The 51,848-nt window shown below is 60.9% G+C and carries 51 protein-coding genes, 2 pseudogenes and 1 riboswitch; of the genes and pseudogenes, 31 read left to right on the top strand and 22 right to left on the bottom strand.

Annotation, left to right across the window (positions count from 1 at the left end; all coding sequences use genetic code 11):
* Positions 1 to 310: 310 nt before the first annotated feature.
* Both P3T22_RS31175 and P3T22_RS31170 read right to left on the bottom strand, forming a co-directional pair.
* The gene (locus tag P3T22_RS31175) at positions 311 to 682 is read right to left on the bottom strand and encodes a DUF6984 family protein (RefSeq protein WP_429327040.1); all 372 of its coding nucleotides are present in this window, start codon (positions 680 to 682) and stop codon (positions 311 to 313) included.
* Position 683: 1 nt separating this feature from the next.
* On the bottom strand, positions 684 to 3,074 hold the full coding sequence (locus P3T22_RS31170; protein WP_429327039.1) for a DUF6531 domain-containing protein: 2,391 nt from the start codon (positions 3,072 to 3,074) through the stop codon (positions 684 to 686).
* A 209-nt stretch (positions 3,075 to 3,283) separates the two neighbouring features.
* On the opposite strand from P3T22_RS31170, the gene P3T22_RS31165 reads away from it, so the two are divergent.
* On the top strand, positions 3,284 to 3,460 hold the full coding sequence (locus tag P3T22_RS31165; RefSeq protein ID WP_429327038.1) for a hypothetical protein: 177 nt from the start codon (positions 3,284 to 3,286) through the stop codon (positions 3,458 to 3,460).
* 176 nt (positions 3,461 to 3,636) lie between these two features.
* Here P3T22_RS31165 and P3T22_RS31160 read toward each other — a convergent pair whose 3' ends face one another.
* From P3T22_RS31160 to P3T22_RS31145, 4 genes are all read right to left on the bottom strand, one after another.
* A complete protein-coding gene (locus P3T22_RS31160; protein ID WP_429327037.1) occupies positions 3,637 to 6,690 on the bottom strand; it encodes an efflux RND transporter permease subunit in 3,054 nt (1,017 codons plus the stop codon).
* 12 nt (positions 6,691 to 6,702) lie between these two features.
* Positions 6,703 to 7,857, bottom strand: a complete 1,155-nt coding sequence (locus P3T22_RS31155) for an efflux RND transporter periplasmic adaptor subunit (protein WP_429327036.1) — start codon at positions 7,855 to 7,857, stop codon at positions 6,703 to 6,705.
* Positions 7,858 to 7,964: 107 nt separating this feature from the next.
* Positions 7,965 to 9,470 carry an efflux transporter outer membrane subunit gene (locus P3T22_RS31150; protein ID WP_429327035.1) on the bottom strand — a complete coding sequence of 502 codons (1,506 nt, stop codon included), beginning with the start codon at positions 9,468 to 9,470 and terminating at the stop codon, positions 7,965 to 7,967.
* A gap of 214 nt (positions 9,471 to 9,684) precedes the next feature.
* On the bottom strand, positions 9,685 to 10,149 hold the full coding sequence (locus P3T22_RS31145) for a cupin domain-containing protein (RefSeq protein WP_063500101.1): 465 nt from the start codon (positions 10,147 to 10,149) through the stop codon (positions 9,685 to 9,687).
* Between the two features lie 324 nt (positions 10,150 to 10,473).
* Between P3T22_RS31145 and P3T22_RS31140 the strand changes: the two genes are divergently transcribed.
* The 4 genes and pseudogenes from P3T22_RS31140 to P3T22_RS31125 form a co-directional block, all read left to right on the top strand.
* Positions 10,474 to 10,749: a metal/formaldehyde-sensitive transcriptional repressor gene (locus tag P3T22_RS31140; protein WP_063500100.1), complete on the top strand. Its 276-nt coding sequence runs from the start codon at positions 10,474 to 10,476 to the stop codon at positions 10,747 to 10,749.
* A gap of 8 nt (positions 10,750 to 10,757) precedes the next feature.
* Positions 10,758 to 12,065, top strand: a complete 1,308-nt coding sequence (dmeF, locus tag P3T22_RS31135; protein ID WP_429327034.1) for a CDF family Co(II)/Ni(II) efflux transporter DmeF — start codon at positions 10,758 to 10,760, stop codon at positions 12,063 to 12,065.
* An 81-nt stretch (positions 12,066 to 12,146) separates the two neighbouring features.
* A riboswitch (yybP-ykoY riboswitch) is annotated at positions 12,147 to 12,328 on the top strand.
* Between the two features lie 14 nt (positions 12,329 to 12,342).
* On the top strand, positions 12,343 to 12,933 hold the full coding sequence (locus P3T22_RS31130; protein WP_063500098.1) for a TMEM165/GDT1 family protein: 591 nt from the start codon (positions 12,343 to 12,345) through the stop codon (positions 12,931 to 12,933).
* A gap of 89 nt (positions 12,934 to 13,022) precedes the next feature.
* Positions 13,023 to 13,955: pseudogene (locus tag P3T22_RS31125) on the top strand (EAL domain-containing protein); the annotation flags it as partial.
* 97 nt (positions 13,956 to 14,052) lie between these two features.
* Here the strand turns inward: P3T22_RS31125 and P3T22_RS31120 are convergent.
* Positions 14,053 to 14,856, bottom strand: a complete 804-nt coding sequence (locus tag P3T22_RS31120) for a hypothetical protein (RefSeq protein ID WP_429327033.1) — start codon at positions 14,854 to 14,856, stop codon at positions 14,053 to 14,055.
* A gap of 300 nt (positions 14,857 to 15,156) precedes the next feature.
* On the opposite strand from P3T22_RS31120, the gene P3T22_RS31115 reads away from it, so the two are divergent.
* From P3T22_RS31115 to P3T22_RS31105, 3 genes are read left to right on the top strand one after another with little or no spacing between them, the layout of a single operon-like run.
* Positions 15,157 to 15,402 carry a hypothetical protein gene (locus P3T22_RS31115; RefSeq protein WP_429327032.1) on the top strand — a complete coding sequence of 82 codons (246 nt, stop codon included), beginning with the start codon at positions 15,157 to 15,159 and terminating at the stop codon, positions 15,400 to 15,402.
* A gap of 46 nt (positions 15,403 to 15,448) precedes the next feature.
* Positions 15,449 to 15,586 carry a mercury transporter gene (locus tag P3T22_RS31110; RefSeq protein ID WP_148662374.1) on the top strand — a complete coding sequence of 46 codons (138 nt, stop codon included), beginning with the start codon at positions 15,449 to 15,451 and terminating at the stop codon, positions 15,584 to 15,586.
* On the top strand, positions 15,583 to 15,798 hold the full coding sequence (locus P3T22_RS31105; protein ID WP_082855424.1) for a GDCCVxC domain-containing (seleno)protein: 216 nt from the start codon (positions 15,583 to 15,585) through the stop codon (positions 15,796 to 15,798). The genes P3T22_RS31110 and P3T22_RS31105 overlap by 4 nt, the downstream gene beginning before the upstream one ends.
* A 142-nt stretch (positions 15,799 to 15,940) precedes the next feature.
* Here the strand turns inward: P3T22_RS31105 and P3T22_RS31100 are convergent, their stop codons facing one another.
* The 6 genes and pseudogenes from P3T22_RS31100 to P3T22_RS31075 form a co-directional block, all read right to left on the bottom strand.
* Positions 15,941 to 16,390, bottom strand: a complete 450-nt coding sequence (locus P3T22_RS31100; RefSeq protein ID WP_429327031.1) for a hypothetical protein — start codon at positions 16,388 to 16,390, stop codon at positions 15,941 to 15,943.
* Between the two features lie 386 nt (positions 16,391 to 16,776).
* Positions 16,777 to 17,334, bottom strand: a complete 558-nt coding sequence (locus P3T22_RS31095) for a hypothetical protein (protein WP_335341224.1) — start codon at positions 17,332 to 17,334, stop codon at positions 16,777 to 16,779.
* 284 nt (positions 17,335 to 17,618) lie between these two features.
* Positions 17,619 to 18,875 (bottom strand): MFS transporter, encoded by a 1,257-nt coding sequence (locus P3T22_RS31090; protein WP_429327030.1) that lies wholly within the window; start codon positions 18,873 to 18,875, stop codon positions 17,619 to 17,621.
* Positions 18,876 to 18,981: 106 nt separating this feature from the next.
* A pseudogene (locus P3T22_RS31085) lies at positions 18,982 to 19,098 on the bottom strand (chromate resistance protein ChrB domain-containing protein); the annotation flags it as partial.
* A gap of 4 nt (positions 19,099 to 19,102) precedes the next feature.
* Positions 19,103 to 20,278, bottom strand: coding sequence for a hypothetical protein (locus P3T22_RS31080; protein ID WP_429327029.1), 1,176 nt, complete (start codon positions 20,276 to 20,278; stop codon positions 19,103 to 19,105).
* Positions 20,279 to 20,619: 341 nt separating this feature from the next.
* Complete coding sequence (locus P3T22_RS31075; RefSeq protein WP_082855422.1) at positions 20,620 to 21,675, bottom strand: threonine ammonia-lyase; 1,056 nt, start codon at positions 21,673 to 21,675, stop codon at positions 20,620 to 20,622.
* 59 nt (positions 21,676 to 21,734) lie between these two features.
* On the opposite strand from P3T22_RS31075, the gene P3T22_RS31070 reads away from it, so the two are divergent.
* The 3 genes from P3T22_RS31070 (at position 21,735) to P3T22_RS31060 (ending at position 24,041) form a co-directional block, all read left to right on the top strand.
* Positions 21,735 to 21,872 carry a hypothetical protein gene (locus P3T22_RS31070; RefSeq protein ID WP_158515370.1) on the top strand — a complete coding sequence of 46 codons (138 nt, stop codon included), beginning with the start codon at positions 21,735 to 21,737 and terminating at the stop codon, positions 21,870 to 21,872.
* A 43-nt stretch (positions 21,873 to 21,915) separates the two neighbouring features.
* Positions 21,916 to 23,223 carry an NAD(P)/FAD-dependent oxidoreductase gene (locus tag P3T22_RS31065; protein WP_158515369.1) on the top strand — a complete coding sequence of 436 codons (1,308 nt, stop codon included), beginning with the start codon at positions 21,916 to 21,918 and terminating at the stop codon, positions 23,221 to 23,223.
* Between the two features lie 71 nt (positions 23,224 to 23,294).
* Complete coding sequence (locus tag P3T22_RS31060; RefSeq protein ID WP_063500091.1) at positions 23,295 to 24,041, top strand: glutathione S-transferase family protein; 747 nt, start codon at positions 23,295 to 23,297, stop codon at positions 24,039 to 24,041.
* Between the two features lie 42 nt (positions 24,042 to 24,083).
* On the opposite strand, the gene P3T22_RS31055 is transcribed toward P3T22_RS31060, so the two are convergent.
* On the bottom strand, positions 24,084 to 24,584 hold the full coding sequence (locus P3T22_RS31055; protein ID WP_148662372.1) for a class I SAM-dependent methyltransferase: 501 nt from the start codon (positions 24,582 to 24,584) through the stop codon (positions 24,084 to 24,086).
* A 248-nt stretch (positions 24,585 to 24,832) separates the two neighbouring features.
* Between P3T22_RS31055 and P3T22_RS31050 the strand changes: the two genes are divergently transcribed.
* From P3T22_RS31050 to P3T22_RS31040, 3 genes are read left to right on the top strand one after another with little or no spacing between them, the layout of a single operon-like run.
* Positions 24,833 to 25,381 (top strand): FecR family protein, encoded by a 549-nt coding sequence (locus P3T22_RS31050; RefSeq protein WP_429327028.1) that lies wholly within the window; start codon positions 24,833 to 24,835, stop codon positions 25,379 to 25,381.
* 47 nt (positions 25,382 to 25,428) lie between these two features.
* Complete coding sequence (locus tag P3T22_RS31045; RefSeq protein ID WP_063500849.1) at positions 25,429 to 25,992, top strand: OmpA family protein; 564 nt, start codon at positions 25,429 to 25,431, stop codon at positions 25,990 to 25,992.
* Positions 25,993 to 26,030: 38 nt separating this feature from the next.
* Positions 26,031 to 27,515, top strand: coding sequence for a CHASE2 domain-containing protein (locus tag P3T22_RS31040; RefSeq protein ID WP_429327027.1), 1,485 nt, complete (start codon positions 26,031 to 26,033; stop codon positions 27,513 to 27,515).
* Positions 27,516 to 27,554: 39 nt separating this feature from the next.
* On the opposite strand, the gene P3T22_RS31035 is transcribed toward P3T22_RS31040, so the two are convergent.
* Positions 27,555 to 28,013 carry a DUF2501 domain-containing protein gene (locus tag P3T22_RS31035; protein WP_063500088.1) on the bottom strand — a complete coding sequence of 153 codons (459 nt, stop codon included), beginning with the start codon at positions 28,011 to 28,013 and terminating at the stop codon, positions 27,555 to 27,557.
* 184 nt (positions 28,014 to 28,197) lie between these two features.
* Between P3T22_RS31035 and P3T22_RS31030 the strand changes: the two genes are divergently transcribed.
* Positions 28,198 to 28,371, top strand: coding sequence for a hypothetical protein (locus P3T22_RS31030; protein ID WP_158515368.1), 174 nt, complete (start codon positions 28,198 to 28,200; stop codon positions 28,369 to 28,371).
* Between the two features lie 40 nt (positions 28,372 to 28,411).
* Here P3T22_RS31030 and P3T22_RS31025 read toward each other — a convergent pair whose 3' ends face one another.
* From P3T22_RS31025 to P3T22_RS31010, 4 genes are all read right to left on the bottom strand, one after another.
* A complete protein-coding gene (locus P3T22_RS31025; RefSeq protein ID WP_063500087.1) occupies positions 28,412 to 28,921 on the bottom strand; it encodes a hypothetical protein in 510 nt (169 codons plus the stop codon).
* 89 nt (positions 28,922 to 29,010) lie between these two features.
* Positions 29,011 to 30,516, bottom strand: a complete 1,506-nt coding sequence (gene glnA / locus P3T22_RS31020) for a type I glutamate--ammonia ligase (protein ID WP_429327026.1) — start codon at positions 30,514 to 30,516, stop codon at positions 29,011 to 29,013.
* A 108-nt stretch (positions 30,517 to 30,624) separates the two neighbouring features.
* The gene (locus P3T22_RS31015; protein WP_063500085.1) at positions 30,625 to 30,834 is read right to left on the bottom strand and encodes a hypothetical protein; all 210 of its coding nucleotides are present in this window, start codon (positions 30,832 to 30,834) and stop codon (positions 30,625 to 30,627) included.
* Between the two features lie 62 nt (positions 30,835 to 30,896).
* Positions 30,897 to 31,190 carry a GYD domain-containing protein gene (locus P3T22_RS31010; RefSeq protein ID WP_063500084.1) on the bottom strand — a complete coding sequence of 98 codons (294 nt, stop codon included), beginning with the start codon at positions 31,188 to 31,190 and terminating at the stop codon, positions 30,897 to 30,899.
* A gap of 426 nt (positions 31,191 to 31,616) precedes the next feature.
* Here P3T22_RS31010 and P3T22_RS31005 point away from each other — a divergent pair, with 426 nt between their 5' ends.
* The 5 genes from P3T22_RS31005 to P3T22_RS30985 all read left to right on the top strand — a co-directional run bounded on the left by P3T22_RS31005 (position 31,617) and on the right by P3T22_RS30985 (position 37,626).
* Positions 31,617 to 32,126 carry a DUF1993 domain-containing protein gene (locus tag P3T22_RS31005; protein WP_429327025.1) on the top strand — a complete coding sequence of 170 codons (510 nt, stop codon included), beginning with the start codon at positions 31,617 to 31,619 and terminating at the stop codon, positions 32,124 to 32,126.
* A 418-nt stretch (positions 32,127 to 32,544) separates the two neighbouring features.
* A complete protein-coding gene (locus tag P3T22_RS31000) occupies positions 32,545 to 34,056 on the top strand; it encodes a sugar ABC transporter ATP-binding protein (protein WP_429327024.1) in 1,512 nt (503 codons plus the stop codon).
* Between the two features lie 24 nt (positions 34,057 to 34,080).
* Positions 34,081 to 35,106: an ABC transporter permease gene (locus P3T22_RS30995; protein ID WP_063500081.1), complete on the top strand. Its 1,026-nt coding sequence runs from the start codon at positions 34,081 to 34,083 to the stop codon at positions 35,104 to 35,106.
* A gap of 108 nt (positions 35,107 to 35,214) precedes the next feature.
* Entirely contained in the window at positions 35,215 to 36,156 is a 942-nt protein-coding gene (locus P3T22_RS30990) for an ABC transporter substrate-binding protein (protein ID WP_063500080.1), read from the top strand.
* A gap of 171 nt (positions 36,157 to 36,327) precedes the next feature.
* On the top strand, positions 36,328 to 37,626 hold the full coding sequence (locus P3T22_RS30985; protein WP_429327023.1) for an L-fuconate dehydratase: 1,299 nt from the start codon (positions 36,328 to 36,330) through the stop codon (positions 37,624 to 37,626).
* Between the two features lie 246 nt (positions 37,627 to 37,872).
* Here the strand turns inward: P3T22_RS30985 and P3T22_RS30980 are convergent, their stop codons facing one another.
* Entirely contained in the window at positions 37,873 to 38,568 is a 696-nt protein-coding gene (locus P3T22_RS30980) for a phosphatase PAP2 family protein (RefSeq protein ID WP_063500078.1), read from the bottom strand.
* Between the two features lie 520 nt (positions 38,569 to 39,088).
* On the opposite strand from P3T22_RS30980, the gene P3T22_RS30975 reads away from it, so the two are divergent.
* Positions 39,089 to 40,228 (top strand): SDR family oxidoreductase, encoded by a 1,140-nt coding sequence (locus P3T22_RS30975; RefSeq protein WP_429327022.1) that lies wholly within the window; start codon positions 39,089 to 39,091, stop codon positions 40,226 to 40,228.
* A 164-nt stretch (positions 40,229 to 40,392) separates the two neighbouring features.
* Here P3T22_RS30975 and P3T22_RS30970 read toward each other — a convergent pair whose 3' ends face one another.
* A complete protein-coding gene (locus P3T22_RS30970) occupies positions 40,393 to 40,773 on the bottom strand; it encodes a response regulator transcription factor (RefSeq protein WP_063500076.1) in 381 nt (126 codons plus the stop codon).
* 129 nt (positions 40,774 to 40,902) lie between these two features.
* Between P3T22_RS30970 and P3T22_RS30965 the strand changes: the two genes are divergently transcribed.
* Positions 40,903 to 42,075, top strand: a complete 1,173-nt coding sequence (locus P3T22_RS30965; protein WP_429327021.1) for an ATP-binding protein — start codon at positions 40,903 to 40,905, stop codon at positions 42,073 to 42,075.
* Positions 42,076 to 42,299: 224 nt separating this feature from the next.
* On the opposite strand, the gene P3T22_RS30960 is transcribed toward P3T22_RS30965, so the two are convergent.
* The gene (locus P3T22_RS30960) at positions 42,300 to 43,427 is read right to left on the bottom strand and encodes a porin (RefSeq protein ID WP_429327020.1); all 1,128 of its coding nucleotides are present in this window, start codon (positions 43,425 to 43,427) and stop codon (positions 42,300 to 42,302) included.
* Positions 43,428 to 43,944: 517 nt separating this feature from the next.
* Between P3T22_RS30960 and P3T22_RS30955 the strand changes: the two genes are divergently transcribed.
* The 9 genes from P3T22_RS30955 to P3T22_RS30915 all read left to right on the top strand — a co-directional run.
* Positions 43,945 to 44,976 (top strand): ABC transporter substrate-binding protein, encoded by a 1,032-nt coding sequence (locus tag P3T22_RS30955; protein WP_063500073.1) that lies wholly within the window; start codon positions 43,945 to 43,947, stop codon positions 44,974 to 44,976.
* A gap of 3 nt (positions 44,977 to 44,979) precedes the next feature.
* Positions 44,980 to 45,813 carry an ABC transporter ATP-binding protein gene (locus tag P3T22_RS30950; protein ID WP_063500072.1) on the top strand — a complete coding sequence of 278 codons (834 nt, stop codon included), beginning with the start codon at positions 44,980 to 44,982 and terminating at the stop codon, positions 45,811 to 45,813.
* Entirely contained in the window at positions 45,813 to 46,652 is an 840-nt protein-coding gene (locus tag P3T22_RS30945) for an ABC transporter permease (RefSeq protein WP_063500071.1), read from the top strand. The genes P3T22_RS30950 and P3T22_RS30945 overlap by 1 nt, the downstream gene beginning before the upstream one ends.
* Before the next feature lie 43 nt (positions 46,653 to 46,695).
* Complete coding sequence (locus P3T22_RS30940) at positions 46,696 to 48,075, top strand: FAD-dependent oxidoreductase (RefSeq protein WP_063500070.1); 1,380 nt, start codon at positions 46,696 to 46,698, stop codon at positions 48,073 to 48,075.
* The gene (locus P3T22_RS30935; RefSeq protein ID WP_063500069.1) at positions 48,072 to 49,253 is read left to right on the top strand and encodes a CaiB/BaiF CoA transferase family protein; all 1,182 of its coding nucleotides are present in this window, start codon (positions 48,072 to 48,074) and stop codon (positions 49,251 to 49,253) included. Before P3T22_RS30940 ends, P3T22_RS30935 begins: the two co-directional genes overlap by 4 nt.
* Positions 49,250 to 50,023: an enoyl-CoA hydratase-related protein gene (locus tag P3T22_RS30930; RefSeq protein ID WP_429327019.1), complete on the top strand. Its 774-nt coding sequence runs from the start codon at positions 49,250 to 49,252 to the stop codon at positions 50,021 to 50,023. Before P3T22_RS30935 ends, P3T22_RS30930 begins: the two co-directional genes overlap by 4 nt.
* Positions 50,023 to 50,358 (top strand): ferredoxin, encoded by a 336-nt coding sequence (gene fdxA, locus P3T22_RS30925; protein WP_063500067.1) that lies wholly within the window; start codon positions 50,023 to 50,025, stop codon positions 50,356 to 50,358. Before P3T22_RS30930 ends, fdxA begins: the two co-directional genes overlap by 1 nt.
* A 9-nt stretch (positions 50,359 to 50,367) precedes the next feature.
* On the top strand, positions 50,368 to 51,282 hold the full coding sequence (locus tag P3T22_RS30920) for a LysR family transcriptional regulator (RefSeq protein WP_063500066.1): 915 nt from the start codon (positions 50,368 to 50,370) through the stop codon (positions 51,280 to 51,282).
* 55 nt (positions 51,283 to 51,337) lie between these two features.
* The coding region (locus tag P3T22_RS30915) for an aldehyde dehydrogenase family protein (RefSeq protein ID WP_429327018.1) at positions 51,338 to 51,848 on the top strand (511 nt) is incomplete at its 3' end.

Raw genomic sequence — 51,848 nt, 5'->3', positions numbered from 1 at the left:
TCCCATGACATTCGAGAAAAACTGGTTCGCGGCTCAGCAGGGACGAGCCGCATAATTCCCTCGGTTATGGGATTCGCGGAACGGGGGCAAGGTCAATCACTATCCGCATGAATGGAGAGAACTGGCCAACCCAATATGTCTCGTCATCCTCCAGCAAAAAAACAAAAAAGTACGGGCGACGAACGCGAGCGTCATCGATGTCTTCAAGGGCCAACTTGGCCGTCACTTTTTTCCTCTAAAGCCGATCCATTCACCGCTTCTGGTTTAACTCGCGCCCGTGCCGTCCGGGGGCAACGATTCTGGCAACCGGTCAGAATTTGCCCCTGTCGCTGATATGCACAATCTTTAGCGTCGTCCAGTCCGGCTTTTTCAACGGGCCATCGCCCCAACGCAAGAACTCCAGCTGAAACAGACGATCAGCCGGGTCAGCAAGGAGGAGGACATCGACTACCGCACCGTCCGCGTCTTTCAGTGTCCCTTCATACGGGTACGTATGTTGTCCCCGCTCTTGGGGGCGCTGGTAGCCGTCAATATGGAAGAGAATTAGCGAACCGTCATCCAGCATTGGCTCGGCGTGAGCGTTTGCCAAGTCGTGCATGAGCCTCGCTCCGTCCTCGGGATCGAGTCGTGCTGCGACCTCACGAATAAACGACTTCTCACAATCGGTTAGTTCACGGTCCATGTCACTTGATCACAAAAATTGTTCCAACGTTAATATCGCCGTTCGGCAACATATACGCTCTCCATTGGACAGGTTGCCCGTCAACTTCGGTGCGTCCGATTTGATGCTGCCCGGGGACCATGTCAGAGCGAATCCGGCGTAACTCATCAGCGATGATGCCTTCGGCCTTGTCCAAGTCTAAATTATCGGCCTTCGCGCGATTGATGTAATGATCTCTCTTGAAAGCAATACCTTCTAAGCTGTTAGCACCGGTCGGCTTGCAGAGATTGGCGATTCCATTGACCGCGCCGCGAAGTGTGCCAGCGATACCGATAATACCGAACGGGTCGTCATTGTCTGACGACATCTGCCAACCCCAACTGAGCGCGGGATTGAACATGCACTCGATGCAGATCGGTATGAGCCCTGGCTCGGACGATGCCCGAAGCAGTGCGCGAGCCCATCCAAGCGTACCCGGAGGTGGCCCAACCGGATCGATACCGGCCTCGTAGTTATCGAGCCACTGGTCAATCTCATCGCTGCCGATCGAAACGGGCGCGCCGCCGTTTGTTGCCACCGTGCCGCTGCGTGAGGCCAGTTGACCGTCCGACGCATACCCATAGTCCACGGCAAGAACGCGTGCCACGCGGCCGTTGGACGGCGCGGCTGCCTCGTCGTATCTGAATCGCGTTATCCGGCCTCGCGGATCATAGGCAATATCGGCGTTGAAACCGTTGCTGGACTGCCTCGTCACGCGATGCGCCGCGTCCCGTCCGACGTTACCGCGAAGCCACGGCGACCTGAGGTTCTGTGCAGTCTCCAGATTGCCGGTGGTGTCGTAGAAATAGACCCAGTCCTCGGTAAGCTGGTTGTTGACGTAGACGCGCGCGCCGGTCACGCGATTCAGCGCGTCGTAGCGGACGCCGGTGGTGCGCTGGCGCTCGCCATCCCACGCCGCGTCGAAGGCGCTCGCGCCTGTCGGGTCGCTGGTCTTGCGTTCGCTGTAGCCGGTAATGTTGCCGCGATCGTCGTAGACGAACGTGCGCAGCTTGCCGGGTGACGCGATCATGTAAGGCCGGATACCTGTCGCGTCGGCATAGCGTGTCGACACGATCCGCGTGCCGGTGGCCGGGTTCTGCGTGGTCCAGCGGACAGGCCGGCCTGCATCGTCGTAGCTGTAGTCGGCAGTACCGCCGCTCGCTGTCGTCTCCCTGAGCACGTTGCCCGAGGTGGTCCACGTCGTGGAAGTTGTCGCCGATGCTGAGCTGCTTGCGGTAGGCCGGAGCATGCCGCCTATCGACGAGAAGCCCAGCGTCGTTGTGCCCCGGCTGTCGGTAACAGCAGTCGAGCCACTGCTATAGGCGAACTGCACGTTGCGCGTCGTGTCCGGGTGACTGACCGCAGTGGCCTTGCCATCCGCGTTATAGGTCCACGTAGCGATGCGCGTGCCGGTTCCGTCAATCTCACCCGTGATCGCATTGGCGAACCGGTTGTCGTCGTACACGTAGCGGCGGACGTTGCCATCGGGCCAGGTAACGGAAACGAGGTTATTGTTCGCGTCGTACGCATACTGGGTGATGCCACCCGTCGGATCGGTCAGCCTGTAGATGCGGCCCTTGCTGTCGTAATCGAGGCGGAGCGTCAGATCGAACTTCACCAGTGCATCGTCACCGTGCTGGGTAATCGTGCTAAGGCGTCCCGAACCGTCATAGTTCAGGGTTCGCGTGAAGCCATTATTTGTGCGCTCCGAAAGCAGAACGCCTTTGGGAGAGTACGTTTCGGCGGTGCCGGCAAGCTGGTCGGTCAGAAGCCAGTCCGGGCCGTTCTGTGCCAACGTGAAGCCGGTGAATGCCCCCGTGCGCCAGTAGCCGCCCGACCAGTTGAAGGTGACCGGTTCACCGTTTTCGCGGAAGGCGACGACCTTGGATGAGCCGCCGTTGTTGGCGCTCGCGAGGTTCAGTTGACGCTGCCAGTTGTGGAACCAGACGGGGCCCATCGCATTGCCGGCAGCGCCGAGCGAAGCTGAGCGGTAGGTGCGGGAGAACACCATCGGCATGTCGTCGCCGCTGACGAAATCCGTGCTGCCGAGCGTGACGGCACCGCTGCCCGGATAAACAGGATCGGCAACCGGACAGGACTTTTCAGGCTGCGGATCGGTTTCGCCTGCGCACCACTTCTTGATGAGATCGATGTCGTTCAGGCATGCATAGCCACCCGGCCCACCTGGAGAATTGCTCGCCGCGTCGAGGGCACACCATTTCGTGCCTCGTATTGCGCCGGATTGTGCGTAGCGGCTGGTGCAGTCGGACGTGTAGTCAGCTCGCGCGCCGAACGCCGACAGTAGCAGCATGAATGCGGCCAGTACACGGGCCAGGTTGCCTGCTGGCCCGCAAGACGGTTTGTTTATTCTCATATATCTCCCGTTTGTAACGTGTCGTTAGAAATGCGTAATAAACGACACTGCATCGGGGAGTTGGGAGTCAAAATGGGACACTTCTGAAAAGCGCCGTCGCGCGACACATCTTTACAGACCGGCTGAAACTGGCAGCGTTAAAGCAGGACCGGCGCTAATCTGTGCGTCAACAACGCCCGCCGTGCGGGCATCCAGAGGAGGCGCAAACCATGAAAGGTACGATCTACAACGAAGGGGAACATCCGGTACGCGCCATCGTTGACCGCGACACCATCAACGATTTGCAGATTGAAGCGGGCGCAACGGAAGAACTCGACGCACTGGCCGGCATCATTGAACTGCGCGAACTGCGCGAACTGCGCGAACTGCGCGAACTGCGTGAATAGGAGACGGGCGCGGACGAAGCGCAAGCGTTGCAATCCGCGGATAAAAAATGTCCCGCTCCTGGGCGGACCTTATTAAGCAATAGAAAGCGGTATACACCGCTAAGGCTGGCTCGGTACCTTGAGTTGAATATGATACCGGGGCGGTTATTTATTCAAAATATTTAGGGGATGTTGTACTAGCCCGCCTTCGGCGCTCCAACTTCCCGATGATGATCGGCGGCGAGGAACATATACATCGCAGGCACTACGAACAATGTAAAGAGGGTACCAATCGACAGCCCCGTGAAGATCACGAGCCCCATCGCATTGCGGCCCGCGGCGCCGGCGCCCGAGGCGATCACGAGCGGCACGACGCCAAGCACCATCGCCGCTGTCGTCATCAGAATCGGGCGCAGCCGCACGCCCGCTGCTTCTTCCAGGGCTTCGCGCTTCGATCTGCCGGCGTGTTGCAGTTCGTTGGCGAACTGGACGATCAGGATGCCGTGCTTGCTGACGAGCCCCATCAGCGTAACGAGCCCGACCTGCGTGTAGATGTTCAGCGTCGTCAAGCCGATGTTGATGAAGATGAGCGCACCGAAGAGCGCCATCGGCACTGAAACCAGGATCACGATCGGGTCACGGAAACTTTCGAACTGTGCCGCGAGCGCGAGGAACACAATGATTGTCGCGAACATCAGTGTGACGACGAAACCGCCGGACTCCTGCACGAACTGCCGCGATTGCCCCGAGTAGTCTGCCGAATACCCGGCTGGCGCGGCCTGCGCGGTCGCCTTGCGCAGAAAGTCGAGCACCTCGCCTTGCGATACGCCCGGCACGATCACGCCTGAGATCGTCGCCGAGTTGAGTTGCTGGAAGTGGTTGATCGATTCCGGCACGACGTTGTGTTGGATATGCGCAATCGTCGAAGCCGGAATGACGCTGCCGTCCGGTGTGCGCAGGTAGTAATCGAGCACCTGCGAGGGATTCAGACGGTCGGTCTGCAAGACCTGCGGAATCACCTTGTACGAGCGCCCGGCGATCGAGAAGTAGTTGACATAGCCGCCCCCGAGCGCCGAACCGAGCGCTTGCCCGACGTCGCTTTGCGAGAGCCCGAGCGAGGCGACCTTGTCGCGGTCGACAACGAGCGTGGCTTCCGGCTTGTCGAGCTTGAGATCGCTGTCGACGAAGAAAAACATGCCGCTTGCGCGGGCTTTTTGCAGGACTGCCTGCGATACTTCGTTGAGATTCTCGAAAGGCTCGGTCGTGCTGATGACGAACTGCACCGGCAAGCCCTGCGAGCCCGGCAGGGGCGGAAACTGGAATGCCGCGACGCGCGCCCCGGCAATCTGATTCCATTTTTGCTGCAATTCCTGTTGCAAGGCGGTTGCGCCCTTGCTGCGCTGGTCCCATGTCTTGAACAGCACACCGCCGATGCCCTGGTTGAGGGTAGGCGCACCGGTGAGCTGGAACATCTGCGAGTATTCAGGCAATGCTTTGGAGATGCTGAATACCTGGTCCGCATACATCTGCATCTGCTGGATGGTTGCGTTCGGCGGCCCCTGGATCTGCGAGAGGACGATCCCCTGATCTTCCTGCGGCGCGAGCTCCGATTTCGACGTCATGAACAGGTAGACCGTGCCGCTGAGCAGCAGCGCGCCCATCACGATGAACACGGGCCAGGTGTCGAGCGTCGCGTGCAACAGCCGGCCGTAGCCATGATGAATGCGTTCGAACTGGCGGTTGACGAAGCGCGCAAAGCGCCCAGACTCCTGCTCCGCGCGGAAGAGGCGCGAGCACATCATCGGCGACAACGTGAGCGCGATCACACCGGATACCGTCACCGCGCCGGCGAGCGAGAAGGCGAACTCGGTGAAGAGGGCACCCGTCAGGCCGCCCTGAAAACCGATCGGCACATACACGGCAATCAGCACGACGGTCATCGCGAGGATCGGTCCGCCGAGTTCGCGTGCGGCGATCAACGCGGCATCGAATGGCGCCTTGCCTTCCTCCATCATGTGACGATCGACGTTTTCGACCACGATGATCGCGTCGTCCACGACAAGCCCGATCGCGAGCACGAGCGCGAGCAGGGTCAGCAGGTTGATCGAATAGCCGAGCAACTGCATCACGAAGAATGTGCCGATGAGCGACAACGGCATCGCGATCAGCGGGATGATGACCGCTCGAAAGCTGCCGAGGAACAGGAAAATCACCACGGTAACGATCAGCAGCGCCTCGACCAGCGTCTTGATGACCTCGAAGATCGCCGTGTTGACGAAGTCGGTCGCGTCATAAACGATCTCCCCCGTCATGCCGATCGGGAACTGCTTCTGCAGCCCGGGAAAGACGGCCTTCACGCGCCGGGCCACATCGAGTATGTTGGCGTCCGGCGCGACCTTGATGCCGATGAACACCGAACGCTTGCCGCTGAACGCGACGTTGAAGTCGTAGCTGTCGGCGCCGAGCACGACATTCGCGATGTCTTCGAGGCGCACGATCGCGCCGTTCTTCTGTTTGACGACGAGTTGCTTGAAGTCGTCGACGGTATGCAGATCCGTGCCCGCGTTCAGGTCGACGCTGACCATTTGCCCCTTCGTCGTGCCGAGCGTCGCGAGGTAGTTGTTGTTGCCGAGCGCCGTGAAGACGTCGGCGGCCGTCACGCCGTGTGCGGCGAGCCGCGCCGCATCGAGCCACGCGCGCAACGCGAACTGCCGCCCGCCGAGGATTTCGGCCGTCTGCACGCCCTCGATCGAATCGAGCCTGGGCTTGACGACACGCAGCAGATAATCCGTGACGTTGTTACTCGGCAGCACGTCGCTGTAAAAGCCCATGTACATCGCGTCGGTGGTCTGCCCGACTTGCACGGTCAGCACCGGCTGCTGCGCCTGCGGCGGCAACTGGTTGCGCACCGACTGGATCTGCGTGTTGATCTCGGTCAGCGCGCGGTTCGAGTCATAGTTCAGGCGCAGCGTGGCGATAATGGTCGACACACCGGTGGTGCTTGTCGAGGACAGGTAATCGATGCCTTGCGCCTGAGCGATCGCCGCTTCGAGCGGCTGCGTGATGAAACCGGCGATGGTGTCGGCATTCGCGCCATAGTAAGCCGTGCTGATCGTCACGACGGCGTTTTCGGTCTGCGGATACTGACTGACTTTCAGAGCGGCCAGCGAGCGCAGTCCAAGCACGAGGATCAGCAGGCTGACCACCGATGCCAGTACGGGCCGCCGGATAAAGAGATCGGTGAATGTCATCGCGCGGTCTCTCTATTGTTCCTGAGGCGCCGGGTTCGGATTGTCCGCCGGCTGCACGCTGTTGTTGATGATCAGCGGCGTGCCGTTCTTGAGTTTGAGCTGCCCGCTCGTCACGACCTGCGTGCCGGCGTCGACACCCTTAAGGATCGCAACCTGATCGCCGCGCGTCGGGCCTGGCGTGACGAACACCTGCTGCGCGATGGGCAGCGTCTTGCCGCCCTGTGCGTTGGGTTGTGTGCCTGGCTTGACGATGAACACGGTCGCGCCATAGGGATTGTAGGTGATGGCCGTTTGCGGCAGCGTCAGGTAGCGCTGTCCGGCGCCTGCGTCGATCTTCACGTTTGCGTACATGCCCGGCAGCAGCTTGCGCTCATGATTGTCCACGGTGGCTTCGATCTGCACGTTGCGCGTGGCGCTGTCGACTTTCGGGCTGACCGACTGGATCTTGCCCACGAACGTTTGGCCGCTGTACGCATTGGTGTCGACCACGATGGTCTGGCCGATCGCGAGCTGGCCGAACTGCTGCTGCGGCAGGTAGAAATCGGCGTAGATCGGATCGATCGCTTGCAGCGTGACGATCGCATCGCCCGGATTGATGTACTGCCCTGGATTGATCGTGGTGATGCCGAGGCGCCCCGCAAACGGTGCGCGGATGGTTTTCTTTTCGACCAACGCTGTCTGTCCCGCCACTTGTGCCACCTTGCCCTTCAGGTCGGCGGCGTCCGCGTCGAGTTGCGCTTTGGCGATCGCCTTGATGTCGTACTGTGCCTGATCGCGCCGGTAGACGGTCTGCGCGAGTTCTGCCGCAGCCTGCAACGAATGGAGCAGCGCCACGTCGGTGTCGTCGTTGAGCCGGACAAGGACTTGTCCGGCTTTCGCTTCCTGCCCCGAGCTGAATGCCACCTCGCGCACGAGGCCCGCGACTTCGGTGGTGACATCGACGCCGCGCACGGCGCGCAGGCTCCCGACCGCCGCAAGCTGCGGTTGCCATGACTGATAGCCGGCGACTGCTGCCGAGACGGTGGCGGGCGGTGCCGAGTTGCCCGCCATGAACTTGCCGAACATATACGCGCGGAACTGGTTGAAGCCGACGAGCGCGGCCAGCAGCAGGCCGACACAGATCAGCATGATCACCATCCGCTTTGTCATCGGTTTTCTTTCGGTCATCGTGATGTCCTTGCACGGCATTGGGCGAAGCGCTGGACTTTGCATCCCTTCGTTTCTGATCGCGCGTGTTGCAAAGAGCGGTGCAGCGAGCCTTCTGCCGGGCTATGTCAATGCGTCGTTGCGGCGGTGGCCGGCGCAGCGGCGTTCCACCAGCCGCCACCGAGCGCCTGGAAGAGGGCCGCGGTGTCGGCGTAGCGGGATGCCTGGGCCTGCGCGAGGCTCACCACCGTTTGTTGGTACTGGCGTTGGGCATCGAGAAGCGACAGGTAGCTCACTCCGCCGACGCGATACTGCCCGCGCGTCAGTTCCAGCGAATCGCTAGCGGCACGCCAGGCGTCTGTCTGCGCTTTCAGGCCGGTCGCGTCGTGATCGAGCGCGCGCAGCGAGTCCGCGACGTTCTGGAACGCCAGCAGCACCGTTTCGCGATATTGCGCGTCGGCTTGCTCGTACGCCGCTTCGGCCGCGCGCTTCTGCGCACTCAGTTGCCCGCCATGGAAGACCGGTTGCAGCAGACCGGCGCCCAGGCTCCAGATCGTGCTGCCGGCCTTGAACACCTGGGCCGGCGTCAGGGCCTCGGCGCCGTAGCTGGCGGACAGCGTGATCTGCGGATACATCGCCGCAGTCGCCACGCCGACTTGCGCGCTGGCCTGATGCAGCACGGCGTCGGCGGCGAGGATGTCGGGCCGCTGCTGCACCAGCGCGGACGGGAGACTGACCGGCAGCGTCTCGGGCAACGAGAACATATCGAGCTTGAATTCTGGCAACGCGGCGTCGCTGGGCAGTTTGCCGGCCAGCACGGCGAGCTGGTGACGCGCCTGGTCGAGTTGTTGTTGCAGCGGCGGCAGCGTTGCGCGGGTCTGCGCCAACAGGGTCTGCTGCGCTAGCACCGCCGTGCGGCCCACGCCCCCCAGGTCGAACTGCTTGCCGAGGACGCCCAGTTGCTCGTCTTCTTCCGTGGCGATCCGCTCGGTTGCCTCGATCTGTGCGCGCAGTGACGCTTCCTTGACGGCCGCGGTCACAATGTTGGCCGACATCGCGAGATAGGCGGCCTGCAACTGGAAGCGCTGGTAATCGACTTGCGCGTGCAACGCTTCGAGTTCGCGCCGTGTGCCGCCGAACACGTCGAGTTTGTACGATACGTTCACCGATGCGTTGTAGAGATTGAACTCATCCACGACGCCGGGCTGGCCGAACGCGACGCCGTTCAATTTCTCGCGCGTGGCGCCAAGTTGGGCGTCGACGCTGGGTAGAAGGGTGCCGCCGGCTTGTGCCGAGAAGTATTCACGCGCCTGCCGCAATGCAGCTTGCGCCGCGGCGATGTTCGGGCTGTTGACGAGGGCCTGACGGATCAGCGCGTCGAGCGGCTCGCAGTGAAAGAGTGCCCACCAGGCGGCGGGAATATCCTGTCCCGGCATAAAGCGCTGTGGCAAGCCGGCAGCCCCTGGAGAAGAGGCCGTCTGCTCGGGCAGCGGTGTGGCGGTGTAGGTGTCGGTAGGCGGCGCGGGGGGAGTGCGGTAATCGGGACCGACCATGCAGCCCGCCACTGCGGCGCAGCCGCATAGCGCGGCGCACAGGCGCCGCCGCCGGACAATACGCTGGTTAACGTCGATCATCGATCCACCTTATATCGCCTGCGTTTAACCTAAACGAGCGAGCGGACGCGGATATTCAGGCAACGTGAACTTTCGGTGTTTCCTTTCCCGACGTCGGAATTGACCATGCGGGACCATAGCTACGCGTAGCCTAGCATGGTCGATTGCCGCGCGCGGCGCACGAGATCACGTAGTGTCCGGCGTGGATCGGGGGGCGCCGGATATCGACGACACGTCAGGGAACCATCTGCATGTCGCCTGGCGCTTGCGGAGGCAGCTTGATGGAAAGGACCTTGAATTCGCCGCTGGTCGGCTCGGACCCCGCATGCACGGTTCCCTTCGGGATAATGATCAGGTCGCCGGCGTGAATCTGACGCTGTTCGTTACCTAGCCAGAACGTGCCGCTTCCCGAAATCACGTACTGGATTTCGTCAGAACCTCGATGCGTATGCTTGGGTACGTTACCGGTCTGCACCGCAACGGTTCCGCTCGGCGTGACGACCAGGCCCTTCGAACGCAAGGTACCCATGTTCGGAATCTGTGGGCCAACATCGGCATCGGTTAAGGCGGCCAGGTCGATGATCTGCGCCGTGAGCGGTACGTCTGACGCCTGGGCTCGCGCCAGTGTGCCCAGATGGGATGCAAACATGCCGGCAACGAAGGTCGCAGGCAATGCCGCGAGATAGATGTATCGACGCATGTTCTTGCCCTTTCAGATTGAGCGGACCATCGGCGTACCGTGTTGAGGACTAGCTGGTCCTGATCCGATTGTCGCACCATCGAGAAGGCAGCTCAAAACCAGGGCAATACCTGGGCGTCAGCGCCTCAATGTTCCCGAAGACCAGTTCCATCCTGACAGCTTCGCGTCAGTGAGGATGATTGAGCGTGGTGCTCGACTGCGCAAGCCGTTATTGGACGAGGTTGCCCAGGCGAATACTTTCCGAAAGCTTTCACTCGAAACAGCTTGGTATACCCCCCCACCCTATTTGTCATATACTCCCCCTCGGTATATCGGAGATCATTCATGAGCCACACCATTCGCGAGAAACAGAAGCTGCTCAACCGGGTCCGGCGTATTAAGGGGCAGGTTGAAGCCATTGAGCGGGCGCTCGAGGAAGAGCAGGGGTGCATTGACGTCCTGCAGCAGATAACCAGCTGCCGCGGCGCGATGAACGGCCTGCTGGCTGTGGTGCTTGAGGATCATATCCGCACCCATCTCGTCGATGCGGAAACCCATGAAGAATCGACCGGCAGCGCAACTGACCAGCTGATCGAGGTCGTTCACAGTTATTTCAAGTAGAGCAGAACATGAGTGATTTTAAAAACGCCGCATTCGGCGCGGGACATGACCACATCTTTCTGGGTGCCGGTCATGAAACGAACGAGCGCAAGACGTGGGCCGTGATTGCGCTGTGCAGCGCGATGATGCTGGTTGAAATCGTTGGCGGCAGTATGTTCGGCTCGCTTGCGCTTGTCGCCGACGGCCTGCATATGTCGACGCATGCCGGAGCGATGCTGATCGCAGCCCTGGCGTACACCTACGCGCGCAGGCACGCCACCGACTCCCGCTTCGTGTTCGGTACCGGCAAACTGGGTGACCTTGCGGGGTTCACGAGTGCCATTGTGCTCGCGATGATTGCAGTACTGATTGGCTACGAGGCGGTGTCGCGTTTTCTGTCACCGATACCCATTCACTTCGGTGAAGCGATTCCTATCGCGGTGATCGGCTTGCTGGTCAACCTCGCAAGCGTGTGGCTGCTGAGCGGCGGCGATCACGGCCATAGCCATGGTCACAGCCACGGACATGGTCATGGACATGGTCATGGTCATGGTCATGGTCATGGTCACGACGACCATGACCATGAGGACGAAGTGCAGAAGATTTTCGCGCCGTCCGGTGTGTTTGCCGTTTCCATCTTCGAGGATGGGGTGCCACCCGTTTTCCGCATTGCACCGGCGACGGACGGTTCGCGACTGGACACCTCGACGGTGTCCATTACGACGGTACGACCCGATGGGACGCAACAGGTATTCGCACTGGCGGACCGTGGCGGCTATCTGGAATCGAAGCAAGACATTCCTGAGCCGCACGCCTTCAAGGCCATCGTGCGGATGCCGGACGGCGAGCACGAAGTCGAGTTCGAAGAGCATGAGCACGGCCACGACGCGCATGAAGCAGCAACCCGCGACCACAACATCCGGTCGGCCTACATCCACGTGATGGCGGATGCGGCGGTCTCCGTGCTGGCTATCATCGGTCTCTTACTGGCACGCGCATTTGGCTGGCTCTGGATGGACCCGCTCGCGGGTGTCATCGGCGCGCTGGTGATTGCAAACTGGTCGTACGGCTTGATGCGAGATACGGGTGCCATCCTGCTCGACATGAATCCCGACCGGCGCATGGCGGAGAACGTGCGAAACGCTATCGAGGACCGTGGCGACAAGGTCGTCGATCTGCATGTATGGCGGGTGGGTCCGGGTCACATGAGTGCCGTGGTGTCCGTGGCAACGAGCGAAGCCCAGCGAGACTCGCGCTTCTATCACGCAGTGCTCGAGCGCTTCAGGGGGCTGTCACATGTCACCGTTGAAGTGCAAGCTTCACACGCGTCGGCCTGAACCATGGCAGCCAAGTCGCCGATCCGCCACGCGTTTGCGGCGCGGCGACTTGCTTCGGTAGTGCGCGGCGCGGTAAAATCGCGCCTGCTCATTGGGGAGTAGCCGCCTCGAACGCCATGTTCGAGGGCGCATGTCAACATACTTGGCGAGTCGAGAGACCCGCTATGGCGTGCGCAGCTAAGTGCCTGGCAAGACCGATGACACGCATTCCGACCTAACCGGGTCGCCGGAATGCGCGTCATCGCGTGCTTTCAGCGCGGCCCGGGTACAACAACCCATGCAATCCTTCCTTATTTCGACCAGCGTGGTCGGCCTTGCCGAAATTGGCGACAAGACTCAACTCCTGTCCCTGGTATTGGCCGCGCGATATCGCAAGCCTATTCCCATCATCCTGGGTGTCTTTGCCGCTACCATCATCAATCATGGTGCATCCGGCGCACTCGGCGCGTGGCTCGCGAGCGTTCTGAGTCCGGGTATTCTGAATTGGGCGGTTGTCGCATCATTCGCGGTGATGGCGGTGTGGATTCTCATTCCGGACAAGCTGGACGACGCCGACGCGGTATTGACGAAAAACTCGATGGGGGTGTTCGGCACAACCGCGCTCACATTCTTTCTCGCTGAAATGGGCGACAAAACCCAGATCGTCACGATTGCGCTCGCTGCGCGCTTTCACGAGTTCTTCGGCGTCGTCGCGGGCACGACGCTCGGCATGATGCTGGCCAATGTGCCCGTCATCTACCTCGGACACAAATTCGCCGACCGCTTGCCAACAAAGGCGGTCCACATTCTGGCCGCCATCATTTTCGTTGTCCTCGGTGGTTTCGCCCTCAGGACCGCGTTGTACCCGCAAGCGCACCCGCTGTTCTAGTTCGAGAGCTTGCTTCGCAGCGGCCTATCCCTATCCCGACCCCTGTAGTCCTGGCGATCGGCGTGGGGCTCGCGCTGCTGTTTCTTCAGATGCTGCGGCGGATTCGCAGGAACGTGGATGCGGCGGCCCAGGACGCGCTGCGCACGAGCGAGCAGAGGCTGCAGGCGCTTGTCGCCAATACGTCGGATGCGATACTGGTTTCCGACGTCAACGGGACGGTGACCTACGAGGCGCCGACGCGACGCCCCGATCCCTTGAACAACATGGGCCAGATCGTCGGCACCAGTCTGCTCGATCCGATCCATCCCACTGACCGTCCCACGCTGCAGGGCCTGTTGGAGACCGTGTCGTCGACGGCTCGATCCACGAAATCGATCGAGATCCGTATTCGAGGCGAGGGCGATGCGTGGCGCTATATTCAGCTTACCTTGACGAATCTGCTCGACGAACCGGCTGTCGGCGCGATCGTGGCGACAGCGAGCGATACCACCGAAAGAAAGAACTTCGAAGAGCAGCTCGCGCGACGGGCGTTCTACGACACGCTCACCTCGTTACCGAACCGCGCATTGCTGCTTGACCGTATTAGCCAGGCCGAAGTCGAGCATCGTGAACTACGCGTGTATTTTCAGCCGATCATGCAGCTTCAGGTGGCAGGGTTCCGTGAAATGGAAGCGCTCGTGAGGTGGCAGCACCCCACACGAGGTTTGTTGCCGCCGTCCGAGTTCATTGCGATTGCAGAAGAAAGCGGCCTCATCATTCCGCTCGGACGATACGTACTGGAAGAGGCTTGCCAGCAAGTCGCCCACTGGCAGCGGGCGTTCCCGGCAGAGCCGCCACTGCAGATCAGCGTCAATCTCTCGCCGCGGCAGTTCGATGACCCCAACCTCGTTGCCGACGTGGCGGCAGCGCTGTCCGGTGCTCACATCGGCGCTGCCTCGCTGAAGCTGGAGGTCACGGAGGGCCTGATCATGCGGGATACGGTAAAGAGCATCGAGACGCTCCGGAAACTGAAAGATTTTGGTGTAACGATCGTTACGAACCGCCATGAGTGCGGTGTGAGAGGGCCCAAGGTGTCAGAGCCGTCGAACGGTGACCCAAGGCATCATGTGTCTTGTCGTCTCACATCATGCCGCCCGGGCTTCCAGTGCCGCCCACGCCGGTTCCACCGGTCCCGCCGGTCCCGCTTGTCCCGCTTGTCCCGCTTGTCCCGCTTGTCCCGCTTGTGCCGGTACCTGGCGATGCCGGAATCGGATTTGCGGCCCCCATCGTGGCCATCAGTGTGACGGCGACCGCGTCTGGTTCGCCGTTGGTGTCGATTGCGCCGCGGGCGAGGAGCGCTTCGAGATCGCTGTCCACGCCTGGCTGGCCGACAGTGAATGCGGTGGTCAGAAAATTGGGTGTGGAAAGCGTAAGACCGTACTTCTGCTGCAGACCCTGGACGACAGCGGCCTGCGCAGTCAGAACGTCGGTCTGATTCTGCAGCGTCTGCTGAAACCGCGTGTTCGTCGCGAAGCCGACGATGAGTCCGCTTTCATTCGTACCGAGTTGCGCCGCCAGATACGACAACAACAGATCCGTCTCCGGCGTGACGTTGTACGTGCCGCCGGCGAACGCTGCGGAATGCAGTATCGTCCCGCCTGAAGTCACAGCGATCATACATGGCGTCACTGCGCCGAATGTCCCGTGGTAGTTTCCGTTCGCATCGGCTGAGACCGATATTGAGCCCCGCACGCAGTCGATGCTAATCGTCGCATTTGCGAGTGCCTTGCCGGTTGCCGCCGTGCCGGCGATCGAAATCATCGACGTGCTGTTTGCGCTGCCGCCGCCCCCGCCTCCGCCGCCGCAGCCAGCGAACAACGCAACGGATGCAATTAGCAGCTCTGCGCTGACAGAGCGGATGACGTGCTGTTGTCGAGTGTTCATCGAAGTCTGCCGGTGGTTCGTACGTCGTCTAAACGATTTCGCGAGGGCGTCTATTCCATCTTTCGCGCAGTCCCTGATGCGGCGAAAGCATTGCGTCGTGTCTGGCCCGAGCGAGGTGGCGGCGTGGCGCCAGAAGTACTCCCGGCTCCGCCACGGCAAACCTTCACTTCACCTGATTGGAATAGAGCGGCCCCGCCGTACGTTTATTAAGGGTCTCGACGCTGGAGAGCGTGAGGGTGGCCCGTGCGCGACGTTCCATCAGCACGAGGCATCAGGTTGGGAGGAAGTCTGAAACGAGCCATGAACAACGATAGTGACCGGATGAGAGGAAGTTGGGGCAAGCGGGATTTGCGGCCGCTGTCGGCGTTTGCCGACGATGAACTGTCCGCCATTCAGCACCCTTGGCCCAGTGGCGAAGCCGCGTGGGACGAACGCGGCGACCAGGTGGAGCTGATCCGTTTCGAGGACGTTGTGCCTCATCATTGGAGCGATTCCACTTTCGATCGACGTAACCCAGAATACGGTTTGCACGGACGCCGTGCTTAGCGAAACGTCCACGCCGGTTCGCAAGGCACTTGAAAAGGTACCTGGCGTGAGCTTGGTCAAAGCCGGCTTCGCAAGCAAACGCGCGTACGTGCTGTTCGATTCGAAGAAGGCTTCGGTCGGCGCATTGACGAACGCCACGACCGATGCCGGCTATCCTTCCCACGTAAGGCAGGGGCAGCGATGATTTCAGTTGTGCTGGATTCCATCATCACGTGTCCGGTGTGCGGGCACAGGAAAGCCGAGACGATGCCCACCAACGCTTGTGTGTGGTTTTACGAATGCGAGCATTGCAAGGCAGTGCTCAGGCCGAAACCCGGAGATTGTTGCGTGTACTGCTCATACGGCACCAACAGGTGTCCGCCGATGCAGCAGTCAGGCTCCTGCTGCGTTGACTGACCCGGACGTGGCCTACGCTGTCGGCGGCAAGCCGTGTTGCGGCGTATTTGGCGTCCGCCCCGGCCATTGCCATTTGTTCGGCAAAAAAGGGCGGGCGTTCGGGCGGAGGATTGTGGAGGTGCTGTCCGTTGCGTGATTCCGCTTACTTGTGCGGGCCACCCCCGTGCGATCCGCTCGCTCCCGACGGCTGAAAGTCACTGCCGAAACCACTTGAGTCGTGCCCGCCGCCGTGGCCTTCGCCATGCCCCCCGCCGTGGCCTTCGGTGCGCGCTTCGCCGTGCCCGCCGCTTGCCATGGCGCCGCCGTGATGAAAGTCGCGATCATGGTCATGACCGCGATGAAAATCGAAGTCATGGTCATGGTCACGGTCATGGTGGTGAAAGTGGTCGATATCGACAAAGCCGAGGAAGCCTCCTTCGTACAGGGGGTACCCGTAGCCGGGCCCGCAATAATATTCGGCGCCCGCAGGATTGCTCATGATGTACTCCTGATCACAGGAATTCATCGATGTGTCGTAAGGTGCCGCGGCACAGCCGCCCAGCACCGCGGCTGCAAACACCCCCGTCAAAGAGGAAAAAATCATGTCCTGCACGGTAATACCTCATCTAATGCGGCGGAACGACTCCGCTAAAGATTTAGACCGCGGCGCGGCATGCATGTCCGGGGGCCGGGCTGCGCCACCAGATACCACAGCCACAGGCCGCGAACAACGCAACAGATGCATTTAGCAGCAGTCCGCTCGTGGATCGAATGACGTGCGTTTGTCTAATGCTCGTCGAAGTCTGCTACGGGTTCGGATATTTCATATAAACGGTTTGCCGCCGCGGTCTATTCCATTTTCCGCGCAAAGATTGTTGCTGGGCAGGTGCTAACGCTGCTCCGTCGCTTAACCCGTTCGCGTCAACCTTCTTCGACCGGCCACATGCCAACGGGGACCAGTGAAAGGTGGTGCGTCAAAGAACGCATGACCCAAGCCTGTCAGGGCGTGACAAGCAAAGAGGTATGCAGGCCCATCGAGTAGTGGCCTGGCTGATTGCAGATCAGTACGTAGCGGCCTGGTGCCAACTTGAGTGTCAGACGCTTGTTCTTGCCGGGGGCGATGTCCTCGACCTCTCCCATTTTTTTGAACTGGCTCTCCGACACCTGTCCATTTTTAACTGGCAGCTTATCGGCGGCCACGTCCGTTTTAAGAACGACAAACTCATGTTTGAGACGAGTGTCCGGTGCGTTGCTTACCTCGAACATGACTGTGCCTGCCTTGACGTGACTGGCATCAAGCTGGATCGCATTCATGAGCAGCGTGGCTCTTATCGTCTCCCCTGCGTAACCAGGACTGCAAACGAGGCCGAGCGCGGTCACACCAAGGAAGACTGCATTGCGTTGGCTTGAGAACATGATGTTTTCCTCTACGAATACCGCGAGTACGAAAGAGTGGCCGATCGCCCCTACGCGTGATACCAGACGGAGGTCCGGACGAAGCGTTAGATAAACGTTCAGTGCTGCAGGCTTATTCCAGTGTGCCAGCGCCGCTTTCATCTCTGGATCAAGCAGTGCGTGAGCGGGAGTCGCGGAGTACACGCCGCCGAATCAGCCCGTCGAGCGAGAGTTAGCTCGGGCCACTAGCGAGCAGCACGAGCAACGTTGCCGCCCATGTTCCAACGGCAGACCGCCTCGTGTTAAATCGTCATCCGCGCCCGACGCAAAGTACGCAGACGACCCCAGCGCCGCCGCGATAGCGCACGCGGCCAAGACAAACCAGCGAGCGTTGGGCCGTCTGGAGGTTGCGTTCGTGGCGCCCCGGTTCTGTATGTGACGTTGAGTCAGTCGGTCAGCTGGACACGTCGGAAGGCGCCCAGCAGCGTGAGGTCATACGCAATCTTCAGCAGGCCGCAGGCGACAAGCGGTGCGCCGACCCAACCCATTGCCAGCAGCGCGCCGGCCAGCGTGGGGCCCAGCGCCGAAGCCAGGCTTCTAGGTACCGCCGTGAAGCTTGCAGCAGCCGGGCGCTCGGGCGGCGTCACTACCGCCATCACGTAGGCGGTCCGGGTTGGCACGTCCATTTGCGACAGCGTGCTGCGCACGAGCAATAGCGTCAGCGTCAACAGCAAAGACGGCGCGAAGGCTGCAGCGATCAGGCAAAGACTGGACGGGATATGGGTGAATACCATCGTGTTCAACAAACCGATCTTGCGAGCCAGTGGCACCGCAGCGAGCTGCGAGCCCGCGGTCAACAGACCCGCCCAGAAAAAAAACTGCCCGGCCGAGCCGAGGGAAAGCCCAAAGCGCTGCATCAGCCAAAGCGACAGCAATGAGTTCACGACGAGGCCGCCAGCAAATGCGTCCACACTGAAAAGCAGCGCAAGGCGCGTGACAATCCCGCGCGACGGACCCAGCGGTGCGTTGCGCGACCGGTCGTGCGCTTGCGGTTCGGGCAACCTCCGATAGAGGAACCACAGTGCGACACCGACCAGCGCATAAACGCCGAACATCGCACGCAGCGCTGCGAGCAGTGACAGGCCCGCATGCACGGCGAGCCAGCCCGGGAGCGCGGCCGCCAAAGCGCCTACTGCGGCGGACACCGCCCCCACCAGGCTGTAACGAGCGAATATCGCTGTGCGGGCATCGCCGGCGGCTGAACCAGCGAGGCGCGCCAGTTCCAGTGGCAGGAACAGGCTGACGTCCCCCGAGCTGGGGTTGAGCGTCCCGACAAACGCGACGACAAGCAGAGGCCAGAGTGAAGAAAGTCCTGCGAAGCCCATGCCGGTAGCGGCCATCAGGCCTGCCGCCAGGGTGAGCATGCGACGCAGCGGATGGCGACCGGCGAACATTCCGACCAGGATCGTCGCTACCGCTGAGCCGACCAGCGTCGCGCTGCTGACCAGCCCCACGTCCAGTTGGCCGAAACCGAGCGCAAGCAGGTACGCGGGCAGCAGCACGGCGACAAATCCGTCGCAGAAGCCACGCAACCCGCGTCCGATGAGCAGCGGCAACGCGCTTGCGTCCGCACCGGCGGGCAGCATCAGGCGCGATATCGCACCGCGGCGTGCGATCGCGGCCGCTGTCCTAGGTGCGCGCATCGCCCTGACACCACGCATACAGCGCGTCATAGATGACCATACCGTGCAGTCAATGTTCGTGATCGTCGTCGAAGTGGCGTGACAGCTCCACGGAAATTGTGTAAAGGCCGCTCGCCTCGGGCGGGCAGGCCTCCGGCGAGTCCAGCCAGAGGAAGCGCGCCTTCGGATCAATGAACCGACGAATCAGCCATGCGCTTGCGACGCGGTCGACCCATAGCCCTCGCGCGTTATTGCCCGCCATTCTCGAAAGGCACCTTCCAGACGGTCACCGTGTTTGTGTTGTCGTCGACCGCCGCAAAGCGTACGAACTCTTGACGCGGCTCTGTGAACGCCAGTCCGAAGGCGCCGGCTTGAGCCGGGTCGACGGGAAGTTGCGCGACGAAACGGCCTTGCGGCGTGAATTCGACGATTTCGCTCGGCTGTTTCGGATCGCTGTTGATCGCATCGCCGTTCGCGACGAACAGATGACCGTTCGGTCCGAGGGTTAGCGCAATCGGGCCGTGGAGATGTGCGTTGTCCGCATAGATTACCGCGCCTTTGCCACCGTCATGCTGCGAATTGCCCGCACCGAATACCGCGAAGATCGCATTATCGACAGTGGACGCGACATAGAGTACGTCGCGCTGCGGATCGTACGCGAGTCCGGTCGGGCCTACGACCAATGCCGACGGATCGCCGCGAAGCGGGTAACCCGATGCGATCTGTGTCGCGCGGTTGAGATGAACGCCGTCGTCGTCGACGCTCACATCGAGGCGCACGACCGTGCCGTTGAGCACGTTCGATACGAACACCTTCGCACGGTCGCCTTGATCGAAGATCGTCAGATCCCAGGGGCCGTCGATCTTCGCCTTCGCGGGTGTCCATTGCGCGACGATGCTGCCGGTTCGATTCAGCACCAGCAGCACGCCAGGCTGGATCGTCTTGAAGGTGCCATCCGTGGTCGGTACGCTGCCGACCAGCACGAAGCCGCCCTTGAGAACACCGAGTGCGGTGCTCAGGCCAAGGCCGGGGGCACCCTGGAAGAAGGTGACCGGCTTGTCGTTCGGCACGATCTTGACGATGGTCGTGCCGGTGCCCTGCGCGTTCTGCGCGTTGTTGAAGTTCGACACCAGCAGGTTGCCTGCGGCGACGGTGCCGAAGCGGGGGAATCCGTCGGGCACGAAGGCGACGCCGTACGGATTGATGTCACCGTTGGCCGGCACCGTCGACGAGGTGACGAACGACGGTGGGAGCAGCGGCGTGAGTTCGTCGGCAAGGGCCGAGTCCGCCGGCGAAAGCGCGAGACTGGCGCCGTATAGAGCCGCCAGCAGCAGATGTTTCAGCGTGCGTTCTTTTGCACGGGCAACGCGCTGGCAGGGTTGCCGGTCGATTGGCGGATTGAAGCCGTGTATGACGGGGTTCATGACTGGGCTCTCCAAGAAAGCAGCGGGGCGGGCGGGTGGCAAGCGTGGCGTGCTTCATGCACAACCGGCCTGGATCGCCCGTGCGCAGTAAACGGCTGGCAGGAACAAATATTCCAGTGTGACCGGCCACATGGGGGTGCCTGTTATGGCACGCCGGTCCGTTCGCCGTTGTCGAGAACGGCTGCTGTGGAGATAGTCAGCCGTCGCGGCGAGTCCGCTTCAGCTATCTCCATGTCGCTCGCTGATTTTCAGCGTCCAGCAATCTTCGTAAGAGCAGAAATTGACAGCCTCGTCCGGGGTAACCAGCGCCAGATATGACTTTACTTTACGGGTCCATGGTCCTATTCATAGTCACGAATCCGGGACGGCATGAGATACCCCGATCGCTCGCCATTCAGTACCGAAGCCAAAACGTGCATATCGATACCGCCGCCCGTCAGTACAGCGGCAATGCGCTTGCCAGCAAAGTAAGGATGGTGGGCTGCGGCAAGTGCGACTGCACCCGCGCCCTCGACGACGAGATGATTGCTTTTCGCGAGGCACCGGATGGCTTCAGCCGTACCCTCAAGCGTTGATACGACAGCGCCGTCCACCAACGCATTGAGGTATGGCCAATTTGCATCGAGTACAGTCGATACACCGATGCCCGAGACCATTGGAGTTGACTCGACTGGAACTTCGACGATAGCGCCAGCCGCAAGAGAGGAATAGAAAGGAGCCGCTGCCTCGGTCTCGCACGCATACATTTGCGCGTGGGAGCCCCAATGTGTGCATGCCAGCGCAATACCTGTTATCAGTCCTCCGCCTCCGAAAGGGACGAGTATCACTTCGACGTCTGGCAAGTCTTCCAATATCTCCTGTCCGATAGTCGCGTCTCCAATGACGACATCGCGACACGCACATGGATGCAGAAACGTGCCAGTTTCGCCGGCAGGTGTTTCACCGCAAAGTATTGCCCACCATCTTTCGTAGTCGACTTCAATCACCTGGGCACCCAGCGTGCGAAGTGCCTCGATCTTGCTCTTCGCTGCCGTATCGGTAACGTACACCCTGACGTCCGCGCCCCGAACCCTCGTTGCTTCTGTTACACCGAGGGCGAAGTTCCCGGTGCTCGCGGTATAGACACCGTTCGACAGTTGAGCTGGAGTGAGTCTGGATACTGCATTCAACGCACAGCGTATCTTGAACGATCCTCGCGGCTGAAGATTCTCAGGTTTGAGAAACACGCTCCGATCTGTGGCTGCTGCGTACGCTAACAGTGGAGTGCGAATGACAGTTCCCCGGATCGACTCGGATGCGCGCTCAATGTCGGCCCGGGAGACCTCTCCCAGATAGGCCGAGCCGACACTGTCTTCGAGCGGCTTGCGCGTACGGTGCAGGATGCCCGGAATGCTCATGATGTCCTCGCGCTTGCGTACGTTGAAGGGATGGGCAACGGAACCACCAGAATAGCTTCATGTTTCCCGACCTGTCGGACGAACTGAAGCTGGAAGATGCCATCCGTGCGGTGGACGTGGGGCACGGGAAAGACCCTCGGGCATCGACGGCGAAGACCATGCGTCCGCGCGGACATATCGTCACCTATACTCAGTGACGTTGGCACGGCAGTGCTCGCGGGATTTTGGCGGGAGGAATGGGTGAACAACTCCATACTCTTAAACAGTGAGACACCCTTACGCGATAAATGTCTCGACAACCTGTTTGACGTCGTGATCGTGGGTGCGGGTATCGCGGGTTGTACTGCAGCGCGGCTATTCGCGCTCGAAGGTTTGCGTGTAGCCCTGGTGGAGCATCATGCGAACACGGAGGCATTCAAGCAGCTATGTACTCATTTCATTCAGCCCAGTGCCACGCCGACGATGCGGCGTATCGGTCTCGACCGTTTGATCGAGGACGTGGGAGCCATACGTAACGGCATCGATATCTGGACTCGCTACGGCTGGATCGGCAACGTTTCTCCAGTCGATGAAAATGGTGACGAGGTGTTCGGATACAACGTTCAGCGTCGCACGCTCGACCCGATTCTTCGGCGGCTCGCCATACAAACCCCCGGTGTCACGAGCTTCTTGGGCTGTCATGTGCAACGGCTTGTCGAGCAACAAGACGTGACGGGTGTCGAATTGGCGGGCGCGCATTCGGGCGTTCTTCTAACGCGCCTCGCCGTCGGCGCTGACGGCAGAAATTCTCCGCTTGCAACGCTTGCAGGAGTCAAACCCGTTTCATCCACAAACACGCGGTTCGGTGCGCTCGCTAGCTATCGCGGGGTTCCGCTCGTGCGCGGAACCTGTTCGCAGATGTGGATGCGCGGCTCGGAGATCGGTTATATCTTTCCGAACGATGACGGCATAACCGTGGTGACGTACCTGTCCACAAAGGATGTGTTTGACCAGTTCCATGCGTCGCCACGTGAGTCGCTTATACGAGCCATGGCCGGTTTTCCCGACGCACCGGATTTATCGACGGCGACACCGACAGGACAGGTTCTGATGGTCAAAGACTACCCGAATTTATGGCGGCGACCCGTGGTGCGCAATATTGCATTCGCAGGCGACGCTCTGATGAGCATCGACTTCGTGCCGGGCGTCGGCTGCGGTTTCGCGTTTCAGACCGCTGAATGGCTGGTCGATGCGCTTGCGCCAGCTTTGCGGGGAGATGGGGCTGTGTCGGGTGCGCTAAATAGCTACGCCAGAAACGTGTCACGGAAACTGCAAGGCCATCGGTTCTTCATTTACGACTTCGCGCGGCGCCGCAAATTCAACGTGCTCGAACGACTCGCATTTGCGGCTGCGGCGAAAGACGATTGGGCGTCGCGACATCTGCATAATTTTGCCGCGCGCTTGATTGGGCCCGCGCAGTTCTTCTCGCCGCAGGCGTTGCTGCGCCTAATCTGGATCAGTCTGAGCCGGCCGGCCTCGCGCAGTGCGCAACGTGACGCACCCGTTTGATCGGGATGTCATGGCAATTGTCGATAGAAACCGACTCCGCACGTGGGTACCTGTTGCAGAAGGGAGTGGCAATGATCGTGTACAAGTACGGATACGGCTCCAATAACGTCGAGTCACCCGATATCAGTCCCTTCGTCGTCAAGCTCGAAACGTGGCTGCGCATGTCCGGCCTGCCCTATGAGACCCGAACTGGCAACTACGCAAAGATGCCCAAGCGGAAGCTGCCCGTCGTTTCTATCGATGGGCAACTGATTGCGGACTCTTCTTTCATCATCGAGGAGTTACAGCGCCGCCATCCGGAAGCACTGAACGACGGCCATCTCAGTGCGCTCGAAAATGCGCAGTCGGTGGCTTTCAGGGCACTCTTCGAGAGCGATCTATATTTTGTGCTCCTTTATTTGCGCTGGGGCGTCGACAGCAATATGGCTATCTACCGTCCACTGTTGATCGATTACGCACAGCGATGCAAGCCGGACATTCCTAGGCACGTAGTCCCGTTAATCGCGCCAATTGCATTGGCTTTGGCACGCAGGCGAATGGTGCGGCAGGCGTGGGAACAAGGCATCGGACGCCATACGTACGATGAAATCGTTCATATTGGGTTGCTAGGGTGGCGTGCGGTGGCTGAACTGTTAGACGACAGGATCTATCTGCTCGGCGATGTGCCGAGTACGCTCGACGCGACCGGTTTTGCATGGGTACATAGCGTTCTCGTTCATCCCTTTGAAAGCCCAATCCGTGCTTACATCGCGCGAGAAAAGCGGCTCGTCGCTTATCACAACCGTATTTGGGAACGGTGGTGGATGCGGCACGAGTGATTGACGGAGGGGGGCGACGTTTGTTATCTCGCGCGTCGCACTTCACGCATGGGCCACAATGATGTTGGACACCATCTCGCAGATCACCTTTCCATCCCCTATGAGGGGCGCCAATTCGCTTCTTAAACGGTCGAAGAGGGCGTCCTCCACGGACTGTGAAAGCGCGGCCACGCCGGGAGAAGCAGGGGTGGCACTGAAGGAGCGCATGGCGTGTTCCACCCCTTGTTCGAAGACCATGAGAAGGCTGCGAGTCAGAATCCGAACGTCGTGGAAGCCTGCCTCCTCGGCGGCCGTTTGCAGCTCGGCGGTGTTATGCCAACTGAACGGTGCCGTAATCAGGTCAGACAACTCGGACGTCGTCGTTGCGCTCAGCGCAGTATGGATCGCGACAAACAACGGATTGCGCTCAATCGCTGCCCACACCGCAATCACTACCCGTCCGCCAGGTTTCAGGACACATCTCATTTCACGCAGTGCGCTGGATCGGTCAGGGAAGAATTGCAGCCCTTGCTGGCAAAGCACGACAGATGACCTGAACGACAATCAAGCGCCTGATCTATCTCGACGCGCCGATCGCGGTTGGCGCGTCGTCGGACGGTCACTCGCAGGTTTCAGACATAACCGTAAGCAGGCTGCCAAAGAAGCGTCTGGCGGAATATGCGCGGAAGCGCACAGAGTCATAGGGAGCGGGGCCATATTCTGTTCGATACAGCTGACACGTCTCCGCCAGACTTCCAATAGCAGTATTTCTGCCCCCCTTCACAAGCCTCAGCGCTAAGAGCAGTTGAGGAATGATCGCTCACGACGCCACGTCGACATCGGGGAGCCGCGCTGCCCTGCGGAAAGCAGCTTTATGCAATCAGGTGCCACCGATGCGTCTTCGAGCCATCAAATATGCCTTGATTCTTGCCTGCGGGTGCGTGGCTGTCGCCGATGCACTGGCCGCCGATGCTGCCGGCGTCGTCAAGACCCTTAAGGGCACGGTGCAGATCGAGCGGGCTGGAGCAAGTTCGGGTGCGGCCATCGGCAGCGAGGTTTTCGGCAGCGATCGCATCGTGACAGGCCCGGAATCCTCGGTCGGTATCACGCTGCGTGACACCACCCAACTCTCGGCCGGCGCCAATACCATCCTCGAGCTCAACAAATTCGCGTTCAATACCACGACCCATGAAGGGGTGCTCGACGCCTCCGTCAAACGCGGTTCCCTGGCAGTGATTTCCGGCAAGTTGGCGAAGGCGAATCCGGATGCCGTCCGCTTCAGTACGCCGACTACTACGCTGGGTGTGCGCGGCACTGAATTCATCATCGAAGTCGGCGACAAAGGGGAGGGTGCACGTTGAAGGCTGCAATTCGACGTCACGGGCTGGCATCTGCAGCGGCATTCGTCATGCTGGCTTTTCTGGCCGCGTGCAGCACGCCGGACAAAATTATTCTATTGCCCGATCCTGATGGCAAAGTCGGAACGGTCATTGTCCACAGCGCCGCCGGAGAGCAGACAATCGACAAGGCTTACGCAGGGGTCGACGTCACCAAGGGCGGCGCCATCGAAAAAACGATGGATAGCCAATCCAGTGTGCAGGCGCGATATGGCGAGCTGCTCGCGGCCCGGCCGCCTCGGCCCATGACATTTACGATCTTTTTTCTCTTTGATTCCGCCACCGAATTGGCTCCGGAGTCATCCGCCACGGTTAAAAAGCTGAAGGCCGTCCTGGCGACCTGGCCCGCGCCGCAGCTCGTGGTGGTCGGTCACACCGATCTGGCGGGCACTCAGGAATTCAATGACCGGCTGTCCATGCAGCGGGCGCAGACTGTTGCAGCGTTCCTGATCAAGCAAGGTATTCCTGCCCAACAAATAGAGACCGCTGCCCGGGGCAAGCGCGAACCACTGGTGCCCACGGCAGAGGGCATTCCCAATCGCATGAACCGGCGCGCAGTCATCACAATCCAATGATCCGCGCCAGTCATCGGCGCTGAATGGCCTTTCCGCCGATGAAACGCTATTTCGACCCGTCGCTTGCCCAGATCAGGAGTCTGCTGAAGGCGGCCCGGGGGCGTCCGGTGGCACTGGTGGTGTTGTTCGGCCTGAGCCTGCTCAACCTGTGCAGCGAATGGCCGAGTGACATAGCACGTCCGGCTTTCGTGGACACGCTCAACGAGGCGCTTCCCGACTCCTTTAAAACAGCCCGGCAAATTCTATTCGATCAGTATCAACGTCACTTCCCACGGATTCCGACTGCTCAGCCCGTGACCATTGTCGAGATTGATGAGGAGACGCTCGCAACCGTCGGTCAATGGCCATGGCCGCGAAATCGACTCGCGAGCCTGATCGACGCCATTGCGGCACTGAAACCGCTGGCTATCGGTCTCGACATTTACATGCCGGAGCCGGATCAGACCTCTCCGGACAAGGTGGCCGGCAATCTGCCGAAAACGGCTGCGGCTCTCGCCGCCGGCTTGCGGGCCCTTCCGAGTCACGAAGCCATTCTTGCCAGATCGTTGCGCGCGGCGCCGACCATACTGGGTGCCGCGGCGCTCGATCATGCCGCATTCGCCACGAGCACCGATCTGCGAAGCGCTCCGATCCTCGTTCATGGCATCGACCCACTGGACCACGTGCAACGGTTCGACTTTGTGCTCGCCAGCCTGCCGGAATTGCAGGCGGCGGCCCACGGGCAGGCGATGCTGAGCGTGGCGCTCGAACAAGGCGTAGTCCGGCATATTCCCCTCATCATGGGTTTGAGGGAGAAACTGGTCCCCAGTCTGCCGATTGAAATGCTCCGCCTCGCCACGGGTTCATCGGCGATCGACGTCTTTGCCGACACATCCGGCGTGCAAGCGGTGGGTGTCGCTGATGTGCTGGTGCCCACGCAGCCCGAGGGGGACATCTGGTTGCATTTCGCATCCATTCGGTCGACGCTGAGCCGCTACGTGTCGGCACGCGACATCCTGCAGGGAACTGTCGATCCGGAACGGATCCGGGACAAATTGGTGCTGGTCGGACTGACCGGTGCCGGCTTGACTGACATGCGCACGACGGCGTTGGGGGAGCTGGTGCCGGGTATCGAAATTCAGGCGCAGGTGATCGAGACGATTTTCGAGGGACGCTTTCTGCGCCGCCCCACCTGGCTGAAATGGGCGGAATGCGCCTTCATCATGACGTTCGGGTTGCTGATCATCTGGTATGTGCCTCGCCCCCATTCGCGGTTCGCGTTATTCATCAGAACCCTCCCCAAGGGTGTCACCGCACTGGGTATATGCCTGCATCTGCTGAATCTTCTTTGCTGCTTCTTTGTTTTCATGCGCTTCGGACTGCTGGTCGATGCGGCCTCGATTTTTATTATCCTGTCCGCGGTCATGGGCTGCTTCCTTTCTCCCGCGTTGCTCCGCCTCGACGAAAAAACCAGAACGGAGGCCATGCACGCGCCGGGGCGTGAAGACGACAACGACCGCACCGGCAGAGCGCCAGGACCTTGAGGTAGCGGTCTGCCCACTAACGCGTTTCTCCATGCCCGCTCACAGCATGGATTTCCCCTGGGAGAGAATCTTGTCGCAGATCTGCTTCGTGGCCTGTTCCTTCAGGCCGCCGCCGCTCAGGTCCAACTGTTTGCCGTTGCTGCCGCTCAGGATACCCTTGGCGCCGTCGGTATAGCCACTGTCGGACGAGGCGGAACTGGAACCGCCCGGGAGCTTGCTCATGAGCGAGTCCTTGACCGAAGACGCGCTGTTCCCGCTGAGATAGTTGTTCTTGATGCAGAACTCCAGCACCCCCGCGACGTTGCCGGTGCTGCCAGAAGTTAATGATTGACCCGACAAGGCACTGCCCATGCCGCCGAGGCTTCCGAGGCCACCGGACGATCCGCCACTCTCGCCCTGCTTGAGCAGGTCTCCGAGTTGCGCCTGAGCGGCCGAGACCGGTAGCAATAGGGCGATCAGGATCCCTGTAGCTGCGGTGCGATACGTCCGTGCTTTCATATTTGAACCTCTCTGCTGGCTGAAAATCCTTTCTACTATAGTTCGTCTCAGCGGTACGGCAGGCGGATGCACCACTGCGTCGCACCTGGAAGAGCGGGAACCGAATCGACAAGGATCTTGGCGGTCAGCGCCGCATGCCGATCCTCATACTGTAGGGAGCAAATATCCGACAGCTGAGGAGACCATGGACACGACAACGTCGCCGCTACTGGGACTGATGATGGATGTGCCGCTCACCGTGTCCTCGCTGATCGCACATGCCGCGCGGCACTTCGGCGATACGGAGATCGTGTCGCGCCGGATCGAAGGCGACAGCTGCCGTCGGCATGATCTGCCCCCGGCTTTGCGCCGGGGGTAGGCGAATGAGCCAACGTCCGTGGCTGGAACCTGCTTTGCCGTCAGGGAAACGCTGGAATCGTCGGATCCGTTCCCTCGATGTCCGCTTCCGGATGATGCCCCTTGACCAGTTCTTCGATTTCGTCGACGCGATCCTTCCCGACGTCGACCATCATCAGCAATTCACCCTTTTCGATCGCGCTTTCGAAGCGCTTCAGACGCGTGCTCGGAATGCCGACACCGATCATGGTCGCGGTCCACGCGCCGAATCCTGCGCTCGCCAGCGTCATCAGGACGACGACGCCGCCCGCGATCGTCAGCCCGGCCGGCGGAAAAGCCATCGCGACAAGGCCCGCGAGCATGCCCGTCACACCGCCCGCCGCGGTGCCTCGCGCAAGCGCGGGGAGCAGGTCGCTGCGCTGGGTAAGCGTTGCCTCCGGCAACTTCTCGAGTCGCACGTCCGGACGCGCGAGCACGTGGATATGCCGCCACTCGACCCGCTTCAGCAGCAGTTCGTCAATGATTGCCTTCCCGCTTTGCACGTTGGGCAATAGAAAATAAATGCGCCGCATATCTGGCCTCCTATCGGGAGTAATCGCCGGTCAGTCCAAAGCGAAGATACGAAATCTGCCGCCCTGATTACCACGGGTTCGCCCTTATTTCAGACATCGAAATACAAATAAAACTCCCATGGATGCGGACGCAGTTTGATCGTATCGATCTCGCGTTCGCGCTTGTATGCGATCCAGGTCTGGATCACGTCGTCGGTAAAAACATCGCCCTTGCGCAGAAACGCGGTATCGGCTTCTAACGCTGCGAGGGCCGCATCGAGTGAGCCGGGCACCTGGCGGATGTTGGCGGCTTGTTCCGGGGGAAGGTCGTAGATGTTCCGGTCGAGCGGTTCGCCCGGATCAGTCCGGTTTTCAATTCCATCGAGTCCGGCCATCAGCATTGCCGCAAAAGCAAGGTATGCGTTGGCCGACGGGTCCGGACAGCGGAACTCGACGCGCCGCGCGTTCGGCGAATCCGAATACATTGGAATACGTGCCGCGGCGGAACGGTTGCGCTGCGACATGGCCAGATTGACGGGCGCCTCATACCCCGGGACCAGGCGCTTGTACGAATTGGTGGTCGGCGCGCAAAAAGCCATCAACGCGGGCGCGTGCTGCAATAAACCGCCGATGTACCAGCGGCACAGGTCGGAGGTCAGCGCCCAACCGTTAGCGTCGTAGAACAGATTCTGCCCGTCTTTCCACAGGCTCTGATGGCAATGCATGCCGCTCGCGTTGTCGGCAAATAGCGGCTTCGGCATGAAGGTGGCCACCTTCCCATGCCGGCGCGCCACGTTCTTGCAAACATACTTGTAGATCATCACGTTGTCGGCCATGCGAGTGAGCGTGGCAAACCGCATGTCGATCTCGTTCTGGCCCGCCGTCGCGACCTCATGGTGATGCACTTCAATCTGTACGCCAGCCTGCTGCAGCGTGAGCGCAATCTCCGAGCGGATCTCCTGCAGCGTGTCGTGCGGCGGCACCGGGAAATAGCCTTCCTTGTAATGCTGCTTGTAGCCGAGATTGCCGCCACCGTACGAGCCCTCGTCGCGACCCGTGTTCCAGTCGCCCTCGGCCGATTCGACATAGTAGAAGCCGCAGTGCTGGTCCTGGCCGAAGCGGATGGAGTCGAAGATGAAGAACTCCAGTTCGGGCCCAAAATAGCATGTCGTCGCGATTCCGCTCTGGCGCAGATAGGCCTCCGCCTTGTTCGCCACATAGCGCGGATCGCGCGAATAGCGTTGCTGCAGCACGGGATCGACCACGTCGCAGATGATCGACAGCGTGGGCGTGTCGCAAACCGGATCGACAAAGGCGGTGGCCGGATCGGGTCTGAGCAGCATGTCCGATTCGTGAATCTCCTGGAAGCCGCGGATCGACGAGCCGTCGAAGCCGATCCCGGCGTCGAACAGGCCAGGGTGAATTTCCGGAAGTGTGATTGAGAAGTGCTGCCAGAGGCCGGGGAGGTCGGTGAATTTCAAATCGACGATCTGGATATTTGTTTTCTCCAGCAGATCGATCACATCGTTCGCGCTTCCCGGCCGAGTGACGTGGAAGCTACCTGCATCGACAGACACCGCGAAAGGCGATCCAGAAGCGTGTTGCGTCGTGGACATTGGCGACCTCCCTTTCTGGCCCTCTGCCTTTGGTCCAACTTTAGTTTGTCCGCGTGCGAAAACAAAGCAACCCCGCAAGGCAACCCCGCAAGGCGCCCCCGCGCCGCGCTACCGGTCTGCGGCCAGCCCCTTCAGATAGGCTTCGCCGGCGTCCTGAGCCGCAGCGCGCATAGCGAATGTGTCGTCCGAAACCAGTGAACGTTTAATTTTTTGTGCCCCAAAGTCGACCAGCGTAATCACCCAGACATACTCGCCGGCCTGCTCGGCCGTTTGAACGAATGCGCGTACGTCTTCGCTGTCATTTGCCTTTGCGTTCATTGTGACCTCCTGAAAAAGAGTCGCGGGAAGAAAACGGCTCGCGTTCCGGATGACTACCTGTTTTATGGGAGTTTGCCGATAATCGCGCTGCATTCGTCCTTCGTGAACGCACGGAGCGTTTGCGTGCGGACATTGCCGGCCGACCCTAGCGCGTAGCCGAATGCCGCGAAGCTTTGCTCATCGGGTGCTTCGACGATCGTGACAATGTCATATTTGCCCACCGTCCAGTAGATATCTTTCATTTCACAGCCAAAGGTCTTGGCTAACTCCGCCGCCTGACCGGCCCGCTGCGGGCTGTTTTTGATGTTGCGAATACCCTGATCGGTGAATTGAGCAAGAACCACATAAGTCGCCATGGCGATTCTCCTTACGATTGGTGCGAGACGGAATCCAGACGCGCAAGTCGGACTGCGAACGCTGCTGCGGTCGTCGTAGTCGAAAGCGTTTTGCGCGCAATCTGAGTGTAGGCAATGGAAGCGCGTGCCACCGGGTGTTTGGCTTCGATCTGCAGCCCCGGAACTTCCTGTTCGACCCGGGGTGACCTCTACGGCAGCATCCAGGGGGAAGCGATCATGTCAGGTCCGCGACCAGGTCCTCAATGATCTGATCTGCCAGTGCGGCCTCCCATCGCAGACCTGCAGCGCTTCGGCATAGGCGTTCCCGTGAGGACAATGGTAATCTTCCGCCGTTTCCGTCAACACGTTCAGTTACGAGCCTGACATTAACCCGGCCGGCGCGGCACCTTCCGCGCCGGCCATCCATCACCGACCGAAAGAGTGACCATGACAAGTTCCATCTACAGCGCCTCCGTCCCAGTTTTCAAGCAAATGCTGACTGCATTGTCCGACGTGCTGAAGAAAGCCGAAGCACACGTGACCGAAAAGAACATCGAGCCGAACGCGCTGCTGCAGGCGCGCCTGTTCCCGGATATGTTTCCCCTCGTGCGCCAGGTGCAGATCGCTGCCGATTTCGCCAAGGGCATCAGCTCGCGCCTGGCCGGCGTGGAGGTGCCGTCGTGGCCCGATACGGAAGCCACGTTTGCCGACCTGCAAGCGCTTATCGCCAAGGCGTTGACGCACATCGGCACACTCGAGGCCGCCCAATTCGAGGGTAGCGAGAACAAGGAAATCGTCTTGCGTCCGGGCACGCCGAAAGAGAAGAAGCTGGTTGGCAGCGCCTATCTGCAACACTATGGCCTGCCCCAGTTCTTCTTCCACGTGACGACGGCCTACGCAATTTTGCGCCACAACGGCGTCGAAATCGGCAAGCGCGACTATATGGGCTCTTACTGATCGTCAGCGCGCAGGGGCCACGCGAGTTACCGGCCGGTGGCAGTTTCAGCGGTGCTTGCCGGCCGGCCCGCGTGCGTTCGATGCGTCACGAGCCACCATCCTTAAGTCGGATTCTGCGTGAGATAGAGGCCAGCGAACCGGCCTGATATGCCCGTCAAATAGTGGGAAATCGGCGCGCGATCCGATTGCGCACAATACTAGGGAATGCCCAATTGAGCCGCGACTGTCCAGCGGCGTAAAATCTTGGCACATCGGTTTGGGGGCACCAGGCAATGTGTCTGGCTTCTCGTTGCGATTTCAGCCGCGATTCCAGCCGGAATACCCGGCGACGCCAAGCGCAGCGGCGCTTCATGCTTTGTCGACCCGCTCCTTGCAATGAGGCCAGCGGCGCTCGCGGCATTGACGTTCAAGCCACCCCATGATCCCGCTCATTTCCGTCCAAAGGCTCAACAAGCGCTTTCCCGGCGTGAGAGCGCTTCACGAAGTCCAGTTCGAACTCATGGCGGGTGAAGTCCACGCGCTGATGGGCGAGAATGGCGCCGGCAAGTCGACGCTGATGAAAATCCTCGCCGGCGTATACACCCGGGATACCGGAGAAATCCTCTACGATGGCCAGCCGGTCGAATTCTTGAGCCCGCGCGAGGCGCAGGCCATGGGTGTCGGCATCATTCATCAGGAACTCCAGTTGATGAATCACCTGACCGTCGCCCAGAATATGTTTATCGGCCGCGAGCCGCGTGGACGCCTCGGCCTGTTCCTCGACGAAGACAAGCTCAACGCGCAGGCGCGCGACATCCTTGCCCGCATGCATGTGAACATCGACCCGCGCGCGGTTGTCAGCACCCTCACCGTCGCGAGGCAACAGATGGTCGAGATCGCCAAGGCTTTGTCTTTCGATTCGCGCGTCCTGATCATGGACGAGCCCACCTCGGCGCTCAACGACGCCGAGATCGCCGAGCTCTTCCGCATCATCCGCGAGTTGAAGAGCCGCGGCGTGGGCATCATCTATATTTCCCACAAGATGGATGAGCTGAAGCAGATTGCCGACCGCGTCACTGTGTTGCGTGACGGGGAATATGTGGCCACCGTCACCGCCAGAGACACCAGCATCGAAGCAATCATCGGCATGATGGTCGGGCGAACGTTGACCGACGTCGCGCCTTCTCACAGCGCGGCAGACAAAGGCGAAGTCGCCCTCGAAGTCAAACATCTGAACGCTGGCCCGCTGGTCAGAGACGTGAGTTTCGCGCTGCGCCAAGGCGAGATATTGGGCTTTGCCGGCTTGATGGGCGCCGGCCGCACCGAGGTTGCCCGCGCGGTGTTCGGCGCCGATCCGATCGAATCGGGCGACATTGTCGTGAGAGGCGTGAAGGCGACGATCAGGAATCCGAGCGATGCGGTGGCGCGTGGTATCGGCTATCTCTCGGAAGACCGAAAACGCTTCGGCCTTGCGACCGGCATGAACGTCGAATCGAACATCGTGATGTCCAATTTGCGCAAATTCCTGTCGCTCAACTTTTTCCTGCGGCGCGCCCAGATACGCCGGACAGCTTCCCATTTCATCAATCTGCTTGCCATTCGTACACCCTCCGCGACGCAGGAAGTGCGGCTTCTCTCGGGCGGCAATCAGCAGAAAATCGTCGTCGCGAAATGGCTCGAGCGCGATTGCGACGTGCTCTTCTTCGACGAGCCCACGCGCGGTATCGACGTCGGCGCCAAGAGCGAAATCTACAAGCTCCTGCGCTCGCTCGCCGAGCAGGGCAAGGCGATCGTGATGATCTCGTCGGAACTGCCGGAAATCTTGCGCATGAGCGACCGCATCGTCGTGATGTGCGAGGGCCGCATTACCGGCGAACTCTCAGCCAAAGAGGCGACGCAGGAGCGCATCATGCAACTGGCGACGCAACGCGAAACCTTAAAAGCGGCGTGAGCCTGAAGAGGAGAGGTTCGGTTTATGACACTGCCATCGGATACGTCGGCGCTGGGTAACAAGGAAAGGTCCTCGGGCCTGAGAGCCCGCGTCTTCACGCCGACCGCTCTGCAAAAGCTGCTCGCCTTCGGAAGCCTGATCCTCCTGCTGGTCTTTTTCAGCTTCGCGTCTCCCGCGTTCATGCAGATGGACAACATGCTCGGGATTCTGCAGGCGACGGCGGTCAACGGTGTGCTGGCGATCGCCTGCACGTTCGTCATCATCACCGGCGGCATCGATTTGTCCGTCGGCACGTTGATGACCTTTACGGCGGTCATTTGCGGCGTGTTTCTGACCTATTGGCATTTGCCGATGTGGACCGGCGTCGTTGCTGCGATTGGCACGGGCGCGATCTGCGGGACCATTTCGGGAACCCTCACGGCGAAAATGAAAATACCGCCGTTCATTGCCACCCTGGGCATGATGCTGTTGCTGAAGGGACTTTCGCTCGTCGTCTCGGCCGACAAGCCGATCTATTTCAGCGACACCGAAAACTTCTACCGGATCTCGCAGGATTCGCTGATCGGCTATGTGCTGCCGAGCCTGCCCGTTCCGAATGCAGTCCTGATTCTGTTTTTCCTTGCGGTCGTGAGTTCCATCACGCTCAATCGCACGGCGCTCGGCCGCTACACCTTTGCACTCGGCAGCAATGAAGAAGCCGTGCGCCTTTCCGGCGTGAATGTCGATCGGTGGAAGATCGCCATTTACGGCCTGGCCGGGGCCATTTGCGGCGTCGCCGGGCTGCTGATCGCCTCGCGCCTGAATTCGGCCCAGCCGGCGCTAGGCCAAGGTTATGAACTCGAAGCAATCGCGGCCGTGGTCATTGGCGGGACCTCGCTCAGCGGCGGTGCGGGCACGATTCTCGGCACGATCATCGGCGCGTTCATCATGAGCGTGCTGACCAACGGCCTGCGCATCCTGTCCGTTGCTCAGGAATGGCAGATCGTGGTGACCGGCCTCATCATCATTCTCGCGGTCTATGCCGATATTTTGCGGCGCAAGAAGAGCTGACGAAGTCAGACGAAGGCTTACGCCGCGCGCAACAAGATCAAGAAAGGGGAGCGCTCAAGGCTCCCCCAATGGCTGAAGGTAGACGGCCCACTTAGGAGGAGAAACCCCATGTTGAAAAGAAGACTAATCGGTGTCGTGGTCGGCGTTGGCGCGCTCATTGGCGGGACGAGTGTGACGTACGCGCAAGATACCTACATCCCGCTGATCTCGAAGGGCTTCCAGCACCAGTTCTGGCAGGCGGTCAAATCCGGCGCGGAACAGTCGGCCAAGGAGCACAACGTCAGGATCACCTTCGAGGGACCGGAAACCGAGGCCATGGTCGATAAGCAGATCGACATGCTCTCGGCCGCGCTTGCCAAGAAGCCCCAGGCGCTCGGCATTGCCGCGCTCGATAGCAAGGCCGCCATTCCGCTGTTGAAGCGGGCGCAGGCCGCCAAAATACCCGTCATCGCCTTCGACTCCGGCGTCGACAGCGATATTCCGCTGACCACCTGCGCGACCGACAACCTTGCCGCGGCCGCGCTTGCCGCCGACAAGATGGCCGAGGCGATCGGCAATGCAGGTGAGGTCGGCCTGGTCGTGCACGACCAGACGAGCCGCACCGGCATCGATCGCCGCGACGGCTTCCTGAACGAGATGAAAGCGAAGCACCCGAACATCAAGATCGTTTCGGTCCAATATGGCGGCGGCGACCATCTGAAGTCGGCGGAAATCGCCAAGACGATGATCCAGGCCAACCCCAATCTCAAGGGCATTTTCGGCGCGAATGAAGGATCGGCGGAGGGGGCCGCGATCGGCGTCAAGGAATCCGGCAAAAAGCTCGTCCTGATTGGCTACGACTCCGGCAAGGAGCAAAAGGACGACATCAATTCGGGTTTGATGGCCGGTGCCATTACGCAGAACCCGGTCGGCATTGGCAAATGCGTCGTCGACTCCGCGGTGAAGGCGTTGAAGGGCGAGAAGCTGCCCAAGAAAGTCGACACGGGCTTCTACTGGTACGACAAGAGCAATATGAGCGATCCCAAGATCGCCGCCGTGCTCTACGACTGACCGTCGCCGCCAGGCGCGAAGAGAGAGGAGGGGCGCGGCGCTCTCTTTTCTTTTCTCGCCTCGCCTTGCATCGCGAAGAGAGCAGATGGCCGCAAAGAGGCCGGGCGAGCGCGCACGGCCCTCTTTGCGCATAGGCGCAAGCCGATAGCTATCGAAGAAGAGGGTGTTCAGATGCCCACAATCACCAGCTTGTCCGTCCGGGACATTCGGTTCCCGACCTCGCGTTCACTCGACGGCTCCGATGCGATGAACGCCGCGCCGGATTACTCCGCCACCTACGTGACGCTCGAAACCGATTCGCCGAAGGGGCTCAGCGGCCATGGCCTCACCTTCACCATCGGGCGCGGCAACGAGATCTGCGTGACTGCGGTAGAGGCGCTTGCCCCGCTGGTCGTGGGCAAGGCGCTCGAGGATATTGCGGCGAACATGGGCGCTTTCTGGCGCGCGCTGACGTCAGACAGCCAGCTGCGCTGGATCGGCCCGGACAAGGGCGCGATTCATCTGGCGACGGCGGCTGTCGTGAATGCGGCCTGGGACCTGTGGGCCAAAGCGGAAGGCAAGCCGGTGTGGAAGCTGCTCGTCGACATGAGCCCCGAAGAACTCGTGCGTTGTCTCGACTTCCGCTATGTGACGGACGCGCTCACGCCGCAGGAAGCCATCGCGATGCTGCACCGTCATGCAAGGACCCGGGGCGAGCGCGAGAGGGAAATGCTGGCGCACGGCTATCCGGCCTACACGACTTCGGCCGGCTGGCTCGGTTACGACGACGACAAGATTCGCCGGCTCGCGCGTGAAGGCGTCGCGCAGGGCTGGACGCACTTCAAGCAGAAGGTGGGCGGCAATCTCGAAGAGGATATGCGCCGGGCCCGCATCCTGCGCGACGAAATCGGCGAAAACCTGAAGCTGATGATGGATGCGAACCAGGTGTGGGATGTCGATGAAGCGGTCGCGAACATGCGGCGCCTGGCGCAATTCGATCCGTGGTGGATCGAGGAACCCACGAGTCCCGACGACATTCTCGGCCACGCGGCCATTCGCGAGCGGATTCGGCCCATCGGTGTGGCGACGGGCGAGCACTGTCATAACCGGGTCATGTTCAAGCAGTTGCTGCAGGCGCAAGCCATCGACTTCTGCCAGGTCGATAGCTGCCGTTTGGGCGGTCTGAACGAGGTGATCGTCGTGCTGCTGATGGCGGCGAAATTTGGTGTGCCCGTGTGCCCGCACGCGGGCGGCGTCGGCTTGTGCGAGTATGTGCAGCACATTTCGCTGTTCGACTATATCTGCGTGTCGGCTTCGCTGGAAAACCGCGTGCTCGAATACGTGGATCATTTGCATGAGCATTTTGTTGATCCTGTCGTGATTCGAAGCGGGCGTTATATGCCGCCGCAACGTGCCGGTTACAGCATCGAAATGCATGCGGCGTCGCTCGATCAGTATGACTTTCCCGAGGGGCCGGCCTGGCGGGCATGAGGTGGTACGCGTGGGGGGCTTGCCGGCCAGGAAGCGACATTCGACGTGGCCCCCGATAGCCGTCTTTCGCTTGTGCTTACCGCCATTGACCGACCCGTGTCCCGGCGGTTCGTCGCCCCCGCTTCTGGTCAACGTCGGTCCGGATTCGTGTGCGAACCGATTTTAAATCTGTCCATCCGTCATGTTCCCGCTGAAGCTCACGCTATTGCCGGTAGTTGCCGGGCCGATAGCTGCGGGCACGGGCAATCACAGTGCTTTTGAAATCGACTGCCCGAGCAGTAGTATTTCGTCAAACTGGGCGATTAATTCGAAACACAGAAGAAACGCCAACGTATAAGCGGGTCCAGGAAATCTGTAAATCCATCGCAGGATAGGCGCTGCAAAACGCGCTCTAACGGAGTCGCGAGTCATGAAGTAGGCGATGATAATCCCGATCGCCGCCCCCCCGAGTATGTCGGTCGGATAGTGCAAGCCGAGATAGACGCGCGGCAGGCATATGAAGATCGCGGTGTACAGAAGCGCGAGCACGCCGACGCGGCGCCAGATGAGAAAGATTCCTGTCGCGACCGACATCCACAGCATCGCGTGGTCGCTCGGAAAGGAGCTCCAGGTTCGCAGCACCGCCTCTCGCAGACCGGCCGATGGAAAGTGCAGGTGCAACTCGGGGTTATAGATCGGCCGCACCCGAAATGGCAGGTAATGGGCGAGAAGCCTGCCGATTGCGAGCGCCATGAGGCCGCTCGCAATCGTCGCGATGACCATTTCACGCTCCCATTCGACACGCTGACTGGGTTTGAACCATATCCACCACAAAATGGGTACGAGCACGAAGCCCTTAAATGTATATAGGCCCGCGATTACCCTTATCGCGTGGTTAAGCGTGATCGAGTTAAAAGCGATGTGCGTCAGGAAAGTCTGGATTGCCGTATCGAAACTGTTCATTTCGGCACCTCCTCTTGGATTTACAGCTATAAAAATGCCTGGCTTGCGCAAGCTGCCGCCCGTTTTCTCGCAACCCCACGTGAGCCAAGTGTGGCACCCAAAAAATCGGTAAAAAAGTAAAAAAAAGTAAAAAACAGGAGCGGGGAGAGAAAAAATAACCGTTATCAGAAGTGCCGGCGCGACTCACCCGCGGTTGCGCCGATACGCGTCACGGCAGGCAGCCAGCGTCCGTTCGCGACGGAGGCCGAGGCACGCATGGCAGGTACAGCTGCTGAGCTGCGGTTAGTCGACGACAGACGACACGTCGGCGCCAAAGTTGGCGCAGGTGGAACGTGAGCTTGCTATTTTCAGACAATTGCGATCGATCGTTTCGGGCGAGGATGACCATTACTTCAGGGAATAACTATGATTCCGCGCCCGCTGCTACCGCGCAACTACCGCCGGGACTAAATTTGTCGCGACCGGCAGCCAGTCGGGAAGCGCGCCTAGGCAGATTCGATATTTTCAGAATCGAATATGAATGTTTGGGCCGGGACAGAAATCGCGGAAATGGAGAAAAGTAATGAGCACGAAAAATAGGGCTTTGGTTGTGGGAGCGAGTGGACTCATAGGCGTAGCCGCCATTGAATCCTTTCTCTCTGCGGGCTGGGATGTCGTCGGTATTTCGCGGCGTAAGCCGGAACTGCCGAGTGGGCGAGACTTCGCGTTTATCCCGGTGGATTTGCGTGATGAGAGAGCCGCCCGTGAGGCGCTGTCTGCGCTCACAGACATTACGCACGTAGCGTATGCGGCAATTTACGAGAATGCCGATGATCTGGTGAGCGGCTGGTCGAGCGCAGACCAGATCGAAGTGAACAATGCGATGCTGCGCAATGTGATCGAGCCCCTCATTTCAGGGAAATCGGCGCTCAAGCATGTGTCTATCCTGCAGGGAACGAAGGCATACGGCGTCCACCTTCACCCTATCGCTATCCCGGCACGGGAGAGCGACCCGCGCGACAATCACGCGAACTTCTTCTTCGATCAGCAGGACTACGTTCGCGACGCGGCTGCGAAGCACGGTTTCACTTACACCGTGCTGCGCCCTCAACTCGTCACCGGGAAGACACCCGGGGCGCTCAACGTCCTCCCGGCCATCGGTGTGTATGCGGCTATCCGCCGCGAGAAGGGCGAGGCATTCAGCTTTCCCGGCGGCCCGTCGTTCGTCTGGGAAATGGCAGACGCCGATCTGGTCGGCGAGGTGATGGTGTGGGCGGCGCAATCTCCGCAAGCGGCGAACGAGATCTTCAACGTCACCAACGGCGATGTCTTTGAATGGCGAAGTGTGTGGCCCGCAATGGCGGAGACGCTAGGCGTAAAAGTCGGAGGCGATGAGCCTACCAGGGTGGCGCAGTACATTCGCGACAACGCCGACGTCTGGGCGAAGATCGTCGAGAAGTACAACCTTGCGAGTGGTGATCTTCGTTCGTTTGTCGGACAGGGCGATCAACATGCCGACTTTGCGTTTGCATATGGAGCGCCTGCGGGCCCCGTCGCTTTTGTCAGCACCATCAAGCTTCGCAAAGCCGGATTCAACGCTGCGGTCGACACTCGGGACGCATTCTGCGCAGCGCTCCAGTCTTTCATCGACCAGAAGCTTTTGCCGCCAACGCTGCAATGAGGGCGCGCTGGCAAGCAACGCGGTCCACTTTCTACGTTGGTGACGCGCGCGGCTATACGGACTACGAGTTGCCATAGCGTAACGTGTTGTGCAACAGCACCGCGATGTTGCGTGCCGTGGCGGCGACAGCTTTCGCTTTTCCGATGCGGCCCGACAAACGAGTCTCAAATGGTTGTGCGGGCCGCCATTGCAGCCAGAATGACCGGCAGTTGGGCCGGTTTTACAAAATGGTGATCGAAGCCGGCCTTGAGCGATTCGACTCGTTCGGAGGGCGCACACAGTGCGGTCACCGCCAGCAGCAACGGCCAGGGGATGACGTTCATGCGCCGGATTTCTCTCGCCACTGCCCGACCGTCCATATGAGGCATCTGGATATCGAGCATCACCACGTCGGGACACCAGGCGCGGTACGCGCTGAGCGCGCCTACACCGTCTGCAGCCGTGTGGATGGTGTAACCGTAAGCCTCGAAGAACCGCACGTAGGCCTCGACCAGATTCGGGTCGTCGTCCGCGATAAGTAAGCGCTCCGTTTTTGCAGTGGACATTGTGGTCCTATAGGTTGCCCCCTATGTCACGCAATTTAGGGACCCGATAGAATCGAAGCAGCTATTTGCGCGCAATTTAAATTCAGCGCATACGCCATACGAACTTTTTCCCCTTCTTCGAGGGCGAACATGCGATTGGCTGACTTCATCCTGCATGACATGGAAACGATCCTGGCGCAATGGGAGGCGTTTGCCGGCACCCTGCTGCCGGCAGCCGCAAACATGAAATCGCTCGCTCTGCGAGACCATGCGCAACAGATTCTGCAAGCCGTAGCGAAGGATCTGTCGACGGCCCAGACCAGGGAAGCGCAGGCCGAAAAGTCGATGGGACGAGCCCCCGTACTGATCGGAGCGCCGGAGACAGGTGCGCAGACGCACGCCCTTCTGCGGGCGCGGGGCGGGTTCGACATCAATCAATTGGCTGCTGAGTACCGCGCCTTGCGCGCCAGCGTCCTGCGCCTCTGGATAGACGAATGCCAGCCCGAAGCCCCACATCCGGACGATGTCATCCGGTTCAACGAGGCCATCGACCAGGCGCTTGCCGAATCAGTCGGCTATTTCAGCGCGCAAGTAGATCAGGCTCGTAACCTTTTGCTTGGCATGCTCGGGCACGATATGCGCAGCCCACTCCAGACCATCCAGATGACAGCCCAATATCTGGCGGCGCTGAACGCTGGGGAGCAGGTATCGGTAGCCGCATCCCGTTTGATCAGAAGCGGCGCCCGCATGCAGGCCCTTCTGAACGATATGCTTGATTTCAATCGAACCAGGCTCGGTTTGGGTATCAATATCGCACCGACCGCTGCCGACCTCGAAAAACTGCTTGCCGACGAACTCGACCAGTTGCGGGCAGCCCATCCAGATCGTCAGGTTGATCTGGACGTGGAAGGTGACTGTCGGGGTGTTTGGGACGGCCGCCGTCTGCAGCAGTTGCTGGGCAATCTGGTGCTGAATGCGATCAAGTACGGCGCGCCGGACGCGCCGGTGCGGGTGGTAATGACCGGCGAAGAGGGGAGCGTTCGTTTCGAGGTCAGGAACCACGGGCCCGCCATCGATCGATTGACCCTGCATCGGATCTTCGACCCGCTTCAGCGTGGCCTGAATCATAAAGACTCCTATGACGCCGACGGCAATCTGGGGCTCGGACTCTATATCGCGCGCGAGATTGCCAAGGCCCATGGGGGCGAGATCGAGGCGCGCTCCGACGGAACAGAAACCGTGTTCGCTGTGCGCCTGCCGCGCCATCATGCTCGGAGCTTTCCGCCGGACGAGTGCCAACGCGCCGGCGAAACACCGACGTGACGCTTGAAGACGCGTTGAAACGCAGCATTCGATTGATAGCCCACCGCTTCGCCGATCCCGGCGACCGGTTTGGCGGTATGCACAGCATTCGGCCCGCGACGATCATGCCGAAGGACTCGGGCCGTTGTTGTCGAATGTGCCGGCTCGGGCGGCGGGATAATGGGCGCGCCGGTCGTCCGCTTGCCGGCCAGCAGGGCTGCTGTCCGGCAGGCTGGTCACACTGCTTACCACTTATGCCGGAGCCCGATCACCGCTGAGACTTGCGACTTGGTGGTGGACGGGGAAAGCGAATAGATCTGCGCGTACTGCGCGTCACCCGCTGCTTTCTGATAGATGCCGACGAGGAAGAGATCGGTGCGCTTGCTGAGCAGGTAGTCCACGCCGGTATTCACCTGATGCCATTTGGGACTGTTGTTCTGCGGGTGGTATTGCCCGGTGGTGAAGATATACGCGGCGCCAAGAATGAGTTGCGGCGTCACGTAGTCGGTCAGCGAAACCTCAAAATTCTGCAGCGTCAGACGCGACGTGTCGAGATAGTCGAATCGCGCGTTGGTATAGAGCAGTGACAGGTTCGCCGGCCCGAACGCGTAAGCGCCGCCCGCGCCAAACATCCTTTGCTTGCTTACGCCGGCATGGGTCGCCGGATTCGTGATGAACGGCGACGTGAAGCCATAGTCGTTCACCACCGCGCCGTTCGTGTTATTGGCGTCGTTCGGTGTATTGACCTGAAGGAACGCCAGGCCGGCCGACACCGGGCCGTTGCGATATTGCACCGCGGCGCTATAGGCATTGTTGTCGGAGAAACCGCCCGCCTTATTCGAGAAGCCGTAGAGCCCTTCAAACTGAAGACCTTTGTAGTCGATGCTCTTGTACTGGACCGCGTTGTTGATCCGGAACGTGTCGAACACGTTATCGCTGTCGCCAATGTGCGCACCGTAGGCCGCGAACTGACAGGCCGACGAGAAGACGCACAGTGTGACTGCCTCGTCATATTGACGGCCTAGCGTCACCGTCCCGAGGGTATTCGACGACAAGCCGACAAAAGCCTGCCGGCCAAACTCACGGCCGCCTTGCGAGAGTGCGCCAGTCGCCAGGCTGTAGCCGCCTTCCAACGTGAAGATGGCCTTCAGGCCTCCACCCAGATCCTCTATGCCCCTCATTCCCCAGCGAGGCGTCTGCATCGGGCCGCTCGCGAATTGCCACGTGGCATGGCCCTGCTTGTCGGCGCCTTTCTGGTTGTTCGTATAGACGATGCCCGTCGAGATCAGCCCATACAGGGTCACGCTGCTTTGGGCGGACGCCGCCTGACAGAACAGGGCCATTGAGGCAAGAACAACGATGCGTCGAATCATGATTTCCTTGAGTGCTTGTTTTGGGAAAGTGAAAGCGAATTTTTCAACTTGTGTCGTGATTAGGATCGCGAAACAAAATCATTGCGCAGCGAAGGCATTGCGTCTTCGATAACTGTCTCAGCTTTCTCTGGTTAATCGGCGGCGCAGCAATGCGGTCCCGCGTCGAGATTGCTTGCCATTACAACCGCCTTTCGGCAATCGCCTTGCACGCTGAAGCAGATCTGGAGCGATTGCTGGCGATTCTTGCGGAACAAAATTCGCGACGGCTAGCACTGAATTTGACTACCAGTGATCGAATTTTTAGCGCGCCGAGGCCGAACCGGTGCACGAATCACGCACGCTTTTGGGCACTTTGTCAGAAAGCGTGCACGGGCGTGGTGCTCTAATTTTGGCATCGCTCATCTTCAAAATTGATGCTTGCGGGGACACTTTTGGCTCTCAATAATCGTTTGGACCGGCAGCACTGAGCGTTAGACGACCGGCCCCTTGTATCCAGGCAGGACCAACGGAGGAGATGATGTCAGTAATCGAAAATGCCGGACGTCGGCGTTTGCTGCGGATGACACTCGCGGCGGGCGGCATGGCTGCAACGGGTGCACTGCTTTCGGTGCGCGCCTTTGCAGGCGACAGGACAACCGTCAACATGCAACTGGGCTGGATTCCCGGCGGCAACCAGGTCGGCGAGGTGACGGCGAAGCGGCTCGGCTATTACGAGCAGGAAGGAATCGATTTTCACATCCAGCCGGGCGGCCCGAACATCGACGGCGTCGCGATTGTCGCCTCGGGCCGATTCGAGGCCGGTGAGATTTCGTCGAGCCCTTCGATCATGCTTGCGGTCTCGGAAGGCCTGCCGATCAAGTGCATCGCGGTCGGGCTGCAGCAGCATCCTTACAGTTTCTTTTCGCTGAAGAAGAATCCCGTGCGCACGCCGCACGACATGATCGGCAAGCGGATCGGTATCCAGTCGACGGGCATGGTGCTGCTCAAGGCGCTGCTCGCGAAGAACAAAATTCCGGAAAGCCAGGTCAATATCGTGCCGATCGGCGCGGACATGATGCCGCTTCTGAGTGGTCAGGTCGATGCGGTGACCGGCTGGCAAACCAACACCACGGCACTCAAGCCGCTCGGGGCAGATCGCGTCGACCTGCGCCTGTGGGACACCGGCGTGCGCCTTTATGCGCTGCCGTACTACGCGAACACCGCGACACTCAAGGACCATCCCGACACCGTTACGCGTTTCATGCGCGCAACCGCGCGTGGCTGGCTCTACGCGAACGCGCATCGCGACGAAGCTGTCGATCTGCTCATCAAGGAATATCCGAACCTGAACCGCGCCGACGAGCGCGTCGCGATCGATTCGCTGATGGGCTACGCGTTCGATCAGACCACGCAGACCCAGGGCTGGGGCGCGATGGACGCGAAGGTCTGGGAAGAGCAGATCGCGCTGTACGGTCAGCTGGGCCAGTTCCGGGGCAGTCAGCCAAAAGTCGACGACGTGATGACGATGGACGTTCTCAACGCTACCCGTTCCTCTCGCCTCAAGGTGTAATCCATGCATGCTGCCACTATCAATCCGCCGCGCGCGGACGGGGCCGGTTCGTCCGTCGCCGGGATGCAAGACACCCATCTGTCTATTAGCTGCCGCAATATCAACGTGCGCTTTTTCACCGACCGGCGCAGCGTCACCGCGATCGAGGGCTTGAGCCTTGACGTCGCGGCCGGCGAATTCCTCACGCTTCTCGGCCCCTCGGGCTGCGGGAAGTCGACGTTCCTGCGCGTCGTCGCGGACCTCATCAAGCCGAGCCGCGGCGACATCAGCGTGCTCGGTGCGGCGCCCCGTGTCGCCCGGGAGCATCGGGACATCGGCTTCGTGTTTCAGGACGCGGCGCTGCTGCCGTGGCGCACGGCCATCCAGAACGTGCAGTTGCCGCTTGAAGTGGCGGGCGGCAAGGCGCGTGCGGGCCGCGCAACACCGCGTGAACTGCTGGAGCTCGTGGGTCTCAAGGGGCGCGAGGACGCTTACCCGCACGAGATGTCAGGCGGGATGCGCCAGCGTGTCGCGATTGCGCGCGCCCTCGTCAGCGACCCGAAAGTCCTGCTGATGGACGAGCCGTTTGGCGCGCTCGACGAAATCACGCGAGACCGTCTGAACGAAGAATTGCGCCGCGTCTGGAAAGAGATGGGCCTCACGACCCTCTTCGTCACCCATAGCATCTATGAAGCGGCGTTTCTCGGCCAGCGCGTGCTGATGCTGGCCGCCAACCCCGGGCGTGTGAAGGAGATCGTTCCGGTCGGGCTGCCGGAAGATCGAACGCTCGATATCCGCGAGACCCGCGAATTCGTCGAACTCGCTGCCTATCTGCGACGCGTACTGGAGACCTGCTGATGGCCACGTCCGAAATGCAATTGAACCTGTCGTCCCAAGCGGCGGACCCTGAAGCGCAGGCCTGGCTTGCGCGTCGCCGTCAACGCCTATGGCGCGCGCGCTTGCTGCCGGTACTCGGCGTTGCGGGTTTGCTGTTCGCGTGGTGGGCGGTGGTGGCGGGCTTTCATGTGAAGCCGTTTATCGCGCCGTCGCCGCTTCTGGTTCTGGAGACGCTTTTTAGCAAGAGCGATGTGCTGTTGCAGAACCTGGTGCCGACTGCAATCGAGGCATGCGGAGGTTTTCTGCTAGGCAACCTGGCGGCGATCCTGATCGCCACCGTCTTCGTTCACAACAAGACGCTGCAGGACATCTTCTATCCGGTCGCCGTGATGATCAACTCGATTCCGGTGGTCGCGAAGGCGCCGATCCTCGTCCTCATCATGGGTAACGGTCTCGAGCCGAAGATCACGATCGCGGCGATCGTCTGTTTCTTCCCGACGCTCGTGAACATGGTCCGCGGGCTGCAGGCGGTGAACCCGCAGGCGATGGAACTGATGCAGATCCTGTCGGCGAGCAAGCGCGAAATCTTCTTCAAGCTGCGCCTCTACGCTTCGCTGCCGTATCTCTTCTCCGCATTGCGCATTGCCGCGTCGATGTCGGTGATTGGCGCGGTGGTCGGCGAATGGATCGGCGCCACGCAAGGTATCGGCGCAATGATCATTCAGGCGACTTACAGCTTCGATTCGGCCTTGCTGTATACGGCGATCATCATGAGCGCCGTGCTGTCCGGCCTGTTTTTCCTGGTGATCGCGATTGTCGAGCGCCTGGTGGTCAGATGGCAGCCCGAAAGCTCGCATTGAATCGAACACGAAACACCCGAATTCTCAGAGGAGACAGACGAACATGATCAGCGATTGGGTTCAGGAAAATGCGCGCGATGTGCGCGTTGCGGCCAAGGCAAACGTCGTGGTGGTCGGCGGTGGCCCCGCAGGCCTGTCGGCGGCGATTGGGGCCGCGCGTAACGGCGCCGAGGTGATTCTGCTGGAGCGTTACAACCACCTGGGCGGTCTCGCATCCGGCGGCATGGTGCTGGTGCTCGACGACATGTGGGACAGCCACCTGCAGGAAATTTCGGTGCGCGGCGTCTGCATGACCTTCATCGAGCGGATGGCGGCGCGCAAGCTGGCGATGTTCCCGCGCTCGGACGAATGGGGCGAGGATCCCGCGGCGTATCGCAAGTGGGGGCGCTGGGGCACTTTCGACTTTCACAGCCAGAAGACGCCCCACCCGGTGTGTTTCGCCGCAGCGTTCGATCCGGACGCGATGAAGCGCGTCGCGCTGGAGATGGTGGAGTCGCTGGGCATCAAGTTGCGTCTGCATTCATGGTTCTCGCGCACGCTGGTCGAAGACGGTCAGGTGAAGGGCGTGATCTGCGAGACGAAGAGCGGCCGTGAAGCGATCCTCGCCGACGTGGTGATCGATGCGACGGGGGATCTGGATGTCGCGGCATCGGCAGGCGTGCCGCATGTCGGGGGCACCTATATCACGACGACCGTGTTCCGACTCGGCGGCGTCGATACGGAGGCGGCCGAGCGTTTCGAAGCCGAAGAACCCGAGGCGTTTGCGGCACTGGATCGTCAGATCAAGCGCATTCTCGGCGGCTCGTGGGGCTACTGGTGGTTGAAGACACCGTTGCCCGGTGTGGTGTGGTGCAACTGCCCGCACATGGCCGGTCTCGATGGTCTCAAGCCTGAGGACCTGACACGCGCGGAAGTGCAGGGACGGCAGCACATTCACGCGGTGGTCGATTTCGTGCGCGAGAAGCTGCCAGGCTTCGAGCAGTGTTACGTGATCGATGTCGCGCCGCAAACCGGCGTGCGCCAGACGCGCCTGCTCGAAGGCGAATATGTGATGACCAAGGATGACCTCGCGCAGCGTACCCGTTTCGACGACAGCATCGCGCGTGGCCGTGACTACTACATGCCGTATCGCGTGCTCCTGCCGAAGCAGATCGACAACCTGCTGGTCGCCGGCCGCCACTATTCGGCGACCTCGCAGGCGCAGAAGATGTCGCGCGAAATCCCGCCTTGCATGGCGATGGGCGAAGCCGCCGGTGTGGCTGCCGCGCTGGCACTCGGTGCGGGCGTGCGGGTCCGCGATGTCGACGTCCACGCGCTGCAGAAGACCTTGCGCGCACAAGGCGCCGATCCGGGCGACCAGAGCGGCCGCAACGCCGACGTGCCGCCGCTTGCCGCGCACATCCAGAAACGGGAGGCCGCATGAGCGTTGCCAACAACGTTGCAAAGACGCATGACCTGCCGCTTGCCGGCGTGCGTGTCGTCGATCTCACGCAGGTGATGATGGGCCCGGTGTGCACGCAGATGCTCGCCGATTACGGCGCCGACGTGATCAAGGTCGAGCGAAAGGGCGCCGGCGACTTGAGCCGCTCGACGTTCGAGCCGGTGGCCGGCGCGGACAATCCGATCTTCTGCAGTCTGAATCGCAACAAGCGCAGTGTGGCACTCGACCTGCGCGACGCGCAGCAGATGGCTGATTTGAAGGCGCTGATCGCGGACGCGGATGTTGTGGTCAGCAATTTCCGCGCGGGCGTGATGGACCGCATGGGTATCGGCTATGAAGACTGCCGCCGATTGAATCCGGGAATCGTCTACGCGGTGGGCACGGGCTTCGGCGAAACCGGACCCTACGCGCACAAGGGAGGCCAGGACGTGCTTGCCCAGGCGATGAGCGGTGTGATGGCGCGCCGCGCGGACGAATCGCTGCCGATTTCCGTGTACCCGACAGCGCTCGCCGACTATTCGGCCGGCATGCACATGGTGCAGGGCATCCTGCTCGCGTTGCTGCATCGCGAACGCACGGGCGAGGGGCAGAAGGTCAACGTGTCGCTCTACAACTCGATGCTCGCGATGCAGATGCAGGAGGCCGCCATGATCATGATGGCCGACTCGGAAGTGAACTGGGCCGCGATGCCGCTCTCGGGGGTCTTCGATACCCAGGATGGTGCGCTGGTGCTCGTGGGTGCGTTCAAGGCAAATCCGCTGCGCGATATCTGCGCGGCGCTGGACATCGAAGACCTGTCGCGCGATGCACGCTTTTGCAATCTCAACCAGCAGTTCGTTCACAAGACCGAATTGCAGCGCATCTTCCGGGAGCGCTTTGCGAGCAACACGCGCGACTTCTGGCTCGCCCGCCTCGAAGAGCAGGACCTGCTGTGTGCACCGGTGCGTGATCTGCGTGAAGCACTCGTCGATCCTCAGACGCTGCATAACCAGCTGATTCTGGAAGGCGAGGGCGAAGGCCAGCCGGTGCGCTTCATCGGCAGCCCGATCGAGCTCTCGCTCGCGCCGGTTGGTTTGCGGCGTGGGCCGCCGCGCCTCGGCCAGCATACCGAAGAGGTCCTGCAGCAATTACGCGGCAAGGTCGCCACGGAGGCTGTATGAGCGTACGTCTTGTCATCGACCGGCACGTTGCCACGGTAACGCTGGCGCGGCCGGAAGCGCTCAACGCCGTGGACCTTGCCACCGAAGCGGAACTGCAACGCGTGTGGACCGAGCTCGAGCATAACCGCGACGTGCGGGTCGTGGTCCTGACCGGGGAGGGCGAGCGCGCGTTCTGCGTCGGCGCGGACCTGAAGAATCCGTCGGTTAGTGGTCTTGAATACTGGGCGGCGCCGCGCCCGGGCGGCTTCGGCGGCATTGCGCTGCGCGAGACGCTGAACGTGCCGGTGATCGCGCGAGTCAACGGCTATGCGCTGGGTGGCGGCTTCGAAATGGTGCTGGGGTGCGATCTGGTGGTCGCCTGCGACGAAGCAAGCTTCGGGCTGCCCGAGGCACTCGTCGGGCGCATGCCGCTTGACGGCGGCATGACCCTGCTGCAACGCCAGATCCCCTATCGTCAGGCGATGGCAATGCTGATGACCGGCCGCCGCGTGTCGGCACGCGAGGGGCTCGACATGGGCCTCGTCAACGAAGTTGTGCCGCGTGCCGAACTGGATGCCGCCGTCGAGCGCTGGGTTCAGGCGCTGCTCGCGTGCGCCCCGCTGTCGCTGCAGGCGATCAAGCAGGTGGTGAGGCGCACGTCCACGCTCTCGCCGGCGGACGCCCAGGCGTTGCGACTGCCTGCCGTGGTGGCCGCGCTGCAATCCGAGGACGCGAATGAAGGCGTGCGCGCGTTCCAGGAGAAGCGCAAGCCGGTTTGGAGCGGACGCTGATGGCCTACGTCATCACTTCGCCCTGCATCGACGTCAAAGACGGTGCGTGCGTGCAATGTTGCCCGGTCGACTGTATCTATGAAGGCGGCCGCACGCTCTACATCCACCCCGAGGAATGCATCAACTGCGGGGTGTGTGTATCAGTGTGTCCGACCGAAGCGATCTTTCACGATGAAGAGCTCCCGCAATCGGAGGCCATGTTCGCCGCCGTGAACCGGGAATTCTTCGGGCCGCAGGCGAGTGCGCTCGGTTCCCCGGGTGGCGCATGTGACGTGGGCAAGGTAGCCTGCGATCATCCCGTGGTCGCGGCCTGGACGGTGCGGCCGATGAACTGAGAAAACACGATGCATGCGAATGTCCTGAAGTATTTTGTCGAAGTGGCGCGGTGCAGTTCGATCCGCAAGGCGGCGCAGAATCTCTATGTCGCGTCGAGCGCGGTCAACCGGCAGATCCTGAAGCTCGAAGCGGAGATGGGGACCGAACTGTTCGACCGGCTGCCGAACGGCATCCGGCTGAACGCGGCCGGCGAGCGCATGCTGCAACACATTCGCGCAACGCTGAACGACTTCCACTTGATGCGCAGCGAACTCGACGATCTGAAGGGCGAGCGGAAGGGGCACGTGTCGGTGACGGCCATGGATTCGCTGTTCGTCGATTTTCTGCCGGCGACCGTCGAGGAGTTTTCGGACGCCTATCCGGCCGTCACCTATTCGATCGCCGCGGTGCCGCCGCACGACGTACCGACGCGGCTTGTCAGCGGTGAGTATGACGTCGGCATTTCGTACATTACGAAGCTGCCCGCCGGTCTCGATGTCGTGAGCGAGGTCTCGTTGCCGCCGGGCGTTGTGATGGCATCGTCGCATCCGTTAGCGAAAACGGAGCGCATCAGCTTCGACGAATGCCGCAGTCATGCATTTCTGAGGCTGGAAGGACGATCGCCGATTCAGGGTGTCGTCACGACCGACTTTCCCGAGTACTGGGAGTCGTTGCAGCCGAGCGTCACCTGTAACTCGACGACACTGCTCAAGCGGCTGATTGCGTCGGGGCGGGGCATTTCATTTTTCTCCAAACTGGCTTTCCTCGACGAACTGGCGCGTGGCGACGTGGTATGGAGACCGCTCGACGACGTGAACGTCAACGCGCTCACCGTCGGCGTCATCACGCCCAATCAGCGCGTGCTGCCTCACGTGACGCTGGAGTTCGTCGAACGTATTGTGCGGCGCCTGAAACACGTCGAACTGGCGCTGCGCGACGTCTGATCGCTGCGTTGCCGCCGATCGCAGTTGATCGTCCTCCAACCCTCAGGAACACAACATGGTCATACCAGGCTATAGCGATACCCGACTTCTGATTAACGGCGAGTGGTGCGACGCCGCCAGCGGCAAAACCCTCGACGTCATCAATCCCGCCACCGGCAAAGCGATCGGCAAGGTGGCTCACGCCGGCATCCCGGATCTGGACCGGGCGCTGGCCGCCGCGCAGAGCGGCTTCGAAGCCTGGCGCAAGATTCCGGTGAACGAACGCGCCACCACCATGCGCAAGGCCGCCGCGCTGGTGCGCGAGCGCGCTTCCGACATCGCCCGCCTGATGACCCTGGAACAGGGCAAGCCGTTCGCCGAGGCCCGCGTCGAAGTGCTGGCCGCGGCGGACATCATCGAGTGGTTCGCCGACGAAGGCCGCCGCGTCTACGGCCGGATCGTGCCGTCGCGCAATCTGGCGGCGCAGCAAACGGTGCTCAAGGAACCGATCGGCCCGGTGGCCGCCTTCACGCCGTGGAATTTCCCGGTCAATCAGGTGGTGCGCAAGCTGAGCGCGGCGCTCGCGT

This window comes from Paraburkholderia sp. GAS348, assembly GCF_050434205.1.
Lineage (GTDB): Bacteria > Pseudomonadota > Gammaproteobacteria > Burkholderiales > Burkholderiaceae > Paraburkholderia.
Note: the sequence above shows the minus strand (reverse complement) of the source record. Positions and strands in the feature narration are given on the sequence as shown.

Excerpts from the sequence above, each read along its gene's own strand:
- P3T22_RS31050 (WP_429327028.1), top strand. The coding sequence starts at position 24,833 with ATGATCGCTCACGACGCCACGTCGACATCGGGGAGCCGCGCTGCCCTG.
- P3T22_RS31080 (WP_429327029.1), bottom strand. The coding sequence starts at position 20,278 with ATGAACCCCGTCATACACGGCTTCAATCCGCCAATCGACCGGCAACCC.
- P3T22_RS31130 (WP_063500098.1), top strand. The coding sequence starts at position 12,343 with ATGCAATCCTTCCTTATTTCGACCAGCGTGGTCGGCCTTGCCGAAATT.
- P3T22_RS31070 (WP_158515370.1), top strand. The coding sequence starts at position 21,735 with ATGTTTCCCGACCTGTCGGACGAACTGAAGCTGGAAGATGCCATCCGT.
- P3T22_RS31040 (WP_429327027.1), top strand. The coding sequence starts at position 26,031 with ATGAAACGCTATTTCGACCCGTCGCTTGCCCAGATCAGGAGTCTGCTG.
- P3T22_RS31005 (WP_429327025.1), top strand. The coding sequence starts at position 31,617 with ATGACAAGTTCCATCTACAGCGCCTCCGTCCCAGTTTTCAAGCAAATG.
- P3T22_RS31090 (WP_429327030.1), bottom strand. The coding sequence starts at position 18,875 with ATGCGCGCACCTAGGACAGCGGCCGCGATCGCACGCCGCGGTGCGATA.
- P3T22_RS30920 (WP_063500066.1), top strand. The coding sequence starts at position 50,368 with ATGCATGCGAATGTCCTGAAGTATTTTGTCGAAGTGGCGCGGTGCAGT.
- P3T22_RS31015 (WP_063500085.1), bottom strand. The coding sequence starts at position 30,834 with ATGAACGCAAAGGCAAATGACAGCGAAGACGTACGCGCATTCGTTCAA.
- P3T22_RS31170 (WP_429327039.1), bottom strand. The coding sequence starts at position 3,074 with ATGAGAATAAACAAACCGTCTTGCGGGCCAGCAGGCAACCTGGCCCGT.
- P3T22_RS31105 (WP_082855424.1), top strand. The coding sequence starts at position 15,583 with ATGATTTCAGTTGTGCTGGATTCCATCATCACGTGTCCGGTGTGCGGG.
- P3T22_RS31150 (WP_429327035.1), bottom strand. The coding sequence starts at position 9,470 with ATGATCGACGTTAACCAGCGTATTGTCCGGCGGCGGCGCCTGTGCGCC.
- P3T22_RS30980 (WP_063500078.1), bottom strand. The coding sequence starts at position 38,568 with ATGAACAGTTTCGATACGGCAATCCAGACTTTCCTGACGCACATCGCT.
- P3T22_RS30935 (WP_063500069.1), top strand. The coding sequence starts at position 48,072 with ATGAGCGTTGCCAACAACGTTGCAAAGACGCATGACCTGCCGCTTGCC.
- dmeF (WP_429327034.1), top strand. The coding sequence starts at position 10,758 with ATGAGTGATTTTAAAAACGCCGCATTCGGCGCGGGACATGACCACATC.
- P3T22_RS31060 (WP_063500091.1), top strand. The coding sequence starts at position 23,295 with ATGATCGTGTACAAGTACGGATACGGCTCCAATAACGTCGAGTCACCC.
- P3T22_RS31095 (WP_335341224.1), bottom strand. The coding sequence starts at position 17,334 with ATGAAAGCGGCGCTGGCACACTGGAATAAGCCTGCAGCACTGAACGTT.
- P3T22_RS31160 (WP_429327037.1), bottom strand. The coding sequence starts at position 6,690 with ATGACATTCACCGATCTCTTTATCCGGCGGCCCGTACTGGCATCGGTG.
- P3T22_RS30945 (WP_063500071.1), top strand. The coding sequence starts at position 45,813 with ATGGCCACGTCCGAAATGCAATTGAACCTGTCGTCCCAAGCGGCGGAC.
- P3T22_RS30960 (WP_429327020.1), bottom strand. The coding sequence starts at position 43,427 with ATGATTCGACGCATCGTTGTTCTTGCCTCAATGGCCCTGTTCTGTCAG.
- P3T22_RS31175 (WP_429327040.1), bottom strand. The coding sequence starts at position 682 with ATGGACCGTGAACTAACCGATTGTGAGAAGTCGTTTATTCGTGAGGTC.
- P3T22_RS30975 (WP_429327022.1), top strand. The coding sequence starts at position 39,089 with ATGTTTGGGCCGGGACAGAAATCGCGGAAATGGAGAAAAGTAATGAGC.
- P3T22_RS31155 (WP_429327036.1), bottom strand. The coding sequence starts at position 7,857 with ATGACCGAAAGAAAACCGATGACAAAGCGGATGGTGATCATGCTGATC.
- P3T22_RS30970 (WP_063500076.1), bottom strand. The coding sequence starts at position 40,773 with ATGTCCACTGCAAAAACGGAGCGCTTACTTATCGCGGACGACGACCCG.
- P3T22_RS31000 (WP_429327024.1), top strand. The coding sequence starts at position 32,545 with ATGATCCCGCTCATTTCCGTCCAAAGGCTCAACAAGCGCTTTCCCGGC.
- P3T22_RS30965 (WP_429327021.1), top strand. The coding sequence starts at position 40,903 with ATGCGATTGGCTGACTTCATCCTGCATGACATGGAAACGATCCTGGCG.
- P3T22_RS31030 (WP_158515368.1), top strand. The coding sequence starts at position 28,198 with ATGGACACGACAACGTCGCCGCTACTGGGACTGATGATGGATGTGCCG.
- P3T22_RS31120 (WP_429327033.1), bottom strand. The coding sequence starts at position 14,856 with ATGAACACTCGACAACAGCACGTCATCCGCTCTGTCAGCGCAGAGCTG.
- P3T22_RS30930 (WP_429327019.1), top strand. The coding sequence starts at position 49,250 with ATGAGCGTACGTCTTGTCATCGACCGGCACGTTGCCACGGTAACGCTG.
- P3T22_RS31025 (WP_063500087.1), bottom strand. The coding sequence starts at position 28,921 with ATGCGGCGCATTTATTTTCTATTGCCCAACGTGCAAAGCGGGAAGGCA.
- P3T22_RS31035 (WP_063500088.1), bottom strand. The coding sequence starts at position 28,013 with ATGAAAGCACGGACGTATCGCACCGCAGCTACAGGGATCCTGATCGCC.
- glnA (WP_429327026.1), bottom strand. The coding sequence starts at position 30,516 with ATGTCCACGACGCAACACGCTTCTGGATCGCCTTTCGCGGTGTCTGTC.
- P3T22_RS30995 (WP_063500081.1), top strand. The coding sequence starts at position 34,081 with ATGACACTGCCATCGGATACGTCGGCGCTGGGTAACAAGGAAAGGTCC.
- fdxA (WP_063500067.1), top strand. The coding sequence starts at position 50,023 with ATGGCCTACGTCATCACTTCGCCCTGCATCGACGTCAAAGACGGTGCG.
- P3T22_RS31010 (WP_063500084.1), bottom strand. The coding sequence starts at position 31,190 with ATGGCGACTTATGTGGTTCTTGCTCAATTCACCGATCAGGGTATTCGC.
- P3T22_RS30985 (WP_429327023.1), top strand. The coding sequence starts at position 36,328 with ATGCCCACAATCACCAGCTTGTCCGTCCGGGACATTCGGTTCCCGACC.
- P3T22_RS30940 (WP_063500070.1), top strand. The coding sequence starts at position 46,696 with ATGATCAGCGATTGGGTTCAGGAAAATGCGCGCGATGTGCGCGTTGCG.
- P3T22_RS31165 (WP_429327038.1), top strand. The coding sequence starts at position 3,284 with ATGAAAGGTACGATCTACAACGAAGGGGAACATCCGGTACGCGCCATC.
- P3T22_RS31145 (WP_063500101.1), bottom strand. The coding sequence starts at position 10,149 with ATGCGTCGATACATCTATCTCGCGGCATTGCCTGCGACCTTCGTTGCC.
- P3T22_RS31140 (WP_063500100.1), top strand. The coding sequence starts at position 10,474 with ATGAGCCACACCATTCGCGAGAAACAGAAGCTGCTCAACCGGGTCCGG.
- P3T22_RS31075 (WP_082855422.1), bottom strand. The coding sequence starts at position 21,675 with ATGAGCATTCCGGGCATCCTGCACCGTACGCGCAAGCCGCTCGAAGAC.
- P3T22_RS30990 (WP_063500080.1), top strand. The coding sequence starts at position 35,215 with ATGTTGAAAAGAAGACTAATCGGTGTCGTGGTCGGCGTTGGCGCGCTC.
- P3T22_RS30950 (WP_063500072.1), top strand. The coding sequence starts at position 44,980 with ATGCATGCTGCCACTATCAATCCGCCGCGCGCGGACGGGGCCGGTTCG.
- P3T22_RS31115 (WP_429327032.1), top strand. The coding sequence starts at position 15,157 with ATGAACAACGATAGTGACCGGATGAGAGGAAGTTGGGGCAAGCGGGAT.
- P3T22_RS31045 (WP_063500849.1), top strand. The coding sequence starts at position 25,429 with ATGCTGGCTTTTCTGGCCGCGTGCAGCACGCCGGACAAAATTATTCTA.
- P3T22_RS30955 (WP_063500073.1), top strand. The coding sequence starts at position 43,945 with ATGTCAGTAATCGAAAATGCCGGACGTCGGCGTTTGCTGCGGATGACA.